Source organism: Streptomyces millisiae, from assembly GCF_031845425.1.
GTDB classification, from domain to species: Bacteria; Actinomycetota; Actinomycetes; order Streptomycetales; family Streptomycetaceae; genus Streptomyces; species Streptomyces millisiae.
Genome location: NZ_JAVREM010000030.1, coordinates 1 through 57671, shown reverse-complemented (window position 1 = coordinate 57671; position 57671 = coordinate 1). Strand labels below are relative to the sequence as shown.

The 57671-nt window shown below is 73.7% G+C and carries 48 protein-coding genes (1 of these 48 running past the window's edge); 24 read left to right on the top strand and 24 right to left on the bottom strand.

Annotated features, from left to right (window positions below):
* From RNC47_RS21310 to RNC47_RS21280, 7 genes are all read left to right on the top strand, one after another.
* Positions 1-488, top strand: the 3' portion of a protein-coding gene (locus RNC47_RS21310; protein WP_311601057.1) for an NTP transferase domain-containing protein. 361 nt of this gene lie to the left of the window's left edge; only the last 488 of its 849 coding nucleotides appear in the window; its start codon lies off the left edge, out of view; it ends in the stop codon at positions 486-488.
* On the top strand, positions 485-1753 hold the full coding sequence (locus RNC47_RS21305) for a molybdopterin molybdotransferase MoeA (RefSeq protein WP_311601056.1): 1269 nt from the start codon (positions 485-487) through the stop codon (positions 1751-1753). The genes RNC47_RS21310 and RNC47_RS21305 overlap by 4 nt, the downstream gene beginning before the upstream one ends.
* 71 nt (positions 1754-1824) lie before the next feature.
* Positions 1825-2940, top strand: coding sequence for a potassium channel family protein (locus RNC47_RS21300; RefSeq protein ID WP_311601055.1), 1116 nt, complete (start codon positions 1825-1827; stop codon positions 2938-2940).
* Between the two features lie 6 nt (positions 2941-2946).
* Positions 2947-3792 carry a phosphotransferase family protein gene (locus RNC47_RS21295; protein ID WP_311601054.1) on the top strand — a complete coding sequence of 282 codons (846 nt, stop codon included), beginning with the start codon at positions 2947-2949 and terminating at the stop codon, positions 3790-3792.
* A 45-nt stretch (positions 3793-3837) separates the two neighbouring features.
* On the top strand, positions 3838-4146 hold the full coding sequence (locus RNC47_RS21290) for a TFIIB-type zinc ribbon-containing protein (protein WP_311601053.1): 309 nt from the start codon (positions 3838-3840) through the stop codon (positions 4144-4146).
* 76 nt (positions 4147-4222) lie between these two features.
* Positions 4223-5200: an NAD(P)H-quinone oxidoreductase gene (locus tag RNC47_RS21285; RefSeq protein WP_311601052.1), complete on the top strand. Its 978-nt coding sequence runs from the start codon at positions 4223-4225 to the stop codon at positions 5198-5200.
* Between the two features lie 119 nt (positions 5201-5319).
* On the top strand, positions 5320-5619 hold the full coding sequence (locus RNC47_RS21280; protein WP_311601051.1) for a hypothetical protein: 300 nt from the start codon (positions 5320-5322) through the stop codon (positions 5617-5619).
* A gap of 79 nt (positions 5620-5698) precedes the next feature.
* Here RNC47_RS21280 and RNC47_RS21275 read toward each other — a convergent pair whose 3' ends face one another.
* Positions 5699-6346 (bottom strand): response regulator transcription factor, encoded by a 648-nt coding sequence (locus RNC47_RS21275; RefSeq protein WP_311601050.1) that lies wholly within the window; start codon positions 6344-6346, stop codon positions 5699-5701.
* Positions 6334-7554 (bottom strand): sensor histidine kinase, encoded by a 1221-nt coding sequence (locus RNC47_RS21270; RefSeq protein WP_311601049.1) that lies wholly within the window; start codon positions 7552-7554, stop codon positions 6334-6336. The genes RNC47_RS21275 and RNC47_RS21270 overlap by 13 nt, the downstream gene beginning before the upstream one ends.
* Before the next feature lie 136 nt (positions 7555-7690).
* Here RNC47_RS21270 and RNC47_RS21265 point away from each other — a divergent pair, with 136 nt between their 5' ends.
* The 4 genes from RNC47_RS21265 to RNC47_RS21250 all read left to right on the top strand — a co-directional run bounded on the left by RNC47_RS21265 (position 7691) and on the right by RNC47_RS21250 (position 12559).
* The gene (locus RNC47_RS21265) at positions 7691-8329 is read left to right on the top strand and encodes a PadR family transcriptional regulator (protein ID WP_311601048.1); all 639 of its coding nucleotides are present in this window, start codon (positions 7691-7693) and stop codon (positions 8327-8329) included.
* Positions 8330-8399: 70 nt separating this feature from the next.
* Positions 8400-9149, top strand: a complete 750-nt coding sequence (locus RNC47_RS21260; RefSeq protein ID WP_311601047.1) for an ABC transporter ATP-binding protein — start codon at positions 8400-8402, stop codon at positions 9147-9149.
* The gene (locus tag RNC47_RS21255) at positions 9146-11968 is read left to right on the top strand and encodes an ABC transporter permease (RefSeq protein ID WP_311601046.1); all 2823 of its coding nucleotides are present in this window, start codon (positions 9146-9148) and stop codon (positions 11966-11968) included. Before RNC47_RS21260 ends, RNC47_RS21255 begins: the two co-directional genes overlap by 4 nt.
* Positions 11969-11989: 21 nt before the next feature.
* Positions 11990-12559 (top strand): bacterial proteasome activator family protein, encoded by a 570-nt coding sequence (locus RNC47_RS21250; RefSeq protein WP_311601045.1) that lies wholly within the window; start codon positions 11990-11992, stop codon positions 12557-12559.
* Positions 12560-12641: 82 nt separating this feature from the next.
* On the opposite strand, the gene RNC47_RS21245 is transcribed toward RNC47_RS21250, so the two are convergent.
* From RNC47_RS21245 to pdhA, 3 genes are read right to left on the bottom strand one after another with little or no spacing between them, the layout of a single operon-like run.
* Positions 12642-14201, bottom strand: a complete 1560-nt coding sequence (locus tag RNC47_RS21245) for a dihydrolipoamide acetyltransferase family protein (protein WP_311601044.1) — start codon at positions 14199-14201, stop codon at positions 12642-12644.
* Positions 14202-14228: 27 nt separating this feature from the next.
* Positions 14229-15209: an alpha-ketoacid dehydrogenase subunit beta gene (locus RNC47_RS21240; RefSeq protein ID WP_311601043.1), complete on the bottom strand. Its 981-nt coding sequence runs from the start codon at positions 15207-15209 to the stop codon at positions 14229-14231.
* A gap of 1 nt (position 15210) precedes the next feature.
* The gene (gene pdhA / locus RNC47_RS21235; protein WP_394814834.1) at positions 15211-16455 is read right to left on the bottom strand and encodes a pyruvate dehydrogenase (acetyl-transferring) E1 component subunit alpha; all 1245 of its coding nucleotides are present in this window, start codon (positions 16453-16455) and stop codon (positions 15211-15213) included.
* Positions 16456-16798: 343 nt separating this feature from the next.
* On the opposite strand from pdhA, the gene RNC47_RS21230 reads away from it, so the two are divergent.
* The 3 genes from RNC47_RS21230 (at position 16799) to RNC47_RS21220 (ending at position 20648) form a co-directional block, all read left to right on the top strand.
* Positions 16799-17476 (top strand): response regulator transcription factor, encoded by a 678-nt coding sequence (locus RNC47_RS21230; protein WP_311601042.1) that lies wholly within the window; start codon positions 16799-16801, stop codon positions 17474-17476.
* Positions 17477-18259: 783 nt separating this feature from the next.
* Positions 18260-19156, top strand: coding sequence for an arginase family protein (locus tag RNC47_RS21225; protein ID WP_311601041.1), 897 nt, complete (start codon positions 18260-18262; stop codon positions 19154-19156).
* A gap of 1 nt (position 19157) precedes the next feature.
* Entirely contained in the window at positions 19158-20648 is a 1491-nt protein-coding gene (locus RNC47_RS21220) for a sodium:solute symporter family transporter (RefSeq protein ID WP_311601040.1), read from the top strand.
* Here the strand turns inward: RNC47_RS21220 and RNC47_RS21215 are convergent.
* The 10 genes from RNC47_RS21215 to RNC47_RS21170 form a co-directional block, all read right to left on the bottom strand.
* Positions 20591-22150, bottom strand: a complete 1560-nt coding sequence (locus RNC47_RS21215; RefSeq protein ID WP_311601038.1) for a PucR family transcriptional regulator — start codon at positions 22148-22150, stop codon at positions 20591-20593. The two genes, RNC47_RS21220 and RNC47_RS21215, sit on opposite strands and share 58 nt — an antisense overlap.
* 107 nt (positions 22151-22257) lie before the next feature.
* Positions 22258-23283 (bottom strand): phosphotransferase, encoded by a 1026-nt coding sequence (locus RNC47_RS21210; RefSeq protein ID WP_311601037.1) that lies wholly within the window; start codon positions 23281-23283, stop codon positions 22258-22260.
* 10 nt (positions 23284-23293) lie between these two features.
* Entirely contained in the window at positions 23294-24925 is a 1632-nt protein-coding gene (locus RNC47_RS21205; protein WP_311601036.1) for a protein kinase domain-containing protein, read from the bottom strand.
* Between the two features lie 154 nt (positions 24926-25079).
* Entirely contained in the window at positions 25080-25901 is an 822-nt protein-coding gene (locus RNC47_RS21200; RefSeq protein WP_394814837.1) for a maleylpyruvate isomerase family mycothiol-dependent enzyme, read from the bottom strand.
* Between the two features lie 173 nt (positions 25902-26074).
* Positions 26075-27361 carry a M18 family aminopeptidase gene (locus RNC47_RS21195; protein WP_311601034.1) on the bottom strand — a complete coding sequence of 429 codons (1287 nt, stop codon included), beginning with the start codon at positions 27359-27361 and terminating at the stop codon, positions 26075-26077.
* A gap of 63 nt (positions 27362-27424) precedes the next feature.
* The gene (locus tag RNC47_RS21190; RefSeq protein ID WP_311601033.1) at positions 27425-29050 is read right to left on the bottom strand and encodes a hypothetical protein; all 1626 of its coding nucleotides are present in this window, start codon (positions 29048-29050) and stop codon (positions 27425-27427) included.
* Between the two features lie 119 nt (positions 29051-29169).
* On the bottom strand, positions 29170-31476 hold the full coding sequence (locus RNC47_RS21185; RefSeq protein WP_311601031.1) for an ATP-binding protein: 2307 nt from the start codon (positions 31474-31476) through the stop codon (positions 29170-29172).
* A complete protein-coding gene (locus RNC47_RS21180) occupies positions 31412-32062 on the bottom strand; it encodes a DUF6879 family protein (RefSeq protein WP_311601030.1) in 651 nt (216 codons plus the stop codon). The genes RNC47_RS21185 and RNC47_RS21180 overlap by 65 nt, the downstream gene beginning before the upstream one ends.
* A complete protein-coding gene (locus RNC47_RS21175) occupies positions 32055-32324 on the bottom strand; it encodes a hypothetical protein (RefSeq protein WP_311601029.1) in 270 nt (89 codons plus the stop codon). The genes RNC47_RS21180 and RNC47_RS21175 overlap by 8 nt, the downstream gene beginning before the upstream one ends.
* Positions 32325-32488: 164 nt before the next feature.
* Complete coding sequence (locus tag RNC47_RS21170) at positions 32489-34318, bottom strand: acyl-CoA dehydrogenase (protein ID WP_311601028.1); 1830 nt, start codon at positions 34316-34318, stop codon at positions 32489-32491.
* Positions 34319-34443: 125 nt separating this feature from the next.
* Between RNC47_RS21170 and RNC47_RS21165 the strand changes: the two genes are divergently transcribed.
* The 3 genes from RNC47_RS21165 (at position 34444) to RNC47_RS21155 (ending at position 37222) form a co-directional block, all read left to right on the top strand.
* Positions 34444-34944, top strand: a complete 501-nt coding sequence (locus RNC47_RS21165) for an SseB family protein (RefSeq protein WP_132931220.1) — start codon at positions 34444-34446, stop codon at positions 34942-34944.
* A 100-nt stretch (positions 34945-35044) separates the two neighbouring features.
* Positions 35045-36019, top strand: a complete 975-nt coding sequence (locus tag RNC47_RS21160) for a pirin family protein (RefSeq protein WP_311601027.1) — start codon at positions 35045-35047, stop codon at positions 36017-36019.
* A gap of 42 nt (positions 36020-36061) precedes the next feature.
* Positions 36062-37222: an FAD-dependent oxidoreductase gene (locus RNC47_RS21155; RefSeq protein ID WP_311601026.1), complete on the top strand. Its 1161-nt coding sequence runs from the start codon at positions 36062-36064 to the stop codon at positions 37220-37222.
* Here the strand turns inward: RNC47_RS21155 and RNC47_RS21150 are convergent.
* The gene (locus RNC47_RS21150) at positions 37219-39342 is read right to left on the bottom strand and encodes an ATP-binding SpoIIE family protein phosphatase (RefSeq protein ID WP_311601024.1); all 2124 of its coding nucleotides are present in this window, start codon (positions 39340-39342) and stop codon (positions 37219-37221) included. The genes RNC47_RS21155 and RNC47_RS21150 overlap by 4 nt on opposite strands.
* A 136-nt stretch (positions 39343-39478) precedes the next feature.
* Here RNC47_RS21150 and aspS point away from each other — a divergent pair, with 136 nt between their 5' ends.
* Entirely contained in the window at positions 39479-41251 is a 1773-nt protein-coding gene (gene aspS, locus RNC47_RS21145) for an aspartate--tRNA ligase (protein ID WP_311601023.1), read from the top strand.
* Between the two features lie 361 nt (positions 41252-41612).
* Here aspS and RNC47_RS21140 read toward each other — a convergent pair whose 3' ends face one another.
* From RNC47_RS21140 to RNC47_RS21130, 3 genes are all read right to left on the bottom strand, one after another.
* Positions 41613-41831, bottom strand: coding sequence for a DUF397 domain-containing protein (locus RNC47_RS21140; RefSeq protein ID WP_311601022.1), 219 nt, complete (start codon positions 41829-41831; stop codon positions 41613-41615).
* Positions 41832-41907: 76 nt separating this feature from the next.
* Entirely contained in the window at positions 41908-42912 is a 1005-nt protein-coding gene (locus RNC47_RS21135) for a cyclase family protein (RefSeq protein WP_311601021.1), read from the bottom strand.
* Between the two features lie 83 nt (positions 42913-42995).
* The gene (locus RNC47_RS21130; protein WP_311601020.1) at positions 42996-44225 is read right to left on the bottom strand and encodes an MFS transporter; all 1230 of its coding nucleotides are present in this window, start codon (positions 44223-44225) and stop codon (positions 42996-42998) included.
* A gap of 59 nt (positions 44226-44284) precedes the next feature.
* Here RNC47_RS21130 and RNC47_RS21125 point away from each other — a divergent pair, with 59 nt between their 5' ends.
* Entirely contained in the window at positions 44285-45259 is a 975-nt protein-coding gene (locus RNC47_RS21125) for an ArsR family transcriptional regulator (RefSeq protein WP_311601019.1), read from the top strand.
* Positions 45260-45322: 63 nt separating this feature from the next.
* Here RNC47_RS21125 and RNC47_RS21120 read toward each other — a convergent pair whose 3' ends face one another.
* The 3 genes from RNC47_RS21120 to RNC47_RS21110 all read right to left on the bottom strand — a co-directional run bounded on the left by RNC47_RS21120 (position 45323) and on the right by RNC47_RS21110 (position 48968).
* On the bottom strand, positions 45323-45853 hold the full coding sequence (locus tag RNC47_RS21120) for an SgcJ/EcaC family oxidoreductase (protein WP_311601018.1): 531 nt from the start codon (positions 45851-45853) through the stop codon (positions 45323-45325).
* Between the two features lie 120 nt (positions 45854-45973).
* Complete coding sequence (locus tag RNC47_RS21115; RefSeq protein WP_311601017.1) at positions 45974-46582, bottom strand: tellurite resistance TerB family protein; 609 nt, start codon at positions 46580-46582, stop codon at positions 45974-45976.
* A gap of 100 nt (positions 46583-46682) precedes the next feature.
* Entirely contained in the window at positions 46683-48968 is a 2286-nt protein-coding gene (locus RNC47_RS21110; protein ID WP_311601016.1) for a heavy metal translocating P-type ATPase, read from the bottom strand.
* A 147-nt stretch (positions 48969-49115) separates the two neighbouring features.
* Between RNC47_RS21110 and RNC47_RS21105 the strand changes: the two genes are divergently transcribed.
* From RNC47_RS21105 to RNC47_RS21090, 4 genes are all read left to right on the top strand, one after another.
* Positions 49116-49922, top strand: a complete 807-nt coding sequence (locus tag RNC47_RS21105) for a class I SAM-dependent methyltransferase (RefSeq protein WP_311601015.1) — start codon at positions 49116-49118, stop codon at positions 49920-49922.
* Positions 49919-50158 (top strand): hypothetical protein, encoded by a 240-nt coding sequence (locus tag RNC47_RS21100; protein WP_311601014.1) that lies wholly within the window; start codon positions 49919-49921, stop codon positions 50156-50158. The genes RNC47_RS21105 and RNC47_RS21100 overlap by 4 nt, the downstream gene beginning before the upstream one ends.
* Before the next feature lie 168 nt (positions 50159-50326).
* Entirely contained in the window at positions 50327-51358 is a 1032-nt protein-coding gene (locus tag RNC47_RS21095) for an ATP-binding cassette domain-containing protein (protein ID WP_311601013.1), read from the top strand.
* 59 nt (positions 51359-51417) lie between these two features.
* A complete protein-coding gene (locus RNC47_RS21090) occupies positions 51418-52230 on the top strand; it encodes an ABC transporter permease (RefSeq protein ID WP_311601069.1) in 813 nt (270 codons plus the stop codon).
* A 16-nt stretch (positions 52231-52246) separates the two neighbouring features.
* Here RNC47_RS21090 and RNC47_RS21085 read toward each other — a convergent pair whose 3' ends face one another.
* Positions 52247-55507 carry an ATP-binding protein gene (locus RNC47_RS21085; protein WP_311601011.1) on the bottom strand — a complete coding sequence of 1087 codons (3261 nt, stop codon included), beginning with the start codon at positions 55505-55507 and terminating at the stop codon, positions 52247-52249.
* Positions 55508-55569: 62 nt separating this feature from the next.
* Between RNC47_RS21085 and RNC47_RS21080 the strand changes: the two genes are divergently transcribed.
* Positions 55570-57279 (top strand): DUF885 domain-containing protein, encoded by a 1710-nt coding sequence (locus tag RNC47_RS21080; protein ID WP_311601010.1) that lies wholly within the window; start codon positions 55570-55572, stop codon positions 57277-57279.
* A 50-nt stretch (positions 57280-57329) separates the two neighbouring features.
* On the opposite strand, the gene RNC47_RS21075 is transcribed toward RNC47_RS21080, so the two are convergent.
* Entirely contained in the window at positions 57330-57554 is a 225-nt protein-coding gene (locus RNC47_RS21075; RefSeq protein WP_311601068.1) for a DUF2277 domain-containing protein, read from the bottom strand.
* Between the last annotated feature and the right edge of the window lie 117 nt (positions 57555-57671).

Here is a 57671-nt window from a genome sequence, read left to right as displayed (position 1 = left end):
CCGGGCGCGACCAGCCGCTCTCCGCCGTCTACCGGGCCGAGCCGCTGCGCCGCGAACTCGCCCTGCTGGCGACCGAGTACGGCACCCTCGCGGGGCTGCCGTTGAAACTGCTGCTCCCCGGCCTGCGCGCGCACCGGGTCGCCGCCACCGACGACAACGGTGGCCTGGACTGCGACACCTGGGCCGACATCGTGACCGCCCGCACCAGGATCAGGGACGATATGACCGTGCTGGACGAATGGCTTGCCGCCGTCAAGGCCGACCTCGGCATCGAACTCGACGTGGACATCAAGGCGCTGCTCGACGCCGCCCGCGATGCCGCGCACTCCGTGGCGCGGCCGGCCGCGCCGTTGACCACCTTCCTCATCGGGTACGCCGTCGCCCAGCAGGGCATCGCCCCGGCGGACGCGGCGGCCAGGATCTCCGCGCTCGCGCTGAAGTGGGCCGAGGAGTCCGAGGGCGCGGGCGAACCGGGGGCGGCGACGTGATCGACGACTTCGACGACGCGCTGGCGCTGGCCAACGGGCCGGCCCCGGCCGCCGTCGCGGCGCCGGCCGAGCCGGCCCCCGGGCGCGGGGCCGCCGGGCGCGAGCTGCCCGGCTGGGAGACGGCGCGGGCCATCGCCCACCGGGCGGCCCGCCCGCTGCCGCCGCGCCGGCTGCCGATCGACCTGGCCCTCGGCCACACCCTGGCCGCCCCGCTGACCGCGCTCACCGACCTGCCGGCCTTCGACACCTCGGCCATGGACGGCTGGGCCGTCGCCGGCCCAGGGCCCTGGCGGCTCACCGGCGCCGCCGGCGTGCTCGCCGGCGCGCCCCGGGCCGAGCCGCTCACCGACGGCCAGGCCGTGCCCATCGCCACCGGCGCCCGGATCCCGTCCGGCGCCACCGCCGTGCTGCGCAGCGAGCACGGCACCGTCGCCCGCGGCCAGCTCAGCGGCCCCAACCCCGAGCCGGGCGCCGACGTGCGGCCGCGCGGCCAGGAGTGCCGCACCGGCACCGAGCTGCTGCCGGCCCGGACCACGCTCACCCCCGCCGCGCTCGGGCTGGCCGCCGCCGCCGGCTACGACCAGCTCGCCGTCCGGCCCCGGCCCCGCGCCGAGGTGCTGGTGCTCGGCGACGAACTGCTGTTCCGCGGCCTCCCGCACGACGGCCGGATCCGTGACGCGCTCGGCCCCATGACCGGCCCCTGGCTGACCGCGCTCGGCGCCCACACCCTCGTCACCCGGCGGCTCGGCGACGACGCCGAGGCGCTGCACGAGGCGATCTCCACCAGCCGCGCCGACGTGATCGTCACCACCGGGTCGACCGCCGCGGGGCCCGTCGACCACCTGCGCGCCGTGCTGCGGAGGCTGGACGCGCAGCTGCTGGTCAGCGGCGTGGCGGTGCGCCCTGGGCATCCGATGCTGCTGGCCGAGCTGCCCGGCGGGGTGCCGCTGGTCGGCCTGCCGGGCAATCCGCTGGCCGCCGTCTCGGCGCTGCTGACGCTCGCCGCGCCGCTGCTGTGCGCGCTCGCCGACCGGCCGGCGCCCGAGGAGGCGTGGGCCGAGCTGACCGACGCGGTGCGCGGCCACCCCACGGACACCCGTCTCGTGCCGGTGCGCCGCCCGGCGCCGGAGGAGGCGCGGCCGCTGAGCTACGCTGGCCCCGCCATGCTGCGTGGCATCGCCGCCGCGTCAGCCCTGGCGGTCATCCCACCGGGTGGTGCCGAGGCGCACACCAGGGTCCGCCTCCTCGACCTTCCGCACGCCTGACCGCGAAGCGGAAGAAGCCGAAGCCGCCGAAGCCGAAGCCGAAGCAGAAGAAGCAGACGAGTTCCGACTCCATGAAACTCAAGAGCGCCCGCCCCTCGTCCTCCCTGGACGACCTGTCGCACGGCGTCCAGCTCCCCCGCTACGTCGCCGGGCCGCTCGTGCAGGTGCTGCGCCGGCTGCTGATGGCGCTGGGGGTGATGGCGCTGGCGGTGGTCATCGTCTACGTGGACCGCCACGGCTACAAGGACAACGTCGCGGGCGGCCCGGTCGGGTTCATCGACACCCTCTACTACGTGACGGTGTCGCTCTCCACCACGGGCTACGGCGACGTCGTCCCGGTCACGGACACCGCCCGCCTGCTGACCACGTTCCTGATCACCCCGCTCCGGGTGCTGTTCCTGATCATCCTGGTGGGGACGACACTGGAGGTGCTGACCGAGCGCACCCGCGAGCAGTGGCGGTTGGCGTACTGGAGGAAGCACATGCGAGACCACACCGTCATCGTCGGCTTCGGCACCAAGGGCAGGTCGGCCGCCGAGACGCTGATGAGCGCCGGCCTGCCGCAGGACCGGATAGTGGTCGTCGACCCCAACCCGGCGGTCGTCGAGCAGGCCGGCGCCGACGGCTACGCCGGGGTCATCGGGGACGCCACCCGCAGCAGCGTGCTGACCCGGGCCATGGCGGACCGGGCCAAGCAGGTGGTGATCTCGACGCAGCGCGACGACACGGCGGTGCTGGTGGCGTTGACGGTGCGGCAGCTGAGCAAGAAGGTGCGGATCGTGGTCTCGGTGCGGGAGGCCGAGAACGTGCCGCTGCTGCGGCAGTCCGGCGCCGACGCGGTGATCACCAGCGCCAGCGCGGTGGGCCGGATGCTGGGGCTCTCCATGATCAGCCCGAGCTCGGGCGCGGTGCTGGAGGACCTGGTGCAGCACAGCAAGGGCCTGAGCCTGCGGGAGCGCCCGGTGACCAAGGCGGAGGCCGGGAAGTCGCCGCGCGAGTGCGAGGACCTGGTGGTCTCCGTGATACGCGGGCACCGGCTGCTCGGCTACGACGACCCGGAGGCGGCGACGCTGCAGCTGACCGACCGGCTCGTGGTGATCCGCCGGGTGAGCAAGGCGGAGGAGAAGGCCGCCGCGGCCCACCGCAAGGAGCGCGGCCCCGGCTCCTGGCGCATCCCCGGCCGGTAGGGCCGCGTGAGCGCGGAGCTGGCCCGGCTGGCCGGCGAGGGTCCTGGCGCGGCGCCGGTGCGGCTCGCGCCCCGGTCGGACGCGACGCTGCTGCGGGTGGGCGCGGCCGTCGTCAAGGCGCACGCGCCGGACACCGACGCGGCGGTGCTCGCGGCGCGGCTGCGGGTGGCCGCGCACCCGGCGCTGGCCGGGATACTGCTGCCGCCGCTGCCGCCGGCCGAGGTGCGGGCGCTGCCCGGCGGCCGGTTCGCGACGGTGTGGCCGTACGGGGTGCCGATCGATCCCGGCGCCGACGAGCTGCCGTGGGAGGCGGCCGGCGCGCTGCTCGCCCTGCTGCACGCCGTCGACCCGGCGGCGCTCGGTCCCGGGCCGTTGCCGGCGGCCGGCGGCCCGGCGCGGGCCGCCGACGCGGTGGCGCGGCTGGCGGCGGCGCCGGGCGCGGCGACGGCGGCCGAGCGGCGGCTGGTGGAGCGGGTGCTGACGGGGGCTCGGACGGACGGGGCGCGCCGGGCGCTGTGTCACGGGGACTTCCACTTCGGCCAGTTGGTGTCCGACCCGGCGGGCGGCGGCGGGCTGCTGCTGATCGACGTGGACGACCTCGGCGTCGGCGACCCGGCCTGGGACCTGGCGCGGCCGGCGGCCTGGTACGCGGCCGGGCTCGTGGACGAGGCCGACTGGCGGCGCTTCCTCGCCGGCTATGGCGTGGCCGAGCCCTGGCCGGACTGGCTCGACGGGCCGGCCCGCGCGCTCACCGCCCAACTCGCCGCCCGCGCGCTGCTGGCCGGCCGGCCGCTGCGGGAGGAGGGGGCGGCCTTCGTCGACGCCTGCCGCCGGATCGACGCCCTGACGTAGGGTGGCGACGACGTCCAGTGGTCTGTTGAGCCGATGGAGCCGAAGATGCAGTGTCCCAAGTGCCGTGCCCCGATGCACACGTTCAACCGCAGTGGGGTCCAGATCGAGCAGTGCAGCGGATGCCGGGGGATCTTCCTCGACTACGGCGAGCTGGAGCACATCACGCAGCTCGAGTCGCAGTACACGCAGGCCGCTCCGCCGCCCCCGCCGGCGCCCGCCCCGCCGCAGCCGCACTACCAGCAGCCGGCCGCGCCCGCCGCGCCCTGGGGCGTCCCGCAGCACGGCGGCCACTACGGGCACCACGGCCACCACCGCCGCAAGGGCGGCCTCTCCGGGCTCTTCTTCTCCTCCTGACCCGACTCCGACCCGCCCCTGACCCGACCATCCCGCTCCCTGCTCATCCGGCGGGCGTGCCGGTAGCGTCACGCCCATGCATGCGATCACGATTGCCGCGCCCGGGGGTCCCGAGGCGCTGGTGTGGACGGAAGTGCCGGACGCCGAGCCGCGTGCCGGCGAGGTCCTGATCGAGGTGGCGGCGGCCGGCGTCAACCGCGCCGACGTGCTCCAGCGGCAGGGGTTCTACGACCCGCCCCCCGGCTCCTCGCCCTACCCGGGCCTGGAGTGCGCGGGGCGGGTCGTCGCCGTCGGGGACGGGGTCGCCGACTGGCGGGTCGGCGACGAGGTGTGCGCGCTGCTGACCGGCGGCGGCTACGCGGAGCTGGTCGCGGTGCCGGCCGGGCAACTGCTGCCGGTCCCGGCCGGGATGGACCTGGCCACGGCCGCCTCGCTGCCCGAGGTGGTGTGCACGGTCTGGGCCAACGTGTTCATGGCCGCCGGGCTGCGCCCCGGCGAGACGCTGCTCGCGCACGGCGGCGGCAGCGGCATCGGCACCATGGCGATCCAGCTCGGCCGGGCGGCCGGGGCGCGGGTCGCGGTGACGGCCGGCAGCGACGAGAAGCTGGCGCGCTGCGCGGAGTTGGGGGCCGAGGTGCTGATCAACTACCGCGAGCAGGACTTCGTGGCCGAGCTGTCCGTCGCCACGGAGGGGCACGGCGCGGACGTGATCCTCGACATCGTGGGCGCCAAGTACCTGGCCAGGAACATCGACGCGCTCGCGACCGGCGGGCGGCTGGCGATCATCGGGCTGCAGGGCGGCGTCAAGGCCGAGGTGAACCTGGCGCGGCTGATGGCGAAGCGGGGCTCGGTGACGGCGACCTCGCTGCGGGCCAGGCCGGTGGCCGAGAAGGCGGCCGTGGTGGCCGAGGTGCGGGAGCACGTCTGGCCGATGTTCGCGGACGGTCGGCTGCGGCCCGTGGTGGACCGGCGGCTGCCGCTGCCGGCCGCGGCCGAGGCGCACCGGGTGCTGGAGGAGAGCGGCCATATCGGGAAGATCGTGCTGACACGCTGAACCACCCTCGTCCCGGATGCGGCTTTTGTGTTGATATGTGACGCTAGTTACATCGTCGATTACATCATCGGACAGAAGCGTGAAGGATCGGGCCTGTGAGGGTGTGGGCGGGTTTCGCAGTGGCCGTGGCGGTCGTCGCGGCTCCCCTTCTCCCCCAGCCGGCCGCCGCGGTGGGCCCCCCGGCGGCGTCGGCGCCTGAGGCGGAGGAGCGGGACGACGGCCGGCGCCCGGCCGAGGCGCCGATCCTGTGGTGGGAGCCGGCGCCCACCACTCCGGGACCCGTCCGCGACGACGGCGACGCCGCCCCCGTCGCGGCCCGCCGCGCGGGCGGCGAGGTGCTTCCCGTCCTCCCCCTCGGGGCCGGCCTCGCCTGCCTCGGCCTGGGCCTCGGCATCCTCGGCTACCGGCTCCGCGAATAGCCACGTTGCCGCGGCACCGCCTTCGCCGCGAACGCCCGGCTCGTCGAGCCGCGCCGTTCCGGCGCCGGCCGGGTGGGCGTTACGCGTTGGCGTCGAGATAGGCGAGGACGGCCAGGACCCGGCGGTGGCCGGGGGCGGTCGTGGGGAGCGAGAGCTTGCTGAAGATGTTGCCGATGTGCTTGTGCACCGCGTTCTCCGTGATCACGAGGTCGGCGGCGATCTCCCCGTTGCCCAGGCCACGTGCCATCAACGTCAGCACCTCCCGCTCGCGGGCGGTGAGGCTGTCGACCGGCCCCCGGGGCGCGCTGGTGAGGAGCTGGGCGACGACCTCCGGATCCATCACGGTGCCGCCGGCCGCCACCCGGGTCAGCGCGTCGACGAACTCGCCGACCCGGCTCACCCGGTCCTTGAGCAGGTAGCCCACCGCCCCCGAGCCGTCCGACAACAGCTCGCGCGCGTAGATCTTCTCCACGTACTGGGACAGCACCAACACCGGAAGCCCGGGACGCTCCCGCCGCAGCTCCAGCGCGGCGCGGACGCCCTCGTCGTGGAAGGTCGGCGGCAGCCGCACGTCGGCTATCACCGCGTCCGGCTCGTGCCGGCCGACGGCCGCCAGCAGCCCGGGGCCGTCCGTGACCACCTCGGCGACCTCGATGTCCCGGGTGGAGAGGATGAGTTCGAGCCCGGCGGAGAGCAGCACGTTGTCCTCGGCGATCACGACCCGCACGGCAGCTCCACGGTGATCTCGGTCGGGCCGCCCGCCGGACTGGTGACCAGCACCGAGCCGTCGAGCGCCGCCGCCCGCCGCCGGATGCCGACCACGCCGGTGCCGCGCGCCTCGTCGACGCCGCCGACGCCGTCGTCCGTGACCTCGACGAGCAGCCGGTCGTCGGACCTGGTCAGCCGCACCCGGGCGTGGTCCGCGCCGCTGTGCTTGGCCGCGTTGGTCAGGGACTCGGTCACGATGAAGTACGCGGCGGCCGACACCGCCGGCGGCAGCTCGCCGAGCTCCGCGCAGTCCACCTCGACCGGGACGGCGGACCGCGCCGCCACGGCGGCGATCGCGCCCTCCAGACCCCGGTCGGCCAGGATCGGCGGGTAGATGGTGCGGATCACGTCCCGCAGCTCGGTCATCGCCTCCTCGGCGCCCTCGTGCGCCTCCTTCAACAGCGTGGCCAACCGGCCGTCGTCCTCCGGCAGCTGCTCCCTGGCCACCCCGAGACGCATCGCGATGGCCACGAGCCTGGCCTGCGCCCCGTCGTGCAGGTCCCGCTCGATGCGGCGCAGTTCGGCGCCGTGCGCGTCGAGCACCCCGGCCCGCGACTCGGTCAGCTCGCCGACCCGCTCGGCCAGCCGCTCCTCGGCCGACGGCTCCAACCCGGCCAGGCAGACGCCGGCGTGCCAGCGGGCGAGCCGCGGCAGCAGCCACCAGGTGAGCGCGGCGCCGACCAGCGACTGGCCGAGGTCCAGGGGTATGGAGGCCAGGCCCACGTACCCGAAGGACGACTCCAGGTCGAACACCGGCCGGATCGGCGCCATGATCACGCCGCCCACCGCCATGCCGAGGAAGAGCACCGCGGCGAGGCCGGCCAGCAGCCCGGTGCCGATCGCGGTCGGCAACCAGCGCAGGAGCCGCCGGGTCTCGGGGGAGCGCATCGCGTGCCGCCAGGCGGCGGCGAAGCCGCGGGGCGGCGCGGCCCGACGGTCGGCGGACGCCGGCGCGTCGACCGGGGCGCCGAGCAGCCCGGCGGCCCGGCGGCGGTGCCAGTCGGCCGACTCCCCGAGGGGCCTGAGCACCCACGGGAGACCCGAGGTCAGCACCCCGACCACGAAGAGCGGGAGCACGGTGAGCAAGGCCATCGCCGCCGGCAGGGTGCCCAGCAGATAGCCGGCCCCTCGCCTCACCTCGGTCCATCGATCCTGCCGTTCACGCATGGGAAGCAGTCTGGGCCATCCGCGGCGGCGAGCGCACTACAGCAGGGTCTACCGTTCCCGCTCACCCTGACTCGACCCCGAGACGACCCCGACTCGCCTTGCGCCCCGGGCGACATACTCGGTATACATACGCGGTATGTCCATTCGCTACGGCCTACTCGCCCTCCTTGAGTCCGGCCCTCGGTACGGCTCCCAGCTCCGCACCGACTTCGAGTCCCGCACCGGAGCCACCTGGCCCCTCAACATCGGGCAGGTCTACACGACGCTCCAGCGCCTGGAACGCGACGGCCTGATCACGCCCGAGGGCGGCGGCGACGCCAAGCAGCAGCTCTACGCCATCACGGAGCCGGGACGCCGCGAGCTCGCCGAATGGTTCTCGCGGCCCGTCGACCGCACCCAGCCCGCCAGGGACGAGCTCGCCATCAAGCTCGCCATGGCCGTGGGCACGCCCGGCGTCGACGTCGCCGAGATCATCCAGGCCCAGCGGCGCCACACCCTCCAGGCCATGCAGGGCTACACCCGCCTCAAGGCCCGCGCCCTGGCCGCCGGGCCCGACACCAGCGACGAGATGGCCTGGCTGCTCGTCCTCGACCAGCTCATCTTCTTCGCCGAGGCGGAGAACCGCTGGCTCGACCACTGCGAGTCACGCCTCGTCCGGTTCGCCCGGGACCGTCGCGACCGCCCCGTCTCGGCGCCCAGCGCCCCGCCCGCCGACGAGCCCGACACGCCCGACCCCGCGGCGACGGCGGGCCGCCGGCCCGGAGCCCGGCCGTGACCGGCGCGGCCCCGGACCTCGCCGGCCGCCAGGCCGACATACGCATCCAGCCCGAGGGGGGAACCTCGACATGACCGACACACCCAGGCCCGAGACCGGCTCCGCCGTGCTCGAACTGCGCCAGCTCGCCCGCGTGCACGGCAGCGGCGTCGCCGCCGTCCACGCCCTGCGCGGCATCGACCTCGCCGTCAGGGCCGGCGAGTTCGTCGCCGTGATGGGCCCCTCGGGGTCCGGCAAGTCCACGCTGCTCACCCTCGCCGGCGGCCTCGACACCGCCACCGGCGGGCAGGTGCTGGTCGAGGGCCAGGACCTCGGCGCCCTCAGCCGGGGCCAGCTCGCCAAGGTCCGCCGCACCCACATCGGGTACGTCTTCCAGGACTACAACCTCATCCCGGCCCTCACCGCCGCCGAGAACATCGCCCTGCCGCGCGAACTCGACGGCACCTCCTCCCGCGCCGCCCGCCGCGAGGCGCTCGCCGCGCTGGAGGAGATCGGCCTGCCCGAGGTCGCCGAGCGCTTCCCCGACGAGATGTCCGGCGGCCAGCAGCAGCGCGTCGCCATCGCCCGCGCCCTGGTCGGCGACCGCCGCCTCGTCCTCGCCGACGAGCCCACCGGCGCCCTCGACTCCGAGACCGGCGAGGCCGTCCTCGCCCTGCTGCGCCGCCGCTGCGACGAGGGCGCCGCCGTCGTCCTCGTCACCCACGAGTCCCGCTACGCCGCCTGGGCCGACCGGCTGGTCTTCCTGCGCGACGGCCGGATCGTCGACGAGTCGGCCGCCGGCACCGCCGAGTCCCTGCTCACCAGCGAGGCGACCAGGTGAGGCGTCTCAGCACCTGGCGGCTCGCGCTGCGCATCGCGCGCCGCGACGCCCGCCGCGCCAAGGGCCGCAGCGCCCTGGTGATCGCCATGATCGCGCTGCCCATCCTCGCGGTGTCGGCCGCCGACCTGACCTTCCGCACCGCCCAGCTCTCCCCCGCCGAGAACCTGACCCGTGAACTCGGCGCGGCCGACGCCCGCTACGAGATCGCCACCCAGGGCTCGCCCGTCCGCCAGAACCCCGAGGGCGACTACGTCGAGTACGACGAGAACGCCGACGACGCGGTCTGGGAGGACGACCCCAGGTCGGACGACGAGGTGCTCGCGCAGGTCCAGGAGGCGCTGCCGGACGGCGCCAGCCTGCTCTCCGACACCACCGCCTACGTCACCTCCTCCACCAGCACCGGACTCACCAACGTCGAACTCCGCGAGATCGACGCCGCCAACCCGCTCACCGAGGGCATGCTCACCCTGCTGCGCGGCGAGTTCCCCAGCGAGCCGGGCGAGGTCGCCGCCACCCAGGCGTTCCTCGACACCTCGGGGCTGCGGGTCGGCTCCGAGATCACCCTCGGCGGCATCGACGAGCCCTACCGGGTCACCGGCGCGTACGAGCTGCCGAGCGGCCTCGACACCGATCAGCTGATCGCGCTCCCCGGCGCCGTCCTGCCTCATGTGCAGCAGGACAACGACTGGGGCACGGGCACCGACACCTTCCTGGTCGACGTCCCCGAGGGCGTCGTCGACTGGCCGGCCGTGCTGCGCGCCAACGAGCTGGGCATGACCGTCGTCTCACGCGACGTCACGCTCAACCCGCCCCCGGCCGACCAGGTGCTGGTGGCCGACGACTTCGGCGACTCGTCGATCGGCGCCGAGGCCATGGCGACCATCGGCACCGTCGTCTCGCTGATCATCCTGGAGATCTGCCTGCTCGCCGGCCCCGCCTTCGCCGTGGGCGCCCGCCGCGCCCGCCGCCAGCTCGGCCTGGTCGGCGCCAACGGCGGCGACCGCAAGCAGCTGCGCGCCATCATGCTCGCCAGCGGCGTGGTGCTCGGCGCCGGCGCGGCCGTCGCCGGCACCGTGGGCGGCATCCTGCTGACCCTCGTCGGCCGCCCGCTGCTGGAGGACTTCGGCGGCGCCCGCTTCGGCTCCTGGGACTTCAGGCTGCTGGAGATCGGCGCGATCGCCCTGCTCGCCGTCGTCACCGGACTGCTCGCCGCCGTCGTCCCGGCCGTCAACGCGGCCCGCACCGACGTGCTGGAGTCCCTCACCGGCCGCCGCGGGGTGCGCCGCGCCAGCCGCGCGCTGCCCACCATCGGCTTCATCGCGCTGCTCGGCGGCGCCGCGATCGCCATCCTCGGCGCCATGACCTCCTCCGGCGTCAACACGGTCGCGGTCGGCTCGATCATCGCCGAACTCGGCGTCGTCGCCCTGACCCCGTTGCTGGTCGGCGTCTTCGGCCGACTGGCCAGGCGGCTGCCGCTGTCCGGCCGGCTCGCGCTGCGCGACGCCGCCCGCAACCGTGGCCGCACCGCCCCCGCCGTCGCCGCCATCATGGCCGCCACGGCCGGCGCGGTCGCCGTGGCCACCGTCGCGGTCAGCGACCAGGCGCGGCAGCGCGCCGAGTACCAGCCGTGGATGCCCACCGGCACCGTCGCGATCTCCACCTACTCGCCGAGCGAGCAGGCGCTGCTCGCCCCGGCCAGGCAGGTGGTCGAGTCCGAGATGCCGACCACCACCCGGGCCGACGTCCACCGGGTGCTCGCCAAGGCCGACTGCGACGAGTCCGTCGACGACTGCGGCCTGGTCCAGCCGAGGGTGCCCGAGGAGAACGCGTGCCCGCTCTGGGGCCCGGAGGGCGAGAACCTGGACGCGGCGGACCGCCGTGAGCTGGTGACCGACGAGCGGTGCGCCTCCTCCGACGGCAGCATGATGGGCACCAACGGCCTCGTGGTCGCGGGCCCCGAACTGCTCGACGTCCTCGGCATCGACGACGACGGCGCGCGGGACGCGCTGGAACGCGGCGACGTCGTGGTCTTCGCCGGCCGCTACCTCGACGCCGACGATCAGGTGACCATCGACAGGTACGCCACCTATCCGGAGGAATGGGAGGAGAGTGGCGGGCCCATCACCCCGCCGGACGACTCGACCACGTTGCCGGGCCACCCGGTCGACGCCGAGAGCTACGGCATCGAGCTGCTGGTCTCCCCGGCGGCCGCCGAGGCCGCGGGCCTGGTCACCGTCGAGGAGGGCAGCTACTACGCCACCGACCGGGTGCCCACCGAGGCCGAGCAGCAGGCCGTCAACGGCGACCTCGAAGAGCTGGCCAACCGCAACGGCGTCGTCGAGGCGCCGTGGACGGTCGTGGAGGACGGCTTCGACGGCGACACCTCGATGGAGCTGATCATCCTCTCGCTGGCCGCCGCCATCCTCGCGCTGGGCGCCGCCGGCATCGCCACCGGCCTGGCACAGGCCGACTCCGAGGCCGACCTGGCCACCCTCGCCGCGGTCGGCGCCACCCCGCGCGTCCGGCGTACCCTCTCCGGACTCCAGTGCGGTCTCATCGCCGCCATGGGGGTGCTGCTCGGCGCGCTGTCCGGCATCATCCCGGCCATCGCGCTGCGGCTCGCCGACCACCGGTCCAATCTCCAGGGCTGGGAGAGAGCGTGGGACGACGGCTGGGACCCGGGCGTCAGGCCGGAGCTGTTCATCGAGCTGCCGTGGACCACCTTCGGCCAGCTGATCGTCGTGGTGCCGCTCGTCGCCTGTCTGGTGGCCACCCTGCTGACGCGCTCCCGCATCACCCTCGCGCGGCGCGCGGGGTGACCGGCGTTGCATGATGGGGGTATGACTCAGCCGAGGAACGAACCGCCCCAGGAGAACGCCCAGATCCTGGTCGTCGGACCCGACGGGATGGCGCTCAGCAGCCCCGCGCCCAAGCGCAACGGCGACGACGGCGACGAGGGCCGCTCGGAGATCCCCGTGACCGAGATGGTGGAGCAGCCGGCGAAGGTCATGCGGATCGGCAGCATGATCAAGCAGCTGCTCGAGGAGGTGAAGGCGGCCCCGCTCGACGAGGCCAGCCGGGTCCGCCTCAAGGAGATCCACGCCAGCTCGGTCAAGGAACTGGAGGAGGGCCTCGCCCCTGAGCTCGTCGACGAGCTGGAGCGGCTCTCCCTTCCGTTCACCGACGACGGCGTGCCGACCGAGGCGGAGCTGCGGATCGCCCAGGCGCAGCTGGTGGGCTGGCTCGAGGGCCTGTTCCACGGCATCCAGACGGCGCTCTTCGCCCAGCAGATGGCGGCCAGGGCGCAGCTGGAGCAGATGCGGCGGGCGCTGCCGCCCGGCGCGTTCGGCGACGAGCAGGAGCAGGGGCCCGACGCCCACGGCGGGGCGCGCTCCGGCCCCTATCTGTGACTGAACGCGACGACCCGCGACCGGCGGTGCCGGCCGAGGCCCCAGGGCCCGGCCGGCACCGCCGGTCTTCTCGTGGCCGCGTCTAACTCCAGGTGATCAGCCGCCGCGGGTGCTCCAGCACGGCCGCCACGTCCGCCAGCACCCGGGAGCCCAGCTCGCCGTCCACCAGCCGGTGGTCGAACGAGAGCGCCAGGGTGGTGACGTGCCGCGGCTTCACCTTCCCCTTGTGCACCCAGGGCTGCTGCCTGATGGCGCCGAACGCCAGGATCGCGGACTCGCCCGGGTTGAGGATCGGCGTCCCGGTGTCGATGCCGAACACGCCGATGTTGGTGATGGTGACCGTGCCGCCCCGCATGTCGCCCGGCGCGGTCCTGCCGTCCCTGGCCGTGTTCACCAGCAGGCTCAGCGCGCTGGCCAGCTCGGGCAGCGTCTTGGCGCCGGCGTCCTTGATGTTCGGGACGATCAGGCCACGGGGCGTCGCCGCCGCGATGCCCAGGTTCACGTACTCCTTGTAGACGATCTCCTGGCGGTCCTCGTCCCAGGCGGCGTTGATCTCCGGGTTGCGGCGGATCGCCACCAGCAGCGCCTTGGCGACCAGCAGCAGCGCGTTCACCCGCAGCCCGGCCATGTCCGGGTCCTGCCGCAGCCGCTCCACCAGACGCACGGTCCTGGTGACGTCGATCGTCACGAACTCGGTGACGTGCGGGGCGGTGAAGGCGCTGCCGACCATGGCCTGCGCGGTCGCCTTCCGCACCCCCTTGATCGGCACCCGCCGCTCCCTGATCTCCGCCAGCGACTGCGGCACGACGTCGGCCGCGGCCGCCTCGGCGGCGGCCTCGGCCTCGGCGGCGGTCGGCGCCGGCCTGGGGGCGACGGCCGCGTGGACGTCCTCCCTGGTCACGACGCCGTTCGGGCCACTGGGGATGACGGTGGCCAGGTCCACGCCCAGATCCTTCGCCAGCTTCCGCACCGGCGGCTTGGCCAACGGACGGCCGTCCCTGGGCGGGGCGACGGCCACGCGGTCGCCCTCGACGCCCTGCGGCAGGGCGGGCCCGCCATAGCCCCCGGCGGCGTCATGCCCGCCGGGCAGGTGCGCGGGCTCCCACCCGTTGGACCTGCCGGCCGGCGCCGGTCCTTGGTCGGCGGGCGCCGGGCCCCGCTGCCCGCCACCGGCCGGTCCGCCTGGCTGCTGGGCCGGGGCGGCCTGCCCGGCGGCGCGGCCGCGGTTCGCCTCGCCGCCGGCAGGCGCCCGGCGGGGGCGCCGCTTCGGCGTGGCGGTGGAGACGCCGTAGCCGACCAGCACCGGCTCCCGGCCTCCGCCGCCCTCGCCGCCTTCGGCGGCTGTGGCGGCGGACGGCTCCTGCTCAGGTGCGGGCTCCGCCGCCGAGGGGTCCGTGTCCACGGTGATGATCGGCGTTCCGACGTCGACCGTCCGCCCCTCGGGGAAGTGCACCTCCCTGACCACGCCGTCGTAGGGGATCGGCAGCTCGACCGCCGCCTTGGCGGTCTCCACCTCCACCACCACCTGGCCGTCGCTCACCGTGTCACCCGGCTGGACGAGCCACTTCAGGATCTCGGCCTCCGTGAGCCCCTCGCCCACGTCCGGCATCCGGAACTCTCGGAACCGCTGTGCCGCAGACATCGTCACGACTCTCCTCAGCCTCTCGCCTCAGTACGCCAAGGCGCGGTCGACGCTGTCCAGCACCCGGTCGAGCCCAGGAAGGTACTCCTCCTCGAGCCGTGCCGGCGGATACGGCGCGTGGAACCCGCCGACCCGCAGCACGGGGGCCTCCAGATGATAGAAACACCGCTCCGTGATCCGGGCGGCCACCTCGGCCCCGGAACCGAAGAAGACCGGCGCCTCGTGCGCCACCACCAGCCGGCCGGTCCGCTCCACCGACCGCTGGATCGTGTCGAAGTCGATCGGCGAGACCGACCGCATGTCCACGACCTCGATCGACGTGCCGTCCTCGGCCGCCGCCTCGGCCGCCGCGAGCGCCGTCCGCACGGTCGGCCCGTAGGCCGCGATCGTCAGGTCGGTGCCGTCCCGCACCACCTTCGCCGCGTGCAGCGGCCCGGGGATGCCGGTCGGGTCGACCTCGCCCTTCTCCCAGTAACGCGACTTGGGTTCGAAGAAGACGACCGGGTCGTCGCACTCGATCGCCTGCTGCAGCATCCAGTACGCGTCGGACGGGTTCGCGGGCGTCACGATCTTCAAGCCGGCGACGTGCGCGAACAGCGCCTCGGGCGACTCGCTGTGGTGCTCCACCGCGCCGATGCCGCCGCCGTAGGGGATGCGGATGACCACCGGCAGCTTCACCTTCCCCAGCGACCTGGCGTGCATCTTCGCCAGCTGGGTGACGATCTGGTCGTACGCGGGGAAGACGAAGCCGTCGAACTGGATCTCCGCCACCGGCCGGTACCCGCGCAGCGCCAGACCGATCGCGGTACCGATGATGCCGGACTCGGCCAGCGGCGTGTCGATGACCCGGTCCTCGCCGAAGTCCTTCTGCAGCCCGTCCGTGATGCGGAAGACGCCGCCCAGCTTGCCGACGTCCTCGCCCATCACCACGACCTTGGGGTCGGCCTCCAGCGCCTTGCGGAGCGAGGAGTTGAGCGCCTTGGCGATCGCCATCTTCTCGGCGGCCATGTCAGTTCCCCCCGTGCTGCTGGTGCTCGTGGTCGGTGAAGGAGGCGAGGTAGTCGGCGAACTGGGCGCGCTCCTCGTCCACCAGCGGATGCCCGTCCGCGTACACGTTCTCGAAGACGGCCATGGCGTCCGGGTCCGGCATGGTCCTGATGGCCTCCCTGACCCGCCTGGCCAGCGCGTCGCTCTCCTCGTCGAGCGCGGCGAAGAACGCGTCGTCCGCCGCGCCCTCCCGCTCCAGGAGCCGGCGCAGCCGCAGGATCGGGTCCTTGGCCTCCCACGCCTCCAGGTCCTCCTTGCGGCGGTACCTGGTCGGGTCGTCCGAGGTGGTGTGCGCGCCCATCCGGTAGGTGAAGGCCTCCACCAGGATCGGGCCCTGCCCGGTGCGCACGTGCTCGGCGGCGGCGCGGGTCACGGCCAGGACCGCCAGCACGTCGTTGCCGTCCACGCGGACGCCGGGGAAGCCGTAGCCGGCGGCGCGCTGGTAGAGCGGCACGCGGGTCTGCCGCTCGATGGGCTCGGAGATGGCCCACTGGTTGTTCTGGCAGAAGAAGACGACCGGCGCCTGGTAGACGGCGGCGAAGGTGAACGCCTCGGCCACGTCGCCCTGGCTGGACGCGCCGTCGCCGAAGTAGGCGAGCACGGCGCTGTCCGAGCCGTCCATCCGCACGCCCATCGCGTAGCCGGTGGCGTGCAGGGCCTGGGAGCCGATGACGATGGTGTAGAGGTGGAAGTTGTTGCTGTTGGGGTCCCAGCCGCCGTGGTTGACGCCGCGGAACATGCCGAGCAGCAGGGTCGGGTCGACGCCGCGGCACCAGGCGACGCCGTGCTCGCGGTAGGTCGGGAAGACGTAGTCGTCGGGGCGCAGGGCGCGGCCCGAGCCGATCTGCGCGGCCTCCTGGCCGAGCAGCGACGGCCAGAGACCCAGCTCGCCCTGGCGCTGGAGGGCGGTGGCCTCAGCGTCGAAGCGGCGGGTGAGGACCATGTCGCGGTACAGGCCGCGGATCTCCTCGTGGGTGATGTCGAGGGAGTAGTCGGGGTGCTCGACGCGCTCGCCCTCGGGCGTCAGCAACTGCACCATCGCGGGCTCCGCCGGCCGGCTCGCGGCCGCCTTGCCGCCCGGGCCGCTCCGCTTCGCCGTGGCCTTCTTCGCCGTGCTCTTCCTGGCCGGGGACTTCTTCGTCGTGCTCTTCCGCGCCGCGGCACGGCGTGGGGTCCCGCCCGCCTCGGTGCTGCTCTCCACAGTCACTCGTGTCCTCCGTCGGTCCGGCCCCCGGGGTCCGCCGGGCGGCCAGTGCGGTCCGCCCGGTCCCGTACGGCGCACGGGGGTGGGTGCGGCCTGGACGGAACCGAGCGGTTCTTTGTCCCGATCGCGTCCCGTTCGACGGCCCAATAAGAGCACGGTATCCGTTGGGATCACAAGCTGTGAAAAGACCCCTGACCTGCGGATTTACCTGGAAATCCAAGTACTTGTATGGGTTGTGGAACGAGACGGCATCAAGCCTGGCAGGGCTTGGGGACAGGTGCACGTTAACCCGGGCAACCGGGTCGCGTGAAGAGCGGTGCACGCGCCGTTGTGTGACACTTGCGGTGTGTCCGAGGGCGGAAAAATCAGCGTATTTCTCCTCGATGACCACGAGGTGGTGCGCCGGGGCGTGCACGAGTTGCTCGCCGTCGAGCCGGACATCGAGGTGGTGGGCGAGGCGGGCACGGCGGCCGACGCGCTCAACCGGATCCCGGCCGCGAGGCCCGACGTGGCGGTGCTCGACGTGCGCCTGCCGGACGGCAGCGGCGTCGAGGTGTGCCGGGAGATCCGCTCGCGCGACGAGTCGATCCGGTGCCTGATGTTGACGTCCTACGCGGACGACGAGGCGCTGTTCGACGCCATCATGGCGGGCGCGTCCGGCTACGTCCTGAAGGCCATCCGGGGCAACGAACTACTGGCCGCCGTGCGGGACGTGGCGGCCGGCAAGTCCCTCCTCGACCCGGAGGCGACGCGCCGCGTCCTCGACCGGCTGCGCGGCGGCGGCACGGGCGCGACCCGCGAGGACGACGAGCGGCTGGCCCGGCTCACGGACCAGGAACGCCGCATCCTCGACCTGATCGGCGACGGCCTCACCAACCGGGCGATCGGCGAGGAGATGCACCTCGCCGAGAAGACGATCAAGAACTACGTGAGCAGCGTGCTGGCCAAACTCGGCATGTCCCGCCGCGCCCAGGCCGCGGCCTACGTCGCCCGCCGCCAGGCCGAACGCCCCGCCGACCACTAGCAGCCGCCGCAGCCGCGCCCACCCGCCCTGGCGGGTGGCCAGCGCGGCCGACGCGGCCGCCCCCTCCCCCGCGCGAAGCGCGGAAAGGACGGACGGGGGGAAGGCCGCGAGTGGCGCCGACCCAGCGGCGAAGCCGCCGCAGGCCGGGCGAGGCGCCCACCCCGCGCATGGCGCAACCGCGGGGCGCCAGCCCAACGGGAAGCGCGCGGAGCGCGCGAAACGGGCGGATGGGCGGGGGAAGCCGCGCACCACGCCGGCTCGCACTCGCAGCCGCACAGGCAGTCCCCGCCGCCCTGGCGGCAAATCCTCCACAGACCGCGCCCGCGCCCGCCCGTGCGGAGCACGGAAAGGGCGGGCGGGCGGGGAAAGGCCGCAGATCACCGGCTCGCGCCTGCAGCCCCGCCGCAGGTGGGCCGCACCGGCCCCCGCGCGCAGCGCGAAGAGGGCGGGCGGCTGGGGGAGAGACCGCGCAGCGCCCGCCACGGCCGCAGGCGGCGCCGCGCCGGCCCCCGCGCGGAGCGCGAAGGGGGCGGGTGGGGGAGGTCCGCCGTGGTCGCTGTCCCTTCGAGCCGCTCGCCCCGGCAGGGGCGTAACGCAGAAGTAACCCGACGCCCCAACGGCCGACCTGCCCCCCTCCGTCCCGTTATGCCACGGCGGCAGCCGCCCGTACTGGACACCTGGGCCAGTCGCCGAGGCGGCCGTTCGACATCGCGGCGGTAGGTCGCCCGGCCGGGCGCCCGCAGGATGTGCGCCTGCCCGCCCACCCCCGGCCCGAGGAGCCCCGTGTCCGTCTCCACCACCCGCCGTTTCACGCTGCTCGGCGCGCCGTTCGACGGCGCCGCCACGCTCGGCTGGCCCGGCAGCCGCTACGCCCCCGCCCGGATCCGCGCCGCCATGGGCTGGATCCTGCAGCGCCGCGAGGACGGGCGGATCTACTGCCTGGACCACGGCACCACCCACCCCTTCCCCGAGGACCTGCTGACCGACGGCGGCGACGTGGCCACCGTGGCGCACGACCTGACCGCGACCCTGGCGGCCGCCGCCGACGCGGTGCGGGCGGCGCTGGCCGGCGGCCGGGTGCCGGTGCTGCTCGGCGGCGACGACTCGCTGCTCTTCCCGGCCGCCCGTGGGCTCGCCGAGTCGGGTCCCGGCTCGGTGGCCGTGGTCCACCTGGACGCCCACCTCGACCTGCTGGACCGCAACGAGCAGCAGGGCACTCACAGCCACTCCTCCGGGATGCGCCGCGCCAGCGAGCTGCCGAACGTCGACGTCTCCCGGTCCCTGCAGCTCGCCTCCCGCCACTTCAACTTCCCCTCCTCGCTCGCCTACCGCGAGGAGCGCGGGCTGCGGAACATCCCGGCCGCCGAGATCCACCGGCGCGGCGTCGACCCGGTCGTGGACGACGTGCTGGCCCATGTCGCCGGCGCGGACCGGGTGCTGCTCGCGTTCGACATCGACTGCGTCGACCCGGCGCACGCGCCGGGCGCCGGAGCGCACGAGCCGGGTGGGCTCACCTCCTACCAGGCGCTGCACCTCGTGCAGCGGCTGGCGCCGCACGTGGACGCCATGGTGCTGACCGAGGTCAACCCGCTCACCGACCTGCACGACCAGACCGCCAACCTCGCCGCCTACCTCGTCGCGCACTTCGTGGTGCACGGTGCCTCTACCGTGGAGTCCTGACATGGCAGACAAGCTCGTCATCCTGTTGTATCTCCTGGTCATGGTGGTGGCCGGGTATGTCGGCATGCGCCGCAGCCGCACCTCGGAGGACTTCGCCATCGCCGGCCGGCGCCTCGGCCCGTTCATGTACACCTCGGCCATGAGCACCGTGGTCCTGGGCGCTGCCTCCACGGTCGGTGGCGTGAGCCTGGGCTACCAGTACGGCGTCTCCGGCATGGTGCTGGTGCTCGCGCTGGCGCTCGGCATCGCGGCGATCGGCGTGTGTTTCGCCGGCAAGCTGTTCCGGTCCGGGGTCTTCACCGTCCCGGACGCGCTCGGCCGGCGCTTCGGCGCCCGTTCCCGCGTCCTGAGCTCGGCCGTCGTGGTCTTCTACACGCTGATGGTCGGCGTCGGTCAGATCATCGCCATCGGCACCGTGCTGACCGTCGTCTTCGACGTGTCCGCCACCACCGCCGCGTTCATCGGCTGGGCGACGATCATGCTCTACAGCGTGGCGGGCGGCATGTGGTCGATCACGCTGACCGACGTCGTGCAGTTCCTGGTGAAGACCGTCGGCATCCTCTGCCTGATGCTGCCGCTGGCCCTGCGTGAGGCCGGTGGCCTCGGCCGGATGCGGGAGGCGCTGCCGGACGGCTTCTTCTCGCCGACCGGCATCGGGGTCGGCACGATCTGGGCCTACTTCCTGCTGTTCTTCTTCGGCTTCATGATCGACCAGGGGAACTGGCAGCGGCTGCTCACCGCCCGCTCCGAGCGCGTCGCCCGCTGGGGCGCCGTCGCGTCCGGTGCGTACTGCGCGCTCTACGGTCTGGCCGGCGCGCTGATCGGCACCGCCGCCCGGGTCTCGCTGCCGGAGCTGGCCAATCCGGACGACGCCTACGCCCGGGTGGCCGCGCTGGTGCTGCCGGTCGGCCTGTTCGGCGTCGTCATCGCCGCCGCGCTCGCCGCGTCCATGTCGACCGCGTCAGGACTGCTCATCGGCGCCTCCACCGTGCTGACCAACGACGTGCTGCGGCCGCTCGGCGGCGCCCGCCGGGGCGGCGTCCGGGCGGACCGCGTCGCGCTGTTCGCCGTCGGCCTGGTCGCGCTCGGGCTCTCCTTCGCGCTGGACTCGGTGGTCGGCGCGGTGACGGTGGCCGCCGACGTGCTGGCGGCGGCGTTGCTGATCCCGGTGGTCGGCGCGATGTTCTGGAAGCGGAGCACCACGGCCGGCGCGCTCGCGGGCATGCTGGCCGGCACCGTGGTGTGCGTCGTGATGATGGTGCGCGCCGGCTTGTACGCCAACGAGCCGGTCAGCTGGGGCATGGTGGCCTGCCTGGTGGTCTTCGTCGCCGTCAGCCTGGTCACCCGGCCCGACCCGCGCACCGGCCCGCTCGACTTCGAGGAGCTGCCGGCCCTCGCCGAGGCGGCCGACCCCGCCGCCCCGCGGGTGCCGGCTCAGGCCCCGGCCGGCGACGACGACGGCGCGCCGGTGTCGTCGCCGCGCAGGGCGTGAGCCTGGAGGGCGAGCGCCAGTTCGAGCCGGACGTTGGCTGAGTCCAGGTTCCGGCCGAGGACCTCACGCACGACGTCGAGCCGGTAGTGCAGCGTGTGCCGGTGCACTCCGAGCTCGGCGGAGGCCCGGGCGACGGACCCGTTGTTGTCCAGGAACGCCCGCACCGTCGCGACGAGCGGGATGCCGCGGTCCGCCTCGGCGCGGCGCAGCGGGTCGACCAGCCGTCGCACCAGCAGCTCGGGCACCGGGCCGCCGGCCGAGGCGAGCAGCAGTTCGACGACGCCCAGGTCGCCCACCGCGGTGACGGCGCGCCCCTCCCGGCGCCCGATGGCCAGGGCCTGCCTGGCCTGCCGCAACCCCTCGGCCAGCCGGCCGGCCGGCACCTCGCCGCTGACCCCGACCCCGGCCCCGGCGGCGCAGGCCCGCCCCAGCGCCGAGCCGGGGTCGCGCACCGCCGGCAGCAGCCGGTCCGGGCGTGAGGTCAGCAGGACCGTCTCGGTCCCGCCGGCGTCGGCCGCCAGCACCGGCGCGGGGGCGTTCGCCAGCACCTCGTAGGGGTCGCCGCCCGGCCACCCGGCCGCGGCGGCGACCAGGACCGTCACCCGCCCCGGGTCGAGGCCGAAGGTGGACAGCAGCCGGGCCGTGGTCACCGGGTCGGCGTGCTCCCGCAGCGCGTCGAGCACCGCGTCCGCGCTGGCCCGCCGCGCCTGTTCCGCGGCGGCCCGGCGCTGCTCCAACTCGTAGGTGACCAGCGCGGCGGCCGCCGCGACCACGCTGTGTTCCGGGCCGGCGAACGCCGTGCCGCGGCGGATCAGCAGCCAGCCGAGCGCCCTGCCGGTGCCCAGGGCGTGTCCCATCAGGTGTCCCGCCGCGTCCACCACGGAGATCGACCGCCCGGCGTCGGTCAGCGTGCCGGTGATCTCCGCCGCTGTCCTGGCCGCCGCGCCGGCCGCCTCCGGCGGCGCCACCTCCACCACCGATCCGGCGGCGTCGAGCACCGCCGCCCAGTCGCCGAACCCGCGGGCCAGCACCCGCACGGCGCCGGGCGCGGCGCCGTGCCGCAGCGCCGCGTCGGTCAGCCGTCGGTACCCGTGCAGCGCGTGTTGCAGCGCGGCCCGCTCCTCGCCGGCGATGCGGGCGGCCACCGCCTGGGCCAGCGCGACGAACGGCGTCGCGTACGGCACCACGAGCACCGGCAGCCCCGCCTCGTCGCCGGCCCGCAGCACCTCGGGCGGCACCCGGCGGTAGACCAGGTCGACCGCGAAGCCGAGCCCGGCCGCGCCGGTCTCCGCCAACCGCCGCACCATCGCGGCCACGGAACCCGGCCCCTCGTGCCCGAGCCCCGTGGTCAGCACCAGGGACCCCGGTTCCAGCCAGGGCGTCGGGTCCGGCACCTCGCTGGCGTGCACCCAGCTGATCGCCCGGTCGAGCCCGGCCGAGCCGGCGGCCACGGACAGCCCGAACTCGCGCCGGGCGACCAGCTCCCGGACACTCAACGGCATGGCGCCCCCTGGCCGGTAATCGGATAAAGGATCACCAACTATGACACGGCCCGTCGTGCTCGCCGCCCCTTCGAGCCGCTGGCCCCGGCAGGGGCCGCCGGCAGGGGCTAGTCGCAGAAGGCGTCCCGCACCGCCGGTGCCTGGCTCGTCCACCAGACGACGAGCGCCGCCGCCGCCGCGAACTGCGGATCGGCCCGCTGGTCGCGGCGCTCGTAGTGCCACCGCAGCATCCAGAAGTCGTTCAACCGCTCCCACCACACCCGGTGCACGGCCGCCGCCAGCTCCGCCGGCGAGGCGCCCGTCGCCGCGCGGTAGGCGCGCGCGTAGGCGCGGACCTTCGGCAGCGCGAGGCTGCCGTCCGGCCGGAGGAAGAAGATGGCCGCGGCGCGCACCGCCTCCTCCGCGCGTGGCTGGACGTCGAGCCGGTCCCAGTCGACGATGGCCACCGGCTCCACCGGGCCCTCCGCCCGGTAGAGGAGGTTGAGCGGGTGGAAGTCCCCGTGCACCCACCCCTCCGCCGGGACCTCGGCGGGCCCGGGCCGCAGGTGGGCGTGGGCGTGCAGCAGGGTGCGGCGTTCCAGCAGCCGGTGCTCGGCCAGCTCGTCGAAGCCGGTCCTGCGGGGCCTGGCCCGGACCCGGCCGAGCAGCTGGTCGATGACGGCGTCCGTCTCGGCCGGCGCCGCCGCGCCCCGGCAGGCGGGGCGCGGCCTTGGCGCGCGCCTTATGACGAGTTCGAGCGCCCGGTGCACGCGCCCGAGCAGCGCGCCGAGCCGGCGGCTCTGGGCTCGGCTGAGCTGGCCGCCGTCCCGGTGGCGGCCCTCGATCCAGGGGTGCAGCGCGTAGCAGCGGTCCCGGTGCACGACGACGGTCCGCCCGTCGAGGTCACGGAGCGGCGGCGCGACCGGCAGGCCGAGCTCCGCGAGCGCCGCGGTGGCGCGGTGCTGGCGGAGCAGCGGTGCTATGTCCTCGGGGTCCCCGTCCAGGTGGTGCTTGAGGAAGAAGACGCCACGGGTGGTCGCGAGACGGTAGCCGTGGTTCAGCAGCCCCTCGGCCAACGGGGCGCACTCCAGTGGGCGCCCCGTGTCGTAGCGGCGCACCAGTTCGGAGAGGGTGCGCTCCTCCAACCGCGTCACGTGACCGGTCTCAGGTGGTGCTACCGGTGGTCTCGCTGCCCGCGGAACCCGTCTCGCCCCCGATGGCGCCTTCGACGGCACCCTCGCTGGTACCGGGGTCGGTCGTGGTGCCCTCGTCGGCACCCTCGTCCGTCTCGCCGCCGCCGTCGCCGCCCTCCGCCGCGCCGCCGTCCGACTCGTCCGGGGGCGTGGTCGGATCCTCGGTCGGCTCCTCGGTCGGCTCCTCCGTGGGGGTGGTCGGCTCCTCGGTGGGGGTGGTCGGGTCGACGGTCCCGGTGTCGTCGGTCCAGCCGCCGGTCGAGTCGCTCGGGTAGTAGGAGTCCCCGGTGTCGTCCTCCTCCTCGACCTCCTCCTCGGAGGCGGACGGGCTCTCGTCCGGCTCTTCCGACGGCTCCTCGACGGTCTCGGTGGGCGTGGGGTCGCTGTTCGGGTTCTCCTGCTCGCCGCCGCCCATGTTGGCCGCGACCAGGACGCCGGTGCCGATGGCGACCACGGCGGCCAGCGCCACCAGCAGCAGCCGGCCCCGGCGCCCGCCGCCCTGGCGGGGCGGCTCGGACCGGCCGCCGTCCGGGTTGCCGAGCAGCATGGGGGCGGTGAGCTGGCCGGTCGGCGCGTCGACCCCGGCGCGCGAGGCCGGGGTGCCCATCGGCGGGGTGGCGCCGCCGGTGATCGAGCCGGTGTTCCACAGGCCGCCGGTGTGGCCGCCGTGCTCCTCCAGCATCCGCAGCGCGTACTGGATCATGCCGCGCATCTCTTCGGCGGACTGGAAGCGGTCGTCCGGGTTCTTGGTGAGCGCCCGCATCACCAGACCGTCGAGCTCGGGCGGGGTGCTGGTCGACACCTCGGACGGCGGCCTGGGGGTGTCCTGGACGTGCTGGTAGACGACGGAGAGCGGGGTCTCGCCGACGAACGGCGGCCGCAGCGCGAGCAGCTCGTAGAGCAGGCAGCCGACCGCGTACAGGTCGGAGCGGGTGTCGACGGTCTTGCCGAGGGCCTGCTCGGGGGAGAGGTACTGGGGGGTGCCCATCACCATGCCGGTCTGGGTCATGGTCTGGGCGGCGCCGTGCAGCGCGCGGGCGATGCCGAAGTCCATCACCTTGACCGCGCCGGTGTCGGTGATGATCACGTTGGCCGGCTTGATGTCCCGGTGCACGATGCCGTGTTGGTGGCTGTAGGCCAGGGCCTCCAGCACGCCGGAGACGATGAGCAGCGCCTGGTTGACCGGCGGCGCCTCGGCGTCGATCAGCAACTCCCTGATGGTGCGGCCCTGGACGAGCTCCATCACCATGTAGGGCATCACGCTGCCGCCGACGACCTCCTCGCCGGAGTCGTAGACGGCCACCACCGCGTGGTGGTTGAGCCCGGCGACCGACTGTGCCTCGCGGGTGAACCGGGCCTTGGAGACCGGGTCCTCGGCGAGGTCGGCGCGCAGCAGCTTGATCGCCACGGTGCGGCCGAGCCGCAGGTCCTCGGCGGCGAAGACCTCCGCCATGCCGCCCCTGCCGAGCCGGTGGGTGAGCCGGTACCGGCCGTCGCCGACCAGCCCGTTGTTGCCCCACATCTCCGGCGTATCGGGCACCTCGTTGCCGGCGGCCTCGGGGTTTCCGTCGCCGGAATCCGCGGCGCCATGATCCTGTGCCATCAGTCCTCGCCGTAATCGCTGGATCGCCCAGCCATCAAACCCGTTCCGGGGGCGCGATGACAAGTTGGGTGGTCATGTCGACATCGCGTGAAGGGCGTTACGTGTCGTGCGTGCGATGTCGCGGTGTGTCACGTGCGGCTGGCCGCGCGGTGGCTCAGTGCGCCAGCGGGAAGCTCGCCAGGATGCGCTCGGCGAGCTCCGTGTCCCCCTCGACCTTCAGCTTGTCGGCCACCCGCCTCGGCTTCGTCCGCCCGCACACGACGCGGGTGAACGTCTCCCAGTCCATGGTGAAGGTCACGATCGGGCCGAGCGACGGGCTGCGGTCCACCGAGCCGACGCCGTCCTCGTCGACCCGCACGGTGCGCAGGAACTCCACGGGGCCGCTCACGTCGAAGACCACGGCCGACTTCTTCGGCGCGCCCGCGTCCTCGGCGATCACCTTCGGCAGTTTGTTCAACATCACGTCGCGCGCGATGTGGGCGGCCGGCGAGTTGACGTTCCCCGGCTGCCGCAGCGCGCGGCGCAGGTCCTGCTCGTGGAGCCAGACGTCGAAGACCCGCGCGGTGAGGAAGTCGACCAGCGAGGTCTGCCCGTACAGCGGGTGCGTGACGAGGTCGTCCGGCTTGCGGCGCTCGTTGCGCAGCTGGCGGGAGCGGCGGATGATGACGTACTCGAGCTCGCTGGTCATCTCCGGGCCCGTGTGGTGCCGGCGCACGTCCACCTGGACCTCCAGGTAGCGTGTCGTCTCGTCGACCACGTGGAAGAGGTCGCGCGGCAGGGTGTGGATGGGCCGCGGGTCGCCGAGCGCCTCGCACTCGCCGCCGATCACGTGTGAGACGACGTCCCGCACCGACCAACCCGGGCATTCCGTCGGCCGGTTCCACTCGCCGTCCACGAGCGTCGAGACGAGCTCCGATATCGCCTCGATGGTCTGGGTCCAGGCATCGATATACGGCTGAAGGCTCGGGTGCGGCACGGTCACGGGACCCCTCGTGGCGGTTTCGTCGCTGGTATCGGTGCAGGCAAGGGCGGAAGCAGGCTTGGGTGTTCACACGTTACGCTGCGCGGGGGCAGCCGGTGAATGCTTTCCTTAGGACGAATCCTAGGGGGCGACCGCGTCGTGCCTCACGCCCCGCCTCGTGCCCCGCGTCATGACGCGTCGAGGAAGGCGGTCATGGCGTTGGCCAGCAGGTAGGGATCGACGGCCGCGCAGAGTTCGCGCGCCGAGTGCATGGACAGGATCGCCACCCCGATGTCCACCGTGGGAATGCCGTGCCGGGCGGCGGTGATGGGGCCGATGGTGGTGCCGCAGGGCATCGCGTTGTGCGAGACGAACGTCTGCCACGGAACGCCGGCGCGCTCGCAGGCCGCCGCGAACACCGCCCGGCCCGTGCCGTCGGTGGCGTAGCGCTGGTTGACGTTGGTCTTGAGCATGGGGCCCGCGCCGGCCATCGGGTGGTGGTCCGGGTCGTGCCGCTCCTCGTAGTTGGGGTGGACGGCGTGCCCGGTGTCGGAGGAGAGGCAGAACGAGCCGGCCAGCGCCCTGGCGCGGTCCTCGACGCTCCCGCCCCGCGCGTGGACCGAGCGCTCCAGCACGGTGCCGAGCAGCGGGCCCTGGGCGCCGGTGTCGGAGGTCGAGCCGTTCTCCTCGTGGTCGAAGGCGGCGAGCACCGGGATGAAGCCGAGGTCGGCCGAGCCGGCGGCGGCGGTGAGCGCGGCGGTGCCGGCGTGCACCGAGACCAGGTTGTCGAGCCGCGGGCCGGCCAGCAGCTCGCGGTCCTTGCCCAGGTAGGCGGGCGGTTCGACGCTGTGCGCCATCAGGTCCCAGGCGACGACCTCGGCGGCCGGCAGCCCGGCCTCGGCGGCCAGGAACTCGATCAACTCGCCCTCACGCGGCCGGCCGATGCCCCACAGCGGCGTCATGTGCCGCTGCCGGTCCAGCTTCAGCCCGTCGTTGACGGAGCGGTCCAGGTGCACGGCCAGCTGCGGCACCCGCAGCAGCGGCCGGTCGACGTTCACCAGCACGGCGCGGCCGTCGCGCAGCGTGAGCCGCCCGGAGAGCCCGAGGTCGCGGTCGAGCCACGTGTTGAGCAGGGTGCCGCCGTAGATCTCGACGGCGAGCTGCTTCCAGCCGGCCCGGCCGGTGTCGGGGACCGGCTTGATCCGGAGGTTGGGGGAGTCGGTGTGCGCGCCGAGGATGCGGAACGGCGTGGCGGGGGTGGCGCCCTCCGGCACGTACCAGGCGATCAGCGCTCCGGCGCGCTGCACGTAGCGCCCGCCCGCGGCGCCGTCCCAGGCGGCGGTCTCCTCGACCTGCCGGAACCCGGCCTTCTCCAGGCGCAGCGCGGCGTTCGACACCGCGTGGTAGGGGGAGGTCGAGGCCGCGAGGAACCCCATCAGGTCGTCGGTGTGGGCCAGGTCGAACGGAGCGCTCATTCCCTCAGCATACGAAGCCGCCGCCCGCCTGGCCCGGTCTCGTCCCGCATTGTCGCCGGTATCTCATTCCCGCAGGCTGTCGAGCAGGTCCCGCAGCGCGGTGTGGTCGACGTGGCCGTACTCGGCCTGCGGACCGCTGCCCTGGACCCGGTCCCCGGCCTCGTCGGCCGCGGCGAGCACGTTGTCCGCTATCGACCGGGAGAGGACGCGGTTGTCGAGGCTGGGGTCCGCGACGTGGACGCCGCGCTCGATGAACTCCGCGACGCCGCCGCTGTTCTCCCACTGCCGCTCGAACAGTTGCCGGGTGAAAGCCTGGTCGCTCAGCAGGTCGCTCGCGGTGTCCCGGTTCTGGCCGGCGCCGGCCAACAGCTTGGCGCTGCCGGTGTTCTCGACCACGTTGTCGGGCTCGAAGTCGAACCACAGGAACTCGTCGGGTTCGTACTGCTGGCTCGTCCGCTCCTGGACGTCGAGCGCGACGAAGGCCATGCGCCGGCTGTTGCCGTCGTCGGCGGGCACGGAGGAGCGTTCGATGAGGTTGCCGAAGCCGTTGTACTTCTCCAACTGCTCCCGGAACGCGTCGGAGTCCGGGTCGTTCTCGAACAACGGCCCCTCGTGCTGGCTGAGGTACGGCGAGATGGCGTGGTAGGCGTCCCGCAGGCGGGGGGCGTCCGGATCCGGGACCCGGATGTCGTGGTTGAGCAGCATCATCACGCCGTTGCCGACCGCCGACTGCGCTCGCGCCAGCTGCATCGCGCTCTCCCCTGACAGCTCGTCGGCCGGTACGTTCCCCAGCGCGGCGAGCCCGTCCGCTCCCAGCGTGGCCAGGAACTCGTCCAGGTAGCGGCCCTCGGCGTCGCTCAACTGGCGCGGCCCGGCGGTGCCGTAGTTCTCCACCACGTCCCCGACCATGGAGAACAGGGCCCGGGCGTAGAAGTCCAGCATCTCCGGGTCTCCGCCGAGAGTCAGGGTCTCCTTGAGCGACTCGGCCGCGTACCTGGCCATCTCGGGGCTGGTCCACAGGTCGAGCGGCCCCGCGGTGAGGTCGTACCCCAGGTCGTCGAGCGCGTTCCCGTACCGGGTGAGCAGGCTGCGGTAGTCGTCGATGTCGCGGCTGATGGAGCCGTGCGCGTACTCGGCGTCGTCCGCGGCCATCCGCAGGTACTTGCCCCTGATCTCCGAGGCGAGCCCGGGGTCGTTCGGCCGGCCCTCCTCGGTGTACTCGACGGTGACCCGCTCGCCGCCCACGTAGTAGTAGCCGTTGGTCCGGTCCACGTACTCGGCCCGGGCCGCGGCCAGGTGCTCGGCGAGGCGCGGATCGAGATAGTGCTCGATCATCGAGCGCACCTCGAGCTCGGTCTCGGTGGCCACCTCCATGGCCTGGTTGAGGTAGCGGGAGACCTGCTCCATCTCCTCACCGTCGTCGGAGAGTTCGGTGGCCGTCCGGCTGTCGCGCTCCGCGCCGTCCACCACGGTCCGGCCGTCGACTCCGCCCGACTCCTCGGCGATCTCGGTGGCCCGCTCCGCCAACTCCCCGGTGTCGCCGGCCTCGCCGGCGGCCTGGCGGTACACCCGGGCGGTCTCGCCCATGTCCTCCGGGTCGATCTCCGCGGAGAACGTCCGCTGCAACCGCCAGGGCGCGACCTTGGCCGCCGCCTCGACCTCGTCCCGGGTGAACGTCAGCTCAGCCATCCCGCCACCTCCGTTTGCGGATTTGCTGGCTGAACGCTAGGCAGCCCGGTCCAGGGTGTCCACGCCAAGTGATCTTTTCTGAGCGCAACTTGAGGCTCACCCGCGTAGACCGCGTGGGGTCAGCGAGGAGGTGGCTCCGCCGACTCGAACCGGGCCCGGAGCGCCGCCGCCCGGGCGCGGTGCCGCCGGGCCTCCTCCGGCTCCTTCTCGTCGAGCGCGGCGGCCAGGCCGTCCAGGGCGGCGGCCTCGTGCCAGGGGTCGCCCACCTCCGCGTGGACGGCCGCCGCCCGCCGACAGAACGCCGCCGCGTCCTCGTCCCGCCCGAGCCGCCGGTACACCTCGCCGGCGCCCTGCCAGGCCAGCGCCTCACGGTTCCGGTTGCCGAGGCGCCGGTGCACGGCGGCCGACCGCTGGTACGACTCGAGCGCCTCACCGAACCGCCCGGCGGCCCGCTGCGCGTTGCCGAGGGTGATCAGCCAGTAGGCCTCGCCGATCGAGAAACGGAGGTCGAGGGCGATGTCGACGGCGCGCTGCGCCGAGTCCAGCGCCTCCGCCAACTGGCCGCTCTCGCGCTGGATCTCACTGAGCACGCGCAGCGCGTTGCCCTCGCTGCGGCGGTCACCGAGCTCACGGAAGGCCGTCAGGGCGCGCTCGACATCCTCGGCGGCCAGCCTCAACTGGCCGGCCTCGTAGCGGGCTTGGCCCCGGTTCGCGAGGGCGTTTCCGGCGCCGTGACTGTTGCCGAGACCTTCGTGCAGTGCGATGGCCTGGGAGAACAGATCCTCGGCGGCCGAGAGGCGGCGTTGGTGGAAGTGGTTGAGCCCGACGAGGTTGAGCGAGGCGGCCTCTCCCTCCCGGTCGCCGAGCTCGCGTCGGATGCCCAGCGCGCGCCGGTGGCACTCCAGGGCCTGGTTCAGCCGATTGACCCGGCTGTGGCTCATGCCGAGCCCGGTCAACAGCAGGCTTTCGCCCGCGCGGTCGCCGACTCTTCGGGCGGCTTGGAGCCCGATCTCGCCGGCTGGCGACCAGGCGTCGCTGTGCGCGGAGGGCGCTTCGACGAACTTCGCGACGGCGGCCAACTGCCAGGCGTATCGGTCGAGTCCGGCCTCCTCGGCGGTGCGGATCGCGCTCAGGAGGTTGGCGTACTCGCGCTCGACCCAGTCCATCGCCGCGTCGTGGTCGGGTAGCGGGAGTGGCACGACGCCGGTCGCCGGCGGCGTGAGCGGCAGGCGGGCCCTCGTCGGGTCGAGCCATCCCTGCGCGGAGTCGGCGGTGTGCAGATACCAGTCGAGCACCCGGCGCAGCGCGAGCCTCCGCTCCTCGGCCGGCTCGTCGCGCTGTGCCTGGTCGGCGGCGTAGGCCCGCAGCAGGTCGTGGAACTCGTAGCGGTCGGGGGCGGTCTGCTGGAGCAGGTGTGCGTCGGCCAGCGCGGTCAGCGCCTGGCGGGTCCTGGGGACGCTGCCGCCGGCGAGTGCCGTGGCCCCGTGGACGCTGAACTCGGGGCCGGGATGCAGGCCGAGCAACCGGAAGAGACGGGCTACCGAACCGGGTAGGGCGCGATAGGACCAGGCGAAGACGGTCCGCACCGCGCCCGTGTCCTCGCCGTCGCCGGTGCTCAGGGCGTCCCACAGCGTGGACTCGTCACGCAGCTCGGCGATCAGGTCGTCCAAGCGCAGATGTGGATAGCTGGCGGCCCGCTCCGCGGCGATGCGGAGGGCCAACGGCAGGTGGGCGCAGAGCCTGGCCAGCTCGGTCAGCTTGTCGGCGTCGTCCTCCGGCCGGTATCCGGCGGTGACGGCGCGCAGCAGGGAGACCGCCTCAGGTGCCGGGAGGGTACCGAGGGTGAGGCGGTGGGCGCCGTCGCGTATGGCGAGGCCGGGGAGGCGGCTGCGGCTGGTGACGAGCACCAGGCTGCCGGCCGAGCCCGGGAGCAGCGGCCGGACCTGGCGGACGGTGGCGGCGTTGTCCAGGACGATGAGCATGCGCCGGTCGGCCAGCATCGAGCGGAAGAGCGCGGCGCTCGCCTCCTCGTCGACCGGGATCGCGCCCTGCGGGACGCCGAGCGCGGTGAGGAAGCGATGCAGTGTCTGCTGCGCGGTGACCGGCTCGTCGGGGTCGTAGCCACGCAGGTTCACGTACAGCTGGCCGTCCGGGAACCGCTCCTCGATCTGGTGGGCCCACCGCAGCGCGAGCGAGGTCTTCCCGGCCCCGGCCGTGCCGGCGATCACGCACACCGACACGACGAGGGGTTCGTCCCCGTCACCGGCGAGGATCGCGTCCAGCCGCTCCAGCTCGGCCGTGCGATTGACGAAGCCCCTGATGTCGCCCGGGAGTTGGCGCGGAACGGGGGCCTCGGCCGATTCACCGTGAGTGCTGATGGTCCTGCTCCGTCCAGGCCGGAGGCGCGGGCAGATGCGCGACCTCACGCTTCACATAGGCGACCAGGTCCTCGCCGGCCTCGTACAGCTCCCTGAGGAGGTCGGTCCAGCCCGCGACGAGCTCCGGGTCGGTGAAGCGGACGGCGCCGTCGGAGAGTCCTTCCTCCGTGTACTGCACGCTGTAGAGCGTGTGGCCGCCGATGGAGACCAACTCGGGCAGTGGCCCGGCGGCTTCCAGCGGGCCGATGTCCTCGACGTGCACCACGCGGACGGGGATGCCGCTCTCGGCCCGCACGCGCAGCGAGTTCAACTCCCACTGCACGTAGGGGGTCAGGGGTCTTGCCACCACTCGAACCCGGCGGAAGACGCTGCCGCGCCGTCGGTCGTCCTGAGCGAGCTCGACCAGGCCCGGTCGGGTCTCCTGGATCAGCCGCAGGGACTCGGCCCAGTCGCCGCGGCGGAACGCGTCCCAGCTGGGGTTGTTCCGCTCCAGGAAGTGCTGGCGGCGCTCCAACTTCCAGGAGTCGAGGCCGCGGACCGCGTTCCTGCGCTCCGCGAAGTCCTGGTGGTAGTCGTCGAGCGACAGCCGCTCGCCGCGCGCGGGATCGAGGGCGAGAAGGGACACGTCAAGCATCGGGGATGTCTGCTTTCGCGGCGCTGAGCATCGTTCCCGGGATGACGACCAGCCGCTCGTCGGCGGCGAGCGTGACGCCCTCCGGGAGCCGGGAGCGGTAGGCGGCCGTGACGTCACGGCCGATCACCGCTATGTCGCCGTTGTCGAGCTGCCAGATGTCCGGGCAGTCGTTGTCGCCGTTGGTCACGCCCAACTCCTGCGGCGACTTGCCCAACCGCCGTGCGAATAACGCCGATGTGTCGGCGTTCCAGGGACGGGACATCGCTTACCCCCATCGAGACGCGGATGCATACCCACAGTACGGGAGGTGGTTACGGTGAGCAACGTTCGCATTCGGCCACGTATCGGGCGCCGGACACGAAGCCGGCCCCCGGCGGCGTGGGAGTGCCGGGGGCCGGTGGTTCGGGGGAGCGAAACGCCGGGACGCTAGAACGCGGCCTCGTCGAGGTCCATCAGGTGCAGGTCGGTGGTCTCGGCGACGGTGCGGGCCACGGCGACGCCGGGGAGGACGGTGGTCGCGAAGTGGCGCGCCGCGGCGATCTTGCCGGCGTAGAAGGCGCGGTCCTTCGCCGAGGCGGTCGGCAGCTTGGCGGCGGCCACGGCCGCGCCGCGCAGCAGCAGGTAGCCGACGACGACGTCGCCCGCGGCCATCAGGAAGGAGGTGGTGTTGAGGCCCACCTTGTAGAGGGAGCGGACGTCCTTCTCGGTGGCCGCCAGGTCGGTCAGCAGCACGCCGACCATGGCCTCGAGCTCGCCCACCGCGCGGCCGAGCTGGTCGAGGGAGCCGGCGAGGTCCTCCTGGCCCGGCGCGTCGGCGAGGAACTTCTTGATCTCCTCGGCGATCGCGGTCAGCGCCACGCCCTGGTTGCGGACGATCTTGCGGAAGAAGAAGTCCTGGCCCTGGATGGCGGTGGTGCCCTCGTAGAGGGTGTCGATCTTGGCGTCCCTGATGTACTGCTCCAGCGGGTAGTCCTGGAGGTAGCCGGAGCCGCCGAGGGTCTGGAGGGAGTGCGCCAGCTGCTCGTAGGACCGCTCGGAGCCGTAGCCCTTGACGATCGGCAGCAGCAGGTCGTTGATCGCCTCGTCGGCGCTCGCGTCCTCGCCGGCGTGCTGCTTGACGAGGATCGCGTCCTGCACGCTCGCCGTGTAGAGCACCAGGGACCGCATGCCCTCGGCGTACGCCTTCTGCGTCATGAGGGAGCGGCGCACGTCGGGGTGGTGGGTGATGGTGACGCGGGGCGCGGTCTTGTCGGCGAACTGCGTGAGGTCGGCGCCCTGGACGCGCTCCTTGGCGTAGGCCAGCGCGTTGAGGTAGCCGGTGGAGAGGGTGGCGATGGCCTTGGTGCCGACCATCATCCGGGCGAACTCGATGATCTTGAACATCTGGCGGATGCCGTCGTGCTTCTCGCCGAGCAGCCAGCCCTTGGCCGGGGTGCCGTGCTGGCCGAAGGTGAGCTCGCAGGTGTTGGAGATCTTCAGGCCCATCTTGTGCTCGACGTTGGTGGCGTAGACGCCGTTGCGCTCGCCGAGCTCGCCGGTGTCCCAGTCGAAGTGGAACTTGGGGATGATGAAGAGGGAGAGGCCCTTGGTGCCGGGGCCGTGGCCCTCGGGGCGGGCGAGGACGAAGTGGATGATGTTCTCCGAGAGGTCGTGCTCGCCGGAGGTGATGAACCGCTTCACGCCCTCGATGTGCCAGCTGCCGTCCTCCTGGCGGATGGCCTTGGCCCGGCCCGCGCCCACGTCGGAGCCGGCGTCCGGCTCGGTGAGCACCATGGTGGAGGCCCACCGCCGGTCCACCATCAGACGCGCGATCTTGCGCTGCTCCTCGGTGGCCTCGTCGTAGAGGACCCGGCCGAAGGTGGGTCCCGAGGCGTACATCCAGATGGCCGGGTTGGAGCCCAGGACGTTCTCCCCGGCCGCCCAGACGAGGGAGCGCGGCGCGGTGAGGCCGCCCAGCTCCTCGCCGATGCTCATCCGCCACCACTCGGCGTCCATGTAGGCGTCGTAGCTCTTCCGGAACGACGCGGGCACCGGCGCGGTGTGGGTGGCCGGGTCGAAGACCGGCGGGTTGCGGTCGCCGTCCTCGTAGGACGCGGCCAGCTCGTTCTCGGCCAGGCGCGTGATCTCGGCGAGCATGTCCCTGGCGGTCTCGGCGTCCGTCTCGGCGAAGGGGCCGGTGCCGTACACGGCGCCGCGGCCCAGCACCTCGAACAGGTTGAACTCGATGTCGCGGAGATTCGACTTGTAGTGCCCCATGGCGAACGACTCCGTATGTGGTGGGAGAAAGGCTCTTACCGGCAGGTAACCACCAATCATGCTACCCACGGGTAATAAGAAGCAAGCGGAAACCGGTCAAGTGTGAGTCAGTAGGCTTTCCACTCATGTACGGCTACGACAACCAGTCCGCCTACGCGGGCCAGCAGCAGCCCTACGGGGTCCAGCAGCAGCCGCTCGCCGGCTACGGTGGGCAGCAGCTCTATCCGGAGCAGCCGCAGCCTGCCGCGCCGGCCGCCCCGCCACCCGCGCCGCCGTCCCTGGCGGACGCGCTGCGCGCCTACACCTCGGGGGCGATGTCCAGCGAGGAGTTCCACGACATCTTCCTCGGCGCCAAGATCTACTGCCCGCGCGGCGAGAACCCGGGCTTCCTGGCCCTGCACAACACCCAGCAGCCGGTGATCCCGCTGTTCACCTCGCTCAAGGAGCTGCGGCGCTACGCCGGCAAGGAGTCCCGCTTCTTCACGGTCACCGGCGGCGAGGTGCTCGACCTGCTGCCCACCGGCTACGGCTTCGCGCTGGACATGGAGGGCGAGCACCGCCTGGTGCTGGACGCCAAGTCCGTCGAGGAGATGGTCGACTACACGATGCGACGGATGTACGGCTGACGGCGCGCCCGCGGGTGCGGGCGCGGGCGCGGGAATGCGACCCCCTCGACTTCTGTTGAGCGTTCAACTACTCTGAGGTCAGTCGTCGAGGAGGCTCGTCATGCCAGCGATCACCGTTGACAACCCGCTCACCCTGCCGCGCGTCGCCGCACCCGCGCCGACCGCCGTGGCCCGCCCGGTCCGCGCCGTCTCCACCGCGCCCACCGGCTTCGAGGGCGAGGGCTTCCCGGTCCGCCGCGCCTTCGCCGGGATCAACTACCGCAACCTCGACCCGTTCATCATGATGGACCAGATGGGCGAGGTGGAGTACGCGCCCGGCGAGCCCAAGGGCACGCCCTGGCACCCGCACCGGGGCTTCGAGACGGTCACCTACATCATCGACGGGATCTTCGACCACCAGGACAGCCACGGCGGCGGCGGGACCATCACCAACGGCGACACCCAGTGGATGACGGCCGGCTCCGGACTCCTCCACATCGAGGCGCCGCCGGAGCACCTGGTCGTGTCGGGCGGCCTCTTCCACGGGGTCCAGCTGTGGGTGAACCTGCCGGCCAGGGACAAGATGATGGCGCCGCGCTACCAGGACATCCGCGGCGGCAGCGTCAAGCTCCTCACCTCCCCCGACGGCGGCGCGCTCCTGCGCGTCATCGCCGGCGAGCTCGACGGCCACCAGGGCCCCGGCATCACCCACACCCCGATCACCATGGTCCACGCGACCCTGGCCCCGGGCGCCGAGGTCACCCTGCCGTGGCGGGAGGACTTCAACGGTCTCGCCTACGTGCTGGCCGGACGCGGCTCGGTCGGCGCGGAGCGGCGCCCGATCCAGCTGGGGCAGACCGCCGTCTTCGGCGCCGGCGGCTCGCTGACCGTCCGCGCGGACGAGCAGCAGGACGCGCACACTCCGGACCTGGAGGTCGTCCTCCTCGGCGGACAGCCGATCCGGGAGCCCATGGCCCACTACGGCCCGTTCGTCATGAACACCCGCGAGGAACTCCAGCAGGCCTTCGAGGACTTCCAGAAGGGCCGGCTCGGGACCGTCCCGGCCGTGCACGGGATGACCGAGGGCGGGCTGTAACGGGCGGGCGGGCGGCCCGCCACGCCGGCTAGATTCGGTGGCATGACCACGCACGACCAGCCCATCAGGCCCCTATCCACCGCCCCGCCGACCGACGTGGACGTCGCGATCGTCGGCGCCGGCCTGATGGGCTCGGCCGCCGCCTGGGCCGCCACCCGGCGCGGCCGGTCCGTCGCGCTGCTCGAACGGTTCGCCGTCGGCCACGACCACGGCTCCTCGCACGGCAGCGCCCGCATCGTGCGCCGCGCCTACGCCGACCCGCTCTATGTGCGGCTGACCGGCCGGGCCATGGAGCTGTGGCGCGAGCTCGAACAGGACGCGGACGCCCGGCTGTTGCGGATCACCGGCGGCGTCGACCACGGACCGGGCGGCGAGCCGGGCGCGGTGGCGGCGGCGCTCGCCGCGTGCGGCGTCGCGCACGAGACGCTGCCGGCGGCCGAGGCCGAACGACGCTGGCCCGGGCTCCGGTTCGAGGGCCAGGTGGTGCACCAGCCGGACGCCGGCACCGTGGACGCGGCGGCCGCGGTGACCGCGTTCGTCCACCTCGCCGGCCGGCGCGGCGCCGACGTGCGCGCCGGGACGCCGGTCGACCGGATCGTGGTCGAGGGCGAGGACCGGGCCAGGATCGAGACCGCCGCCGGACCGCTGACCGCCCGCCGGGTCGTGGTCGCGGCCGGCGCCTGGACCGCCGGGCTGCTCGGCGAGCTGCTGCCGCTGCCCCCGCTGACCGTCACCCAGGAGCAGATCTTCCACTTCCCGCGCCGCGAGGCCGCCTCTGCGGACTGGCCGGTGGTGATCCACGACGGCGAGCTCTCGGTCTACAGCCTGGCCGGCGGCCGCGACGGCGGCCCGGGGAACGGGCGCAAGATCGCCGAGCACCACGCGGGCCGCGCCACCACCGCCGACACCAGGGACGGTCTGGTCGACCCGGCCGCCAGGGCGCGGATCGTCGACTACGTGCGGCGCTGGCTGCCCGGGCTCGAACCCGAGCCGTTCAACGAGGCCACCTGCCTGTACACGTCGACGCCCAACGAGGACTTCCTCCTCGACCGCGTCGGGCCGCTCGTGGTGTGCTCGCCCTGCTCCGGACACGGCGCCAAGTTCGCCCCGCTGATCGGCGAACTCGCCGCCGACCTCGCGGACGACCGGCCCGCGCCCGACCGCCGGTTCACGCTGGCGGCGCACCGGGCCTTCCGCGGCTAACGGGCCGTTCGCTGGCGCTCGTGGAGCTCGAACCAGGTGGTCTTGCCCATGCCGCGGGGCGCCGAGCCCCAGGCGTCGCACAGTGAGTCCATCAGCAGCAGCCCGCGGCCCGAGGAGGCCAGCTCGCCCGGCTCCCGCAGGTGCGGCAGCTGGTCGCTCGGGTCGCTGACCTCCACCCGCAGCAGCCGGTCGCCCGGCGGGCCGCTCAGCTCGGCGACCAGCAGCGCGTCCCCGTCGGTGTGCCGCAGCACGTTGCCCAGCAGCTCGGACAGCATCAGCACCGCCCCGAACACCCGCTCCGCGTCGTCCCACTCGTGCAGCATCGCGGAGATCTCACGCCGCGCCTGGGCGATCTTGGCCGGCTCGGACTGCCCCACCGAGAGCACCACCCGCCGCACCCGGGTGGCCTGCTCCGGCGGCCGCCCGCCGGCGCCCGGCGGGCGGCGCAGCAGCACCAGCGCGATGTCGTCCCGGTCCCCCTCGACCAGCGGCGCGGTCGCCGCCACCGAGCTGGGCGGCACCCGCACGGCCGGCGCCTGCACCGACTCGATCACCGTGTCGGCGAGGTCGTCCAGATGCAGCCCGCTCAGCCCGCGCAGCGTCGAGCCGAGCCGCGCCCAGCCCACCTCCAGGTCGCCGTGGCCGGTCTCGACCAGGCCGTCCGTGCACAACAGCAGGATCTCGCCCGGCTGGAGGTTCAGCCGGGTCGTCGGGTAGTCGTCGCCCACCGCGTCCACCCCGCCGACGCCGAGCGGCAGCCCGCCGGCCGTCGGCCGGGTCAGCAGCGTGCCGTCGGGCAGCACCATCCCCGGGTCCAGGTGGCCGGCCCGCGCCACGTCGAGCGTGCCGGTCGGCGGGTCCACCTCCAGGTAGAGGCAGGTGGCGAACCGCGGGTCGTCCTGCCCCGCGTCGCCGCTGGTCAGCGCGGAGAGGAAGCGGGAGGCACGGGAGAGCACCGCGTCCGGCCGGTGCCCCTCCGAGGCGTAGGCGCGCAGCGCGATCCGCAGCTGCGCCATCACGGCCGCCGCCCGCACGTCGTGCCCCTGCACGTCCCCGATGACCAGCGCCACCCGCCCGGACGGCAGCGGGATGACGTCGTACCAGTCGCCGCCCACCCGCAGCCCGCCGCCGGTGGGCACGTAGCGGGCGGCCACCTGCATGCCCGGCACGACGGGGCGCGCCGCCGGGCGCATGGTGTGCTGGAGGTCGGCGGCCAGCTCGCGCTCGGTGTCCTGCAGGAAGGTGCGGGACAGCGCCTGGGCCAGCAGCCGCGCCAGCGTGGAGAGCATGGCGCGGTTCTCGACGGTGAAGTCCACGTGGTAGGTGAACGCCACCAGCCAGGAGCCGATGATCCGGCCGGCCACCACCAGCGGCAGGTAGGCCCAGGACGCGCGGTGGTACCGCTCGATGACGGGCCAGTAGCGCGGGTAGCGCTCGGCGTACTCCTCGGGGGTGCTCAGATAGACGGCGCGCCCGGTGCGCAGCACCTCGGCCGCCGGGTAGGGGGCGGTGATGCTCATGGGGAAGCCGAGGTCGGTGGTGTCGATGGGGGTGCCGTGGTACTCGGCCAGCCAGATCCGGTCGCCCTCCCGGGAGTAGATGGCGATCCCGTCCGGCGAGAAGCCCGGCATGGCCAGGGCCGCCGTCACCCGCAGCACCTCCTGCGTGGTGCCGGCCTCGGACAGCGCCTGCCCGGCGTCCAGCACGAACGCCTCCCGCGCCCGCTCCCACTCCCAGTCGGCCTCCCCGCCGGGGGCGTGGTGCGCGCGCTCACCGTCCCCGTCCAGCAGCACCTCGACCAGGGTGCCGGCGAGGCCCTCGCCCGCCACGTGGTTCACCCGCAGGCGCAGGGTGCGCAGCAGCTCGCCCCGCTCGTCCACCACCCGGAACTCGGCCTCGGCGATCCGGCCCTCGGAGCGCTCCAGCGTGATGGCGCGCTCCATCTCCATCCAGTCGTGGATGGGGATCCGGGACCTGACGGCGGCCTGCGAGAGGGTGGCGGGCTCGGCGGCCAGACCGAGGAGCGCGGCCGCCGTCGCGTCGAGCACGGCCACGCCGCGGACGTCGTCCCAGACCCAGAGGCCCGTCCCGGAGGCGGCCAGCACGTCCTCGGTGCGCACAGTGACCCATCGTATTCCGGTTTGACGGGTTATGTCGCTCCACGTCGGGCAGGCGGGGAAACGGGGCGAGCGGCCCCGTAACGCGACGGTAGTCTGAGAGGCCGTTCCCACACACGGCTAACGATCTGGATGAGCGATGCATCGGTACCGGTCCCACACCTGCGGTGAGCTGCGCGCCACCGACATCGGCAAGGACGTCCGGCTGTCGGGCTGGCTGCACAACCGGCGGAACCTGGGCGGCATCCTCTTCGTCGACCTGCGCGACCACTACGGCATCGTGCAGCTCGTCGTGCGCCCCGGCTCGCCCGGCTACGACGCGGTCAACGAGCGGCTGAGCTCGCTCGCCAAGGAGACCGTGGTGCGGGTGGACGGCAAGGTCGTCGGGCGCGGCGCGGAGAACGTCAACCCCGAGCTGGGCACCGGTGAGATCGAGATCGAGGTCGGCGAGGTCGAGGTGCTCGGCGGCGCCGAGCAGATCCCGTTCACCATCAACACGGAGGACGGGGTCAACGAGGAGCGCCGCCTGGAGTACCGCTTCCTCGACCTGCGCCGCGAGCGCATGCACCGCAACATCATGCTGCGCAGCCAGGTCATCTCCGCGATCCGCCGGAAGATGACCGACCAGGGCTTCACCGAGCTGGCCACGCCGATCCTCTCGGCCACCTCGCCGGAGGGCGCCCGCGACTTCCTGGTGCCGTCCCGGCTGCACCCGGGCACCTTCTACGCGTTGCCGCAGGCGCCGCAGCAGTTCAAGCAGCTGCTGATGATCGCCGGCTTCGACCGGTACTTCCAGATCGCGCCCTGCTTCCGCGACGAGGACGCGCGGGCCGACCGCTCGCCCGGCGAGTTCTACCAGCTCGACATGGAGATGAGCTTCGTCGAGCAGGAGGACGTCTTCCAGGTCATCGAGAAGGTGATGACCGAACTGTTCGAGGAGTTCGGCGGCGGGCGGCACGTCACCTCCCCCTTCCCGCGGATCCCGTTCCGCGAGGCGATGCTCACGTACGGCTCGGACAAGCCGGACCTGCGGGCCAGGCTCGAACTGGTCGACGTCTCCGAGGTGTTCGCCGGCTCGGGCTTCAAGGCGTTCGCGGACAAGCACGTGCGGGCGCTGGCCGTGCCGGACACCGCCGACCAGCCGCGGAAGTTCTTCGACCAGCTGGGCGCCTTCGCGGTCTCGCTCGGCGCGCAGGGCCTGGCGTGGGTCCGGGTCGGCGCGGACGGGCGGACGCTGACCGGCCCGATCGCCAAGTTCCTCACCGAGTCGGACGTCACGGCGCTGCTGGCCGCCGTCGGCGCGACCGCCGGCACCTCGATCTTCTTCGGGGCCGGCGACTTCGACGAGGTCTCCAAGATCATGGGCGCGGTCCGGGTGGAGGCCGCCAAGCGGGCCGGCCACTTCGACGAGAACGTCTTCCGCTTCTGCTGGATCGTCGACTTCCCGATGTTCGAGCGGAACGAGGACACGGGCGCGATCGAGTTCTCGCACAACCCGTTCTCCATGCCGCAGGGCGGCCTGGAGGCGCTGAACAGCAAGGACCCGCTCGACGTGCTGGCCTGGCAGTACGACATCGTGTGCAACGGCGTCGAACTGTCCTCGGGCGCGATCCGGAACCACGAGCCGGACATCATGTACCGGGCGTTCGAGATCGCCGGCTACAGCCGGGAGGACGTGGAGCGCGAGTTCGGCGGCATGCTGCGCGCCTTCCGCTTCGGCGCCCCGCCGCACGGCGGCATCGCGCCGGGCGTCGACCGCATCGTGATGCTGCTGGCCGACGAGCCGAACATCCGCGAGACCATCGCGTTCCCCCTCAACGGCAACGCGCAGGACCTCCTGATGGGCGCCCCGAGCGAGGTCAGTGAGGCGCGGCTGCGCGAACTCCACATCGCGCTGCGGAAGAAGTCGTAGCCGGGGGTTCTTCCCCGCCCACCCTTTCGCTGTGCGCTTGGCGTGGGCCGCGCGGTGCGTGCGCGGCTCGCAGGCCCGGGTCACCGGCGCGCTCCGCGCGCCTGGTGCCCGGGCCTGCGGCCGTGTCGGGCACCTGTCCTTCGAACCTCGGACCCGCGAGCAGGTCGGGCTCATCGTGGCCCGCTCGAAGGCCAGCGCGTGGCGACCATCGGGTTCGCCGTGCACCCCTCCCGGTGGGGCCGCGGTTTCGGCTCGGAGACCGTGGCGCTGTTGCACACGACTGACCCGGCCCGACGACCTGTTGGCGTCGCCCGGTTTGCGCTGGTGCACGCCGCACGTACCACCGGCGCGAAGCCGCGCGTCAGCCGAAGAGCCGCCCGTTCCCGACCGCGCGGAGGAAGGCGGACCAGCCGGCCGACGCGTAGACCAACGCCGGGCCCTCCGGCGCCTTGCTGTCCCGCACGGGGACCAGGCCGGCGTCCGCGAAGGTGCGCGAGCACGCCACGCACTGGCCTCCGTCGCCCTGGCTGTAGGACGACGTGAACCAGACCGCGCCGTTCAGGTCCACACCCACGTTCATCCTCGAAGCTGCGAAGCGCCGCTCGCCGGCTGGCCGACCGGTTCTTCGCGGCCACCGACGGGCGCGAGTGCCGCGGTCAGAACGTGGCGATCGGGTTGACCGGGCTGCCGGACGTCCCGGCGAAGCGGACCGGCGCGACGGCGAGGTGGAAGTCCCACTGGCCGAGCTCGGCAGCGGTCGCCGCGCACGCCTCCAGGTCGCAGTTGTCGAGTAGCCACAGACCCATCGCGACGAGGCCGACGGTGTGAACCGGCATCGCCAGGTCGTCGTACCCCGATGGCTGAACGTCCTGAGGTGTGTCGGCGGCGATCAGCGCGACCTCCCGTTCGTGCAGCCACGGCAGGCAGGACGCGTGCCAGCCGGCCTGCGTGACGCCGGTGGTCGCGCCGGCCTCGTGCCGGACCCGGCCATAGCCGGTCCGCAGGAGTACCGCGTCGCCGGGTCGCACCCGCACTCCCTGGCGGCGTTCGGCCTCCTCGAGATCCTCGGGAAACACCCCCTGCCCCGGTTCCAGCCACGGCACATCGCGGACCTTCGCGATGTCCAGCAGGACGCCCCGCGTGATGATCCCGTTCGCCGCCGCCGTGACGGCCCCCCACGCCGATCCTGTCGCGGCGTCGACCAGCGAGTGCGGCCGTCCGTTGTACATCGTGCCGTCCCAGAAGATGTGGCACGGCGAGTCGACGTGGGTGACGGTGTTGCCGTGGAACAGGATGCCGAGCCGCTCGTTCGAATAGCCCCAGTGCCGGTCGTTGCGGAATCCGGGCAGCGGCATGTTCTCCATACCCGGCATGTCGGCGGCGCACGGGCACGTCGTCGTCGACCGGTCCATCTCCTCCGGCACGGCGATCTCCCACGCGCACGACACGCTTCTGCCGTGGCGCACGGCGCGCGCCGCCGCGAGTCGGGCGTCGTCGGTGATGTGGTTCAGCGTGCCGAGTTCGTCGTCGTCGCCCCACCGTCCCCAGTTCGACAGCGTGTCGAAGTATCCGAGCACGTCGTCCTGGGTGGGCATCGGCCGCCCGGCCGGCATCCCGGCATCGGCTCCCCCGGTCGGCTCGTCCGAGTGCGTCGTCATCATGCGTTCTCCTTGTCGGTGATCAGTGGCTGGCCGTGGCCATGCGGACAGCGCGCGAGGTGGCCCGTGGTCGGTTCGCTCCATGGTCAAGCTGGCATTTCGTCGAGCTGGGCCACCGTGACCTCTCGGCGTGTGGCCCGGCGCCTCGCGACCGGGGGATCGGACAACCGCAGGCCGGGGCTGAGAATGGCGGTCACGGCGAGGGACGCCACCGCCAACATGGTCATCGTCATACCGACGGGCAGAAGCTGCGCCGTCAGGCCGGCCAGGGTCGCGCCGACCGCCTGCATCCCCTTCATGCCGTTGGCGTGCAGGCCCAGGGCCTGGCCGCGGATGTCATCGCCGGTCAGCGCGATCAGCCGCTCCTGCAACAGCAGCGTGGACGCGAAGCCCGTCGACGCGATGGCGACCGCGCCGACCGCGACCGGCGGGCTCAGCGGGAACGCGAACAGCAGGAACGGCACGGCGAGCAGGAACCGCAGCGGCGTGACGAACCGCTGCCGCAGCCCATGCGGCAGGAGCCGCCCGGCAGCCAGGTCGCCGAGCAACATGCCCAGCGCCGCGGCGACGAACAGCGCGGCCGCGGCCCGTGGCGCATACGGGACGAACAGCGCCTCGCACCCCACCACCAGGCCGTTGGGCACCCACATCGACAGGTAGACGGCCCGCCGGGCTGGCGTGGACAGCAATTCCCGGTTGACCCGCCAGGTGACCGCGACGGACGGGCGCCCGGACGCCCGCGGCGGCCGGGGGTGGAGGCCCAGCCGCAGCACCAGCGCGGCGCAGGCAGCCAGCGCCGCGCCGGCGAGCATCGTGGTCCGCGGCGACACCACGGCGATCAGCACGCCGCCGAGCGCGAACCCGGCCACCTGCATCGCGCCGACCGACATGTTGAGCACCGACCGGCCGAGCACGTACCCGTCCGGCGGCAGGATCTCGCCGACCAGGCCGTACAGCACACCGGCGCCGATCGAGGTGACCACGCCCTGTGCGAGGACCACCACGAACATCGCCGGCAGCGGCAGGCCGGGCGTCGCCAGCAGCAGGCCGGCCAGCGCGGCTGCGAGGGCGACCAGGGTCAGCGCGGCCCGCGGCGGTACCCGGTCCGCCACCGACAGCAGCGTGGTGGCGCCGAGCAGCGCGGCGAACGACGGGCCGAACATGCTCAGCGCCGACAGCAGCGGCGATTCCGTCCGCGCGTACACCAGCGTGGCGAGCGCGAGCCCGGTCAGCGTCGTCGCGGCGACCTGCGCGCACGACGCGCCGAACAGCGGGGCGAACTCGGACGTGCGGAACAGTTCCCGGTAGGTACGCATGCCGGGCAGTCTCGGCGACGCCGCCCCCGCACCCGTAAAGTTTCGTGTGGAGGCGAAACGTGGGCATCTGGCTGATCGACGCGGACGTGCTCGCCGGCAGCCGGTTCCGGATCTCGGCGCTGGCCGAGACGGTCGCGACGCTGGGCGTGCTCGCGGGGGCGCGGCCCCACCGTCCCGGCCAACTGGCCCGCCCGGCGGAGCAGCGAGCGGCGTTCCAAGCCCGCATGGCCGACGATCCGGTCGGCCGCGCGTTCCTGAAAAGCGCCTTCCTGCCGACCTGGTTGACCGACATCCTCTGCCCTCCGCCGGACGAGGACGAGCACACCTTCGACGACGAGATGCGGCGCATCCGTACCGCGTCGCCCGCCGCGCTGCGCGCCGACCTGGCCGGCGACGACCCCACCCTGAACGTGCGGGACCTGCCGAGCCGGATATCCGCCGTCCTCGACTGGGTGTGGGCCGAGACGGTCGAACCCGACTGGCAGCGCCGCGAACGGGCCTTCGAAGCGGACATCATCGCGCGAACTCGGCGACTGAGCACCAGCGGTTGGGCGTCCGCCCTCGACGACATGCGACCCGGGATGCGATGGCTGGGCGAGGGACAGCTCCAGATCAACGCCTACGACTATCCACCGCACGACCTGACCAACGGCCAACTGCTGTTCGTCCCCACCACCAGCGCACGCGGCTGGGTCGGCTGGCGTCGACCGCACCGCTACTCGGTGGTCTATCCGTGCGCCGGGCTGCTCGCGGAGGGCCGGCCCACCGCACCAGGCGCCCTACGCCGCCTCATCGGCCCGGCACGCGCGACCCTGCTGAGCCTGCTGGACGACCCGATGAGCACCACCCAACTGGTATCGGTGACCGGATTCGCCCTCGGCGCCGTGGGCAACCACCTCAGAATCCTGCTGGACGCGCGGCTCGTGCGCCGCCGCCGCGCCGGACGGTTGGTCCTCTACTACCGCACACCTGAGGGCAACCGCCTGATACGCGCTACCACCGCCCACGACACACAGCAAGACAAAGTCCACTGACGCCCGCCCTTCCCGCGCGGGGCGCGGGAAGGGGGCGGGCGGGTGGGACGGAAAGGCCGGTCGTCAGCCTTCCGGCATCGCCGAGGAGTGGTGGTTGACGATCAGCCACTCGCCGGTCGCCGGGTCCTTCTCGTAGACGAAGGTGTAGCGGGCGGCCACGTCCCGCTGTTCGCCCGTCGCCGGGTCGGTCAGGTGGAAGGTGTACGCGCCGGAGTCCACCGCCGCGTTGCGCGCCAGGATGTCGACGTAGGACTCGTCGATCTCGCCCTCCGGGTCCTGGGCGAGGAAGTGCTCGAAGTAGTCGACGATGCCGTCGCGGTCGGTGCGTATCACGTTGGACAGCGTCGGCTCCAGGACCGCGTCCTCCGCGTAGCGGTCGGCGACGACCTCGGGGTCGCCGGTGGCCAGCGCCTCGTTCCACTCGACGAACAGGTCACGGATCTCCTGCTCGGTGGGCTGGTGGTGGGAGGCGGTGTCCTCGCTGGACTGGCCGGAGGCCGAGGCGGTCGCCGCCGCTCCGGCGGTGAGGAGGCCGGCGGTGATCAGGGCCGCGGCGCCAAGGGTGTGGCGCCCGGTAAAGGTGATCTTTCGCATGCGTCAAGAGTTCAACGCGCGCGGTCAAGGACGGGCATGTTCCGGTAAAGGGGCGTCAAGTCCCTTCTAAAGCTTGTCTCTTGCGATCCGAAGTGGTCGATTCCGCAGCGCCGCGGACATTCACAGGTTGAACTCCGTTGGGGAGAGGTTCAACACCCCGCACGCCTCGCGCAGCACGGCGAGCTCGGCCTGGGCGAAGTAGCCGTCGGCGCCGGCGATCACCATGCCGGTCTGGATCACGGCCCGCGCCTCCATCGGCTTCTTGGCGACCTTGGCGATCTCCTCCAGCACCGCGCCGCGCCCGAACTGCGGGTTGGAGACCAGCTGGTCCACGTGCTTGTTGAACCGCTGGCGCAGCGTGTCGGCCGGGAAGTTCTGCAGGACCTCGTTGCTGACGATCAGCGACTCGACGCGCTGCCGCTCCGCCGCGTCCACCGTGCCGTCGGCGGCGGCGACCAGGGCGCAGATGGCCATCGAGGCGTCCCGGTAGCCGCCGCTCTTGAGCTCCGTCTTCATGGAGGCGAGCTGGGTCTTGAACACCCCGAGCAGCTGGGACCGCGAGCCGCCCGAGCCGGAGCCCCCGGAGCCGGCGGGCCCGCCGTGGCCACCCGAGCCGCCGAAGCCCCCGAACCCGCCACCCGAGCGGCCGCCTGAGCCGCCCGAGCCGCCAGAGCTCCGTGACTGCTGGATCCCCTTCGCCGTGTCCTTGAGCCGGTCCCACATGGCCATCTCCCCGTCGTCGCTCTCGTGTGGTCGCTTTCCGCGACCTCTCGCTCTCGTACCGTCAACGGTCGCCGGGGCCCGGGAGTTCCCAGTTCACCAAGAGTTCTTAAAGTTCCCTGGCCCGGAAGGTGCGCAGCCGCAGGCTGTTGGCCACCACGGAGACCGAGGAGAAGGCCATCGCCGCGCCCGCGAGCATCGGGTTGAGCAGGCCGGCGGCCGCCAGCGGGAGCGCCGAGACGTTGTAGCCGAAGGCCCAGAACAGGTTGCTCTTGATGGTGAAGAGCGTCTTCCTGGACAGCCGGATGGCGTCCGCCGCGGCCAGCAGGTCGCCGCGGACCAGCGTCAGGTCGCCCGCCTCGATGGCCGCGTCGGTGCCGGTGCCCATGGCGAGGCCCAGGTCGGCGGTGGCCAGCGCGGCCGCGTCGTTGACGCCGTCCCCGACCATGGCGACCGTGCGGCCCTCGGCCTGGAGCCGCTGGACGACGGCGACCTTGTCCTCCGGCAGCACCTCGGCGATCACCTCGTCGATGCCCGCCTCGGCGGCCACCGCCCTGGCGACCTTCTCGTGGTCGCCGGTGAGCAGGATCGGCGTGAGCCCGAGCTCGCGCAGCCGGCGCACGGCCTCCGCGCTGGTCGGCTTGATGGCGTCGGCGACCTCGAGGACCGCCCGCGCCACGCCGTCCCAGGCCACCGCGATCGCGGTGCGGCCGCGCTCCTCGGCCGCCGCCTTGGCCTCGGCCAGCGGTTCCGGCAGGGTCAGCGACCAGTCGGCCAGCAGCCGCTCCCGGCCCACGAGGACCGCGTGCCCCTCGACCACGCCGTGTACGCCGAGCCCTGGCACGTTGGTGAAGCCCTCGACCGCCGGGAGGGAGCCCGCGCGCTCGGCCGCGGCGTCGCCGACGGCGCGCGCGATCGGGTGCTCGGAGGCGTGCTCCAGGGCGCCGGCGAGCCGCAGCGCCTCCTCCTCGGTGACGCCCTCGGCCGGGTGCACGGCCAGCAGCGACATCCTGCCGGTGGTCACGGTGCCGGTCTTGTCCAGCACGATGGTGTCGGCCCGGCGGGTGTTCTCCAGGACCTCCGGGCCCTTGATCAGGATGCCGAGCTGGGCGCCGCGCCCGGTGCCGACCAGCAGCGCGGTCGGGGTGGCCAGGCCGAGGGCGCACGGGCAGGCGATGATCAGCACGGCGACGGCCGCGGTGAACGCGGTGGTGAGGCTGGCGCCGGTGCCGAGCCAGAAGCCGAGGGTGCCGAGCGAGAGGGCGATCACGATCGGCACGAAGACGGCCGAGATCCGGTCGGCGAGCCGCTGCGCCGCGGCCTTGCCGTTCTGCGCGTCCTCGACCATGCGGGCCATCCTGGCCAGCTGGGTGTCGGCGCCGACCCGGGTGGCCTCGACGACGAGACGGCCGCCGGCGTTGAGCGTGGCGCCGGTGACGGCGTCGCCCACGGCGACCTCGACCGGCACGGACTCGCCGGTCAGCATCGAGGCGTCCACGGCCGAGGTGCCCTCGACGACGACGCCGTCGGTGGCGATCTTCTCGCCCGGGCGGACCAGGAAGCGGGTGCCGACGGCCAGCTGCCCGATCGGCACCCGCTCCTCGCGGCCGCCCTCGCGCAGCACCGTGACCTCCTTGGCGCCGAGCTCCAGCAGGGCGCGCAGCGCGGCGCCGGCCCGGCGCTTGGCGCGGGCCTCGAAGTAGCGGCCGGCGAGCAGGAAGGCGGTGACGCCGGCGGCGGCCTCCAGGTAGATGGCGGAGCCGCCGTCGCCGCGCTCGATGGAGAGCTCGAAGGGGTGGGTCATGCCGGGCATGCCGGCGTCGCCGAAGAACAGCGCCCAGCCGGACCAGAGCAGCGCGGCCAGGGTGCCGACCGAGATCAGGGTGTCCATGGTGGCGGCGCCGTGCCGCGCGTTGGTCCAGGCGGCGCGGTGGAACTGCCAGCCGCCCCAGACGACGGCGGGCGCGGCGAGGGTGAGGGAGAGCCACTGCCAGTAGTCGAACTGCCAGGCGGGCACCATGGCGAGCGCGATCACCGGGACGGCGAGGGCCGCGGTGACCAGCAGCCGGTGGCGCAGCGGGGCGAGCTCGTCCGCCTCGGTCCCGGCCGGTGTCCCGGGCGCGGCCTCCTGCCTGGGCGGCGGTGGTGGCTCGGCGGTGTAGCCGGTGGCCTCGACGGTGGCGATCAGGTCGGAGACGGTGACGCCGTCGGCGAAGGCGACCCGCGCCTTCTCGGTGGCGTAGTTGACGGTGGCGGTGACGCCGTCCATCCGGTTGAGCTTCTTCTCGATCCGGGCGGCGCAGGAAGCGCAGGTCATCCCGCCGATGGCGAGCTCGACCTCGGAGGCCGCCGTGGTGTCGGTGGTCCCCGCGGTGGTGGGTGTGGTGGCTGTCATCTCGATCACGTCTCCTCGGCGGCCCAGAATACCCCAGGGCGGTATGGTCGCCCCAGGTCTCCTGTATACCCCTAGGGGGTATGACGGCGCAAGGTGGCCCCGTGGCTCGCCTGGTGATCAACGGGGATCTGCCGCAGGCTACGAAGCATGGACAGCGCAGACCCCGCCTCCCGCAGGCTCACGATCGACCGGTCGAGCCTCGGCCACCGCCTGCGCTACGCCGTGCGCAACCCCCGGCGCATAGGGCCCCACCTGCGGCGCGGCGCGCGCGACGTCTGGCTGCGCGCCCGGCACCGGGACCACGTCGCCTACTACCGCGCCGTGATGGCCTCGGACACCGCCCGCAGCCCGGAGGCGGCCGTCGGCAGCCGCGACCACGAGCGATGGCTGGCGTTGGGCAAGCTCCAGTTCGACTACCTCAGGGACCACGGCCTGGCCCCCGGCCACCGGATGCTCGACATCGGCTGCGGCAACCTGCGCGCCGGCTGGCGGTTCATCGACTACCTCGACCCCGGCGGCTACTACGGCATCGACATCTCGCCCGACATCCTCATCAGCGCCAAGGAGACGCTGAGCGGCCGCGGGCTGCAGGCCAAGCTGCCGCATCTCACGCTCACCCGCGACCTCACCTTCGACTTCCTGCCGTCGGGCCACTTCGACGTGGTCCACGCGCACAGCGTCTTCTCGCACTCGCCGCTCCCCGTCATCGACGAGTGCCTGGCCCACGTCGGCCGGATCCTGGCCCCTGGCGGCTTCTTCGACTTCACCTTCGACCGCACCGAGGGCCGCGAGCACCAGGTGCTGCGCGAGGACTTCTACTACCGCGCCGAGACGCTGACCGAGCTGGCCGCCGGGCACGGCCTGACCGCCCGGCTGATGGCGGACTGGGAACGGCTGCCGCACGGCCAGTCCAAGATCCGCGTGACCGCCGGGACGCCGGGAGGCGCGCCATGACGGTGCCCCGCCCACGCGTCGTCGTCCATCCGCCGCGCGCCGCCGGCGGCCGCCGCGTCACCGTGGCCGGCCAGGACCTGGGCGTGGCCCGCTCCCCGGTGGAGCTCATCGAGTTCCTCCGGCGCGCCGGCCTCGACCCCGACGAGGTGCTGCTGGAGGACGCCACCCTGATCGAGTGGCGCGGCGGCGGCCCCGAGGTGTGGAAGGGCGGCGGTGCCGACCCGTTCGAGGTCTGACCGGGCCGCGCGGACCAACCGTCCTGGGGTCGCGTAAGCCGCCGCGAGATCGGATCTGGCGGCCGCCGGGCGGCATCTCGCGCCCCGAGGACAGATGAGTTTCCGCGTCGCCGGTGGTCCACCTTTCGAGAGCGGACCACCGACGGGCATGTCAGGGGATGGGCAGAGATGACCAAGCGAACAGCCGGTCCCGGGGGGACCGGGGCGGCGATCGAGACGTCCGGCCTCGTGAAGGTGTTCGGCGAGAAGCGGGCGGTGGACGGAGTCGACCTCACGGTGCCGGCCGGCACGGTGTACGGCGTGCTCGGGCCCAACGGCGCGGGCAAGACCACCACCGTCCGGATGCTGGCCACGCTGCTGCGGCCGGACGGGGGCGAGGCCCGGGTCTTCGGGCACGACGTGGCGCGCGAGCCGGACGCGGTGCGGGCCAGGGTGAGCCTGACCGGGCAGTACGCCTCGGTCGACGAGGACCTGACGGGCGCGGAGAACCTGGTGCTGCTCGCCCGCCTCCTCGGCCACCGCAAGCCGGCGGCGCGGGACCGCGCGGCCCAGCTGCTGGAGGCGTTCGGGCTGACCGAGGCGGCCGACCGGCAGACCAAGACCTACTCGGGCGGCATGCGGCGCCGCCTCGACATCGCGGCCAGCATCCTCAACACGCCGGACCTGCTCTTCCTCGACGAGCCGACCACCGGGCTCGACCCGCGCAGCCGCAACCAGGTCTGGGACATCGTGCGGGTGGTCGTCGCCCAGGGCACCACGGTGCTGCTGACCACCCAGTACCTGGAGGAGGCCGACCAACTGGCGGGCCGGATAGCCGTGATCGACCAGGGCCGGGTGATCGCCGAGGGCACGCCGGGGGAGCTGAAGTCCTCGGTCGGCGCCGGCGCCGTGCACCTCAGGCTCCGCGACCCGGAGCAGCGGGCCGACGCCCGGCGGGTGGTGGCCAAGGTGCTGAACGCACCGGTCCAACTGGCCGCCGACCCGCTCGCGTTGACGGCCCGCGTGATGCCGTCGGGCGCCGGCAGCACGGAGCCGGCCGAGCTGGCTGCGCGGGCCCTGGCCGAGCTGGCGGGCCAGGGGATCACCGTGGACGACTTCTCCCTCGGGCAGCCGAGCCTGGACGAGGTCTTCCTCGCCCTCACGGAGAAGAGCGGTGACCGGAAGAGCGACACGAGCATGACCAAGGAGGCCGCAGCGTGAGCACCGTAGCCGACACCACCCAGCAGGGCACGCCGGGCGAGGCCGAGGAGGACGCCTACGTGCCGGCGGCCGGCGCGCTGGCCGCCGTGCTCGCGTCGACCGAGTCCCGGCCGCCGCGGCCCAGCGCGCTCTCCGCGTCCGCCACCTTCGGCTGGCGCGCGATGCTGAAGATCAAGCACGTGCCCGAGCAGCTGTTCGACGTCACCGTCTTCCCGATCATGATGACGCTGATGTTCACCTACCTCTTCGGCGGCGCGCTGGCCGGCTCGACCAGCGAGTACCTGACCTATCTGCTGCCGGGGATCATGGTGATGAGCGTGATCATGACCACGATGTACACCGGCGTCGCCGTCAACACCGACATCCAGAAGGGCGTGTTCGACCGCTTCCGCTCGCTGCCGGTGTGGCGGCCGGCCGCCATGGTCGGCTATCTGCTCGGCGACCTGCTCCGCTACGTGCTGGCCTCGCTGGTGATCCTCGCCGTGGGCCTCGCCCTCGGCTACCGGCCCGGCGGCGGGGTGCTCGGGGTGGCCGCGGGGATCGCGCTGCTGCTGGTCTTCTCCTTCGCCTTCTCCTGGATCTGGACGATGTTCGGGCTGCTGATGCGCTCCGAGAAGTCCGTGATGGGCGTCAGCATGATGGTGATCTTCCCGCTGACCTTCCTGAGCAACGTGCTGGTCGAGCCCGAGACCATGCCCGGCTGGCTGGAGGCGGTGGTGGACGTCAGCCCGGTCACCCGGCTCGTCGCGGCGGTGCGCGGGCTGATGGGCGGCGCGACGGACGTCGGCGAGATCGCCTGGGTGCTGGTCGCCAGTCTGCTGCTGGTCGCGGTCTTCGGCACCCTCACCATGCGCCTCTACAACCGGAAGTAGGCCGCTGCAACCGGCCCTACAACCGGAAGGACGTCTCGCGCGGCGGGCGGTAGGCGCAGACCAGGCCGGTGGAGACGGACTCCCGCAGGTGCGCGGCCAGCTCGGGATGCCGGTCGTCGAGCCGGCGCAGGGTGTCGCGGATCCGCGCCGTCACGGTCTTGCGGGCGCGCTCCGCCTGGTCGCCGAGCCGCCGGTCGCGCCGGCCGAGCCCGGCCGCCGCGCGCAGCTCGGCGAGCAACGCGGCGCGCTCGGCCTCCAGTTCGGCCGCCAGGTCGGCGTCGCCCAGCCGCCCGGCCCGGGCCGTCTCCGCGTCCAGCTGGTCCAGGCGCCGCCGGTACTCGGCCTTGGCCCGCTCGTCGAGCACGGGATCCCCGCCCAGCGGGGTGAACGAGCCGTCGGGGCTCAGCAGGTGGGCGGCCGGCAGCTCGGTGCCCGGCTGGCGCAGCAGCCGGTGCAGGTCGTGCAGGCCCTTGGCGTCCGGCATGCGCGCGGTGCGGCCCGCGTACCGCAGCGTCCACACGGCGCCGTCGAAGCGGAACTCGTCGGGTGGCGGGGCCGGCTCCGCCGGCTCCCGTGGCCCGGCCGAGGCGCGCAGCGCGGCCAGCCGGTCCCTGAGGTGGGCCATGCCCAGCTCCTCGGCCTCGCCCGCCACCTGGTCGAGCAGGGCCGCGGCCGCCGCCGGGTCGCCCGGCGCGCCGCGGCCGAGCAGCGCGGCCGCGAGCCCAGCCCGCGCCTCGGCCGCCCAGGCCCGCGCCCCCATCCGGTCGGCGGAGTCGGCCGCCGCCGTGTAGCCGTCGACGGCGGCCGGCCAGCGCTCGGCCGCCGCCTCCACGCCGGCCGCCCACAGCGCCGTCGGGCCGCCGATGTCCAGGCCCCACAGCGAGACCAGCCACTGTCCGAGGTGCGGCGCCAACGCCGCCCTGGCCCGTGCGATCAGCTCGGGATCGCGGGTCACGGCGGCCGCCTGCGCCTGGAGGCGCAGTGCCAGCGGCCGCATGCTGGTCGGATAGCGCTTGCCGGCCACCGTCCGCCACAGCCGGGCCACGCCCGCCGCGTCGCCCCGCTGGGCCGCGGTGATCCCTTCCAGCAGCTCCCGGTACGCGTGGTCGTCGCCGCCCAACTCGCCGTGCAGCGCGTCGAGCTCGCCGAACCGGCCGCGGCCGAGCAACATCGCCCAGCGCAACTGGCGCAGGAAGTAGTGGTGTTCGCCGTGCTGCGGATGATCCCTGGTGAGCGCGAGCACCTGGCACAGCAGCTCGTCGGCCGCCGTGAACCGGCCCTGGAAGACGGCGATCACCAGCTGGTCGACGAGGGCCGAGAACCGGTAGCGGGGCGGCGCCGCCTCCGGCACGCCGGCCACGAAGTCCCGCAGCTGGTCGAGGAAGCGCGGATCGTCGCGTTCCAGCAGCGCCACCCAGCGGAACGACTTGGCGAGGTGTTCGAGGTCGGGGTCGCGGATCCGATGGGCGAGGGCGATCATCTCGTCGGTGAGCGCCTCGCGCTCCGGCGCGCTGCCGGGCCCCCAGATCGCGTCGTGCCGGGCCATCAACGCGAAGGCCAGCGCCTCGTCGTCTCCGGAGCGCCGGGCCGACACGGCGGCCCGCACGGCGAGTTCGGCGGCCATCCGTTGCCGGACCGCGGCCTGGTCCGCCGGCTCGGCGAGCTCGTCGGGAGCCGGCGCGTCGGCACCGAGTTCCCCGGCGACCACCCGGCGCCACGCCTCGCGCAGCAGCTCGCCGCCGAGCGAGGTGGGCGGGCCCGGCGGCTCCCCTTCGCCACAGGCCCAGTGCGCCGCGAGGCCGACCCGCGCGAGCAGCGCGTCATCGCCCAGGGCGCGGGCCTCGGCCGCCGCCTCCCGGTAGATCCGGCCGCCGGCCGCCGGGTCGCCGATGTGCTGGAGCTCGGCCGCGTAGGAGAGCCCGATCAGCACCCGGCGGCGCGGATCGACGCCCGCGGCCAGCGCGTGGGCCCGGCGGTAGTGGCCCACCGCCTCCTCGAACGACAGCCGCCGCACGGCCTCGACGGCGGCCTCGGTCAGCAGGTCGAGCGCCAGGTCCGGGGCCAGCTCGGGCCCGGCGAGGTGGGCGTGCCTGGCCAGGTCCGCGGGCACCATCAGCTCGGCGACGCCGGGCGAGCCGGCCAGCGCCTCGGCCACCGCGGCGTGCCGGCGACGCCGCTCCGGCTCGTCGAGCGCCTCGTAGAGCGCCTCCCGCACCAGGTCGTGGGCGAACGCCTGGCGGTCGCCGCGGCCGGGCGCCACCAGGCGGGCCGCCACCGCCTCGCCGAGCAGCCTGGCCACCTCGTGCGTCGGCGCGGCACGCACCGCGGCCAGTACCCGCGGATGGAACTCGCGGCCCAACACGGCCGCGTCGGTGAGCAGTTCGACGACCGGCCCGGGCAGCGGCGCGAGCCGTCGGCGCACCGCGTCGAGCACCCCGGGCGGCACCAGGGGCGGCAGCCCGGCCCCGGCGCCGTGCCACAGGCGCGCGGTCTCCTCGACGAAGAACGGGTTTCCGCCGGTGCGCCGGTGCACCTCGGCGGTCAGCTCGGGGTCCGGCGCCGCGCCGGTGGTGCGGGCGATCAGGGCCCCGGTGTCAGCGAGGCCGAGGCCGGTCAGCGCGAGCGCGGTCGCCTTGGCGCGCAGCGGCAGCAGCAACTCGCCCACCGGATGTCCCGGCGCGGTCGCCGCGGTGCCCACGTCCCGGTAGGCGCCGATCAGCAACAGCCGCTCGAACCAGGTGTGGTGGGCGGCGAACGCGAGCAGCCGCAGTGAGGCGGCGTCGGCCCAGTGCAGGTCGTCCAGCACCACCACGACGGGCCGCTCCTGGGAGGCGGCGACCAGGGCGCTGGTCACGGCGTCGTGCAGCCGGAAGCTCGCGGCGCCCTCGGCGCTGTGGTCGACGCCGGCGACGGGGACCAGCGCGCCGGGGCCGGCCGCGACGCCGGGGGTCGGCTCCGGCAGGGACCCGACGAACAGCGCGGACAGCCCGCCGCCGGCGGCCCGCTCCACCGCCGACCAGCCCTCGGGGCCGAGCGCGCGGCGCAGCGCGCGGACGACCTGGGTCCACGGCCAGTACCCCGGCGCGTTGTCCGACTCCCAGCAGGATCCGGAGAGCACCAGCGCGCCGCGCCGCCTGGCGGCCTCGGCCGCCTCGGTGACCAGCGCGGTCTTGCCGATCCCCGGCTCCCCCGTGACCAGCACGAGCCCGCCGTGGCTCGCCTCGGTCCTGGCGATCTCGGCGTCGAGCACGCCGGACGCGTGCCCCCGCCCGATCAACTGTTCGAACAGCAGTGCGGTCCGTCCTTCCTTCCCCCGAGCCCCTGTACGAGGATGGCACAATGACCACTTCTCCGACCGCCCCCTCCGAGGCGGCAGGCCCGGCGACCCCGCGCGCCGTCGCGGACGCCTACGTCGAGACCCTGGCCGATCTCGACCCGCTCTACGGCACCAGCCTCGGCATCCGCCCCGGCGTCGCCGACCTTCCCGACTTCTCGCCCGAGGGGCAGGAGGCCCTGGCGGCGGCCCAACGCGCCACCCTGGCGGAGCTCGACGCGGCCGAGGCGGCGGCCGGCGGCCCCGGCGCCCTGCCGGCCGTCGAACGAAGGGCCGGCCGGCTGCTGCGCGAGCGGCTGGGCGCGGTGCTCGCCGAACACGAGGCCGGCGAGGGACTGCGGGAGGTCTCCAACCTCTTCTCGCCCGTGCAGCAGCTGCGTTCCGTCTTCCTGCTGATGCCGACCGAAACCCCCGACGACTGGGCGGTGATCGGCCGCCGGCTGGCCAACGTGCCGGCCTCCCTGGCCAGTTACACCGCCGCGCTGGCCGAGGGCGCGCGCCGCGGCCTGACCGCCGCGCCGCGCCAGGTGACCACCGTCGCCGGCCAGTTGGACACCTGGCTGGCGGCCGACTGGTACCGGGAGTTCGCCTCCGGCGGCCCCGAGGCACAGCGGGCCGAGCTGACCGCGGCGGCGGCCAAGGCCACCGAGGCGCTCGCCGAACTGCGGGGCTTCCTGCGCGACGAGTACCTGCCGAAGACCTCGGGCACCCCGGACGGCGTCGGCGCCGAGCGCTACCTCGTCGGCGCCCGCCGCTGGACCGGCGCCGACCTCGACCTCGACGAGGCGTACGCCTTCGGCTGGGCCGAGTTCCACCGGATCGCCGACGAGATGCGGACGGTCGCCGCCGAGGTGCTGCCCGGCGAGACGCCGCTGGCCGCGATGCACCACCTGGAGCACCACGGCGAGGCGATCGAGGGCGTGGACGCGATCCGCGACTGGCTGCAGAACCTGATGGCCGAGGCCATCGAGGCACTGGACGGCCGACACGTCGACCTGGCGCCGCCGGTGCGGCGCGTCGAGGCCATGATCGCCCCGCCGGGCAGCGCGGCCGCGCCCTACTACACGCGCCCCTCGCTCGACTTCTCCCGCCCCGGCCGCACCTGGCTGCCGACCATGGGCGCCACCCGCTTCCCGCTCTGGAACCTGGTCTCCACCTGGTACCACGAGGGCGTGCCGGGACACCACCTCCAGCTCGCCCAGTGGGTGCACGTGCAGGACCGGCTCTCCCGCTACCAGGTCAGCGTCGGCTCGGTCAGCGCCACCACGGAGGGCTGGGCGCTGTACGCGGAGCGGCTGATGGACGAGCTCGGCTTCCTCACCGACCCCGGCCGGCGGCTCGGCTACCTCTCCGCCCAGATGCTGCGGGCGGTGCGGGTGATCATCGACATCGGCATGCACACCGGGCGCCGCATACCGGCCGACGAGGCCTTCCACCCGGGGGAGGTGTGGACACCCGAGCTGGCCACCGAGTTCTTCGCGGCGAACACCGGCTGCGACCCGGACTACACCGAGTCCGAGCTGACCCGCTACCTGGGCATGCCGGGCCAGGCCATCAGCTACAAGCTGGGCGAGCACGCCTGGGTCGCCGGCCGCGAGGCCGCTCGCGCGGCGGCCGGCGCGGACTTCGACGCGAAGTCCTGGCACATGGCCGCGCTCTCCCTCGGCTCGCTCGGCCTGGACGACCTGACCACGGAACTGGCGACGCTCCGCTAGGCCGCGATCGGCTGGCCGCGGCCAGCCGACCGCCGGGCTCGGCCGAGGCGTCAGGCGGGGCGGCTGCCGCCGCCGCGGACGACCAGCTGGTCGAGGAGGCGTTCGGTGGCCGCCGTCACGGCGGCCACCGCTTCGTCGAACGCGGCCTGGTTGTGGGCGGCCGGCTGGCGGAAGCCGGACACCTTGCGGACGTACTGGAGGGCGGCGGCGCGGATGTCGTCTTCCGTGACATCCGGCGCGGCCGGCGGACGGAGCGTCTTGATGCTGCGGCACATGCGTCCAGTGTGCCGCGCCGCGCCGCGGCGTTCGCCGCCGGTGGCCTCGGCCGCGGGCCGCCCCTCCGCGCGGCGGGTGGCGGCGTTGTTGGGTTCCCCCACCCGCCGCGCGGAGGG

Coding starts and splice junctions, on each gene's coding strand:
- RNC47_RS21300 (WP_311601055.1), top strand. CDS start 1,825: ATGAAACTCAAGAGCGCCCGCCCCTCGTCCTCCCTGGACGACCTGTCG.
- RNC47_RS21290 (WP_311601053.1), top strand. CDS start 3,838: ATGCAGTGTCCCAAGTGCCGTGCCCCGATGCACACGTTCAACCGCAGT.
- RNC47_RS21285 (WP_311601052.1), top strand. CDS start 4,223: ATGCATGCGATCACGATTGCCGCGCCCGGGGGTCCCGAGGCGCTGGTG.
- RNC47_RS21270 (WP_311601049.1), bottom strand. CDS start 7,554: ATGCGTGAACGGCAGGATCGATGGACCGAGGTGAGGCGAGGGGCCGGC.
- RNC47_RS21265 (WP_311601048.1), top strand. CDS start 7,691: ATGTCCATTCGCTACGGCCTACTCGCCCTCCTTGAGTCCGGCCCTCGG.
- RNC47_RS21260 (WP_311601047.1), top strand. CDS start 8,400: ATGACCGACACACCCAGGCCCGAGACCGGCTCCGCCGTGCTCGAACTG.
- RNC47_RS21250 (WP_311601045.1), top strand. CDS start 11,990: ATGACTCAGCCGAGGAACGAACCGCCCCAGGAGAACGCCCAGATCCTG.
- RNC47_RS21245 (WP_311601044.1), bottom strand. CDS start 14,201: ATGTCTGCGGCACAGCGGTTCCGAGAGTTCCGGATGCCGGACGTGGGC.
- RNC47_RS21240 (WP_311601043.1), bottom strand. CDS start 15,209: ATGGCCGCCGAGAAGATGGCGATCGCCAAGGCGCTCAACTCCTCGCTC.
- RNC47_RS21220 (WP_311601040.1), top strand. CDS start 19,158: ATGGCAGACAAGCTCGTCATCCTGTTGTATCTCCTGGTCATGGTGGTG.
- RNC47_RS21215 (WP_311601038.1), bottom strand. CDS start 22,150: ATGCCGTTGAGTGTCCGGGAGCTGGTCGCCCGGCGCGAGTTCGGGCTG.
- RNC47_RS21205 (WP_311601036.1), bottom strand. CDS start 24,925: ATGGCACAGGATCATGGCGCCGCGGATTCCGGCGACGGAAACCCCGAG.
- RNC47_RS21195 (WP_311601034.1), bottom strand. CDS start 27,361: ATGAGCGCTCCGTTCGACCTGGCCCACACCGACGACCTGATGGGGTTC.
- RNC47_RS21190 (WP_311601033.1), bottom strand. CDS start 29,050: ATGGCTGAGCTGACGTTCACCCGGGACGAGGTCGAGGCGGCGGCCAAG.
- RNC47_RS21180 (WP_311601030.1), bottom strand. CDS start 32,062: ATGCTTGACGTGTCCCTTCTCGCCCTCGATCCCGCGCGCGGCGAGCGG.
- RNC47_RS21175 (WP_311601029.1), bottom strand. CDS start 32,324: ATGTCCCGTCCCTGGAACGCCGACACATCGGCGTTATTCGCACGGCGG.
- RNC47_RS21170 (WP_311601028.1), bottom strand. CDS start 34,318: ATGGGGCACTACAAGTCGAATCTCCGCGACATCGAGTTCAACCTGTTC.
- RNC47_RS21165 (WP_132931220.1), top strand. CDS start 34,444: ATGTACGGCTACGACAACCAGTCCGCCTACGCGGGCCAGCAGCAGCCC.
- RNC47_RS21160 (WP_311601027.1), top strand. CDS start 35,045: ATGCCAGCGATCACCGTTGACAACCCGCTCACCCTGCCGCGCGTCGCC.
- RNC47_RS21155 (WP_311601026.1), top strand. CDS start 36,062: ATGACCACGCACGACCAGCCCATCAGGCCCCTATCCACCGCCCCGCCG.
- aspS (WP_311601023.1), top strand. CDS start 39,479: ATGCATCGGTACCGGTCCCACACCTGCGGTGAGCTGCGCGCCACCGAC.
- RNC47_RS21140 (WP_311601022.1), bottom strand. CDS start 41,831: ATGAACGTGGGTGTGGACCTGAACGGCGCGGTCTGGTTCACGTCGTCC.
- RNC47_RS21135 (WP_311601021.1), bottom strand. CDS start 42,912: ATGATGACGACGCACTCGGACGAGCCGACCGGGGGAGCCGATGCCGGG.
- RNC47_RS21130 (WP_311601020.1), bottom strand. CDS start 44,225: ATGCGTACCTACCGGGAACTGTTCCGCACGTCCGAGTTCGCCCCGCTG.
- RNC47_RS21120 (WP_311601018.1), bottom strand. CDS start 45,853: ATGCGAAAGATCACCTTTACCGGGCGCCACACCCTTGGCGCCGCGGCC.
- RNC47_RS21115 (WP_311601017.1), bottom strand. CDS start 46,582: ATGGCCATGTGGGACCGGCTCAAGGACACGGCGAAGGGGATCCAGCAG.
- RNC47_RS21110 (WP_311601016.1), bottom strand. CDS start 48,968: ATGACAGCCACCACACCCACCACCGCGGGGACCACCGACACCACGGCG.
- RNC47_RS21105 (WP_311601015.1), top strand. CDS start 49,116: ATGGACAGCGCAGACCCCGCCTCCCGCAGGCTCACGATCGACCGGTCG.
- RNC47_RS21100 (WP_311601014.1), top strand. CDS start 49,919: ATGACGGTGCCCCGCCCACGCGTCGTCGTCCATCCGCCGCGCGCCGCC.
- RNC47_RS21095 (WP_311601013.1), top strand. CDS start 50,327: ATGACCAAGCGAACAGCCGGTCCCGGGGGGACCGGGGCGGCGATCGAG.
- RNC47_RS21080 (WP_311601010.1), top strand. CDS start 55,570: ATGACCACTTCTCCGACCGCCCCCTCCGAGGCGGCAGGCCCGGCGACC.
- RNC47_RS21075 (WP_311601068.1), bottom strand. CDS start 57,554: ATGTGCCGCAGCATCAAGACGCTCCGTCCGCCGGCCGCGCCGGATGTC.